We start from the raw sequence: 57,671 nt of genomic DNA, 5'->3' as shown, positions 1-57,671 counted from the left end.
AGGCCGATGGGTATCACTTGCGTTTTGTCTTTGTATCCGGCCAACACCGAGCTGGTTTGCAGATAATTCGGCGAGGTGGCAACAATCGCATCCACACTTTGAAGAAAGCGATGCATCAATGGCCGATACAACTGCAACAACGTTTTGTAACGCACGATGTCGGAATGGTATGTCACCACGCTCGGCTTATTCATACGCGTAACGAAGTGGGCGAAATCCATAAACGGCCACGGGAAATGATAGTGCACGATATCGGCCTCAGCCGCGAGCTGCGCGAAACGCTTGAGCGCAGAAAAAGAAAAGCCGGTCGAAGCGATCTGCAGATCAAGCTTGACGCGATGCACCTTATGCCCTTCGTACATCAATTCCGCTGGATCGGGCGACTCGCTCAACGTCAGCACTTCGCTCTCGATGCCGCTGGCAGACGAACATTTGCATAACTGATAAATAGTCTGTTCGATACCGCCATACGATTCCGACTGGTAGGTCTTGTAGAAATGAAGAACTCGCATTGCACACTCTCTTATCATCAGCACCATCTTCTGCCACAACAGAAGAAAACGACTATGTTCTTTTTACGGACTGCCTACAACAGCAGCCTGGCATTAAACTTCTTTCGGAACCGAACGCTAACTATTAGCAGCCTGCCGATAAACTTCGGCAGTGACTGAGGCGCATTTTTTCCAGGAAAACTGCGCAGATCGTTCTAATCCCGCTATATGCTGCGCCATCCAAATCTCATCATCTTCCATCAAACAACGCATTTGCTCGGCCAGCCCTTCCTCGTCCTGCGGATCGACATAAATACCAGCCTCCGCCGCGACTTCCGGCAAGCTGGCGCAATCTGACGTGATCACCGGCGTGCCGCTGGTCATTGCTTCCAACACCGGCAAGCCGAAACCTTCGTAAAGAGAAGGAAACACCATAATCCTCGCCGCTGCCGTGACACACGCCAGATCCGCCTGATCCAGATAACCAGCCAACCGGACGTGACCAGCACTAACCGCTTGCGACAACGCACCTTGCAATTGATCGACATGCCATCCCTGCATACCTACAACCAACAAGGGAAAACGCTCACGTAAGAAGAGCGGCAAACGTGCATGCGCTTTCAATGTCAGCAACAGATTCTTTCGTGGCTCCAAGGTACCTACCGAAAGGATGAAACCGCGGTAATGTAAACCTAATTTTTTGAGCCGAATTGCCACCTGCGGCTCAACCCGAGGCTGAAAAATTGCAGCACAACCAAGCGGGGCAACCACAATTTTTTGTTCTGGCACGCTGTAATGCTGTTTGATCTCGTCCCCGATAAACGCTGAATCAACCAGGATTCGATTGACGCGCGCCAAGGCCGATGGCAACCGGCGCTCAATTTCTTTCAACCGATCTTTAGGCTGAGTCTGCGGATAATGGATATGCGTCAGATCGTGTACTGTCATGACCGTTGGGCCAGCAAAATTGAGCGGCCACAAACTAGGTTCGTGATACACATCGGGACATGCTTTGCGTACACCGCGATTAAAGCGTTTTTGTTCAAACGCACGACGCAGAACATAGGCGCCCGGCAGGTATCGCTTAACGATATTGGCCCAACGTGAATAACCTGGCATCGGCGCATCGACTAGCGTTTCCTGCCAGCGTGAGCCATAAAAATAGTGCATTTTCAAACCAGCATCCTGCTGCAGCGCCTGCGCCAGTTCCACGACATAATTGCCGATGCCAGTGCGCGGCGCGAGCAGAATTTTGCTATTCAGCGCAATGGTCAGTTTCATCGCAGCGACTTTGCATAGACGTTTTAGTTTGTTGTTGCGTTCGTGCTTGTCCATGGCCTGCAACACGCTCAACCAATTGTCGTGCTGAATTCTCCCAGTTTAGCCAAGACCAATCTGCCATATCTCGCGATGCCGGGAAAATTCCACTTTCTTCAAATTGTTGTACCTGGCTCGCCAACGATACCGGACTATGCAAATCAAAATAACTGATAAATTCACCGCCGATCTCATGAAACACAGGGATGTCGCTCGCCATTACAGGTAACCCTCGCTGCATAGCCTCTACCAGCGGCAAGCCAAAACCCTCTACAAATGAAGGAAACACCAGTGATTTGGCATGGCTATAACAATACTCAAGCTCGATATCACTCAGATCATTAAACATGAACAAGCGTTGTTTCAGTTCAGGATGTCTTGTTACACGCTCGATCAGGCGCTCATTCTTCCAACCTATGCGGCCGATAAAACAGAGAACGACATCGCTACCGCTTTGCCACAACTGTTCAAAAGCATCTAACAGATAGGCGTGGTTTTTACGCGGCTCGATGGTGCTGACCATCAGGTAGATAGAGCGGCCGGAAGTAAATAATTTTTCGACGGCGGGACGCACCGACTTTTCCGGGTCAATCTGGTCAAGTTCGGAACCAAGATGGAAGAAATCAAACCAACGACCGGTGGTTCGCTCACTACCCAGGCGGCGCTGAACCTCACTACGCACCTCATCGCGGATAGTGCTCGATATCGCAATAAATCCGTCTGCCGTATTGGCAATCCATTCAAACCAGCGATCAAATACTTGCACTAACGGGCCGTCGCAAAACTGAGGATGCGTTAATGGGATCAGATCGTAGATAACCGAGATGATAGTGACACCTTGCTGTTGCAATTTCTCTGCCACCGGAAAGAAATCGGCATGCCATGATGAATCCAGTAACACCAAAATATCGTCCGAGCTGCATTCCATTTCAAAAGCGCGCGACTGCACCTCGATTTTTCCAAGAGTCCACTCGGTCAAATATAGAGGCAACATAAATGCGAGACTCGCCAGGCGACACAGCACATAGGTCACGCGTCGCACATTATGAGAGGATTTCCAAGGCCAGAGCGGTAGCAAACGTGAGTGTATCAACCAGTAACGATTGCGTATCCGCACCAGCTTCTGCGCTATCGTTTCCAGCTTCGATTGCCATCGCCCTCGCAAGTCGTCGCTATGATCTGGAGCCAACTGTTTGACTTCAAGTATCTTCCCATCTTTAAAAACGACCGGAATGCAAACAGCTTGGTCTTGCACCGACGGCAAATTATTGATGATATTGCGGACCACGCGCTGGATCCCTGAGTTCATCTCTGGATGATGAAATACGTAGGTGCATTCAATCAAAAGCCTGGTCATGCCGCCACCTCGTCTATGTTCACATTTTGACTGCTGCGTGGCCGTTCTATCGCCATTTCTGCGTCCAAAAATGCACAGCCGACGAAATCAGGGGACAACGTATTAATAACATGGAAAATAACGCTGTAATCACGCCACTCATAATTCGTGTCGAGATGGGAATCTAACCTCGACAAGGAAATCGCTACCGAATAGCTGCCCTTGCCCAAATTAACCGGGAAACGACAGCGATAGATCAACTCTTCCCCGGGAAGTAAATCGGTCTGCGGCATGCCGAGTCGATGGCTATTTATGCCAAAGATCGACTGTCCCAACTTATCTTTGATCATATAGCCCATCACCAGACGCGTTACCGGCGTGTTAATGGCGACCCTGACTTCCAGAGTGACGTAGGTGCCGACTTCAACTACATCAAGTTGCTTGCCTTCATCGCTCAACAAAGTCACTGAACTGATGCTAGCCTCTCCTGTACCTGAAATGGTTCTTAATCTGCCGTCCGCCAAACGTTCTTGCCTGACCGTTTGCTGTTCCTTTTCTGCCAGCATGGCATTATAAAAATCCATCACCTCGACCGGATCACCCTGCATTTCCAGCCGCCCTCGATTCAGCAGAATGGCGCGATCGCAGATAGTTTGTATCGCATACCGGTCATGCGACACGATCAGCAAAGTGGTGCCGGCACGGCGAAATTCCCTGATGCGTTCAAAACTTTTATGCTGAAAATAGGCATCGCCGACCGATAAAGCTTCGTCGACAATTAATACATCTGGCCGGTTTGCCGTCGCCACACTAAAAGCCAGTCGCATCTGCATGCCACTTGAATAAGTTCTGACTGGCTGATCTATGTAGTCGCCGATTTCGGCAAATGCTTCGATCGCAGGCATCAATTTTTCGATCTCATCCGCCCGCAATCCTTGCAATTGACCTGCCATGACGGCATTCTGTCGTCCCGTAAAATCCGGATGAAAACCCATGCCCAGTTCCAGCAAGGCAGACACCCGCCCCTGAATATCTATAGTGCCGGTAGTCGCCTGCGTAGTGCCTGCAATTAGTTTCAAAAGCGTACTTTTACCAGCACCATTGATACCGACAATTCCGACTGCCTCACCGGCTTCCAGCTGAAAATCAATCTCTTGCAATACCCAATGCAATTGATGTCGCGGTTTAACAAACGGCAAAATCCATTCGGCCAGACGCGCCCATCGTCCGCTATAGGTCTTGTAGGCTTTCCCCAAATTTTTAACGGTTACTTTACCCATCAGAGTTCATCCACCATTTCTCCGGCATGCTTGCGAAATAGCAGCATGCCAAAAGCACATAAAGCAACGCTGAACAATGTCACTCCCAACAGATCGCTCCAGTTCGGCCACACATTGCTAACAAAAATTCCTTGATAAGAAACAATGAGCGCTGTCATCGGATTAAATTTCAGCAAATTCTGCACAGCCGCTGGCAAGGTGGAAACCGTATACACAATCGGCGTAAACCAGAACCAGAATTGCAATACGATGCCAAACAACTGGCCAATATCGCGGAAAAATACGTTCAACACGCCAAGCACGATGCCGAGGCCAACAGAAAACAGCACCTGTATCAACAACAGCGGCACCACGCCTAGAAACACCCAACCTGGAAAATTGCCAGAGACAAGCAAAAAGCCGATGAATAATCCAAAGATGATGGCAAAATTCAGACCGGTATTCATTACCGTAATAATGGGTAAGCAAATACGTGGGAAATTCAGCTTCTTGAGCATATTTCCATTTTCCAGAAATACGTTCTGCAGACGCGACACAGTCTCAGTAAAAAATCCCCAGGTCAGCAAGCCGGCGCATAGATAAATACCGTAGGCAAATTGACTGCTTGCATTGGGCAATCGTGCATGCATCAGTTGCGAGAAAACCACCGTATAGACAACAATCATTGCCAGTGGATTTAATACCGTCCATGCCGCGCCCAGCATCGAATTGCGATAACGCGCCTGAAACTCACGTTTGACGCTACCCACCATAAATCCACGGTAATGCCACAAGGAACGCAAGATGGTTTGAGTCTTGGATTGAAACATTACTTGCACCTGCCGTATTTATCGTCAAACCGCACGATATCGTCTTCACCCAGATAAGCACCGCTCTGCACTTCAATCATGACTAACTCTAACAATCCCGGGTTTTCCAGGCGATGCTTGCCGCCCGCCGGAATGTAAGTTGATTCATTGGTATTCACGTACATTTCCTTGTCGCCATTCACAACCTTGGCCATGCCTTGCACCACCACCCAATGTTCGCTACGGTGGTGATGCATCTGCAACGATAGTGATGCTCCTTGCTTGACGACGATGCGCTTGATTTTGAAGTTCGGCCCTTGCTCCAACAAGGTATAACTACCCCAAGGCCGGAATACGGTGCGATGTAACTTATAGGTATCGTGATCAGTGCTCTTTAGCTGTTGAACCACTTTTTTCACGCTCTGAACATGATCTGGATGGGCGATCAACAACGCGTCAGGCGTATCCACCACGATCAGGTTATTGACCCCGACCGTGGCCACCAAGCGCTGTTCGGAGTAAATGTAGTTATTATTGCTATCGATCAGAACCGCCTCGCCCAACACGCGATTGTTTTGTGCATCGGGCTCGACCAGCTGTCGCAGCGCCCCCCAGGAACCGATGTCGTTCCAATCAAAACTCACCGGTATCACAGCGACCCGATCAGATCGTTCCAGCACCGCATAATCGATAGAAATATCCTGCATCGCCATGAAACTGCTGCTTTCCAGTTCCTGCAATAGAACGCCAGCCGATGGACTGGCCGGACTAGCTTCAACGCAAGCGGCAGCTAGCGATAAAATTTCAGGCGCATGCCTTTCCAGCTCGCTTAAGAAAGTCGAGACTGAAAAACAAAAAATACCGGCATTCCATAAATGTTTCCCGCTCTCGACAAATTTGGTAGCACGATCACCGTCCGGTTTTTCGATGAAACGCTCCACCTTCGCTGCGCCAGCGGTATCTATTTCGTCACCGCATTCTATATACCCATAGCCGGTTTCCGGGGTCAGCGGGCGCACACCGAAGGTCACCAGATAGCCTTCTTTTGCAACTTCAACCGCGTGCTTTACGGCCTTAGTAAAGCAATCGACATCGTTGATCAAGTGATCCGCAGGCATCACCACCATAACAGTGTTATCACCATGCAGCGCACGTAAAGATAATGCGGCCACTGCAATTGCAGGCGCAGTATTGCGGCCAGACGGCTCAAGGATGAAATGCGGGCGATGATGAATGCCCAGATCTGCTGAAATAAATTCGTCTTTACTCTGGAAATAGTAATCCCGATTAGTAACGCTCAGAATATCGCCGCTAATGCCAAGCTGAGCGATACGCTGATAAGTTTTTTGCAGCAGGCTTTTACCATCTGGCAGTTTGATAAATGGTTTCGGATGCCCTTCTCGCGAGACCGGCCACAAGCGCGAACCGGCGCCGCCTGAGAGAATTACCGGAACAATCACGGCTGTAGCTGATAACGGAATGCCTGGTTCTGGAGTACGCATTTTTTATCTCCTCTTTTTTTATTTTTATTACTCTTTGCCGACGCGGCGAATATCAGCATCAACCATTTGCTGAATCAATTGCTCAAGGCCGGTTTTCGGTTTCCAATCCAATATGCGCAGTGCTTTGGCTGGATTGCCAAGCAAGACATCAACTTCAGCTGGCCGGAACAATTGCGGATCGATCACAAGATGTTCTTCATAATTCAAATCAAGATGAGAGAAAGCGATACGACACATCTCACGCACACTGGTAGTAACGCCGGTGGCAATCACGTAGTCATCGGCCCGCTCTTGCTGCAACATCAACCACATTGCTTCCACGTAGTCGCCGGCAAAGCCCCAGTCACGTTTAGCATCGATATTGCCAAGTCGTAGTTCTTTTTGCTTGCCCAACTTAATTCGCGCCGCCGCGTCAGTCACTTTGCGCGTGACGAACTCGATGCCGCGCAAAGGCGATTCATGATTGAACAAAATGCCGCTGGAAGCATGCAAACCAAAACTCTCGCGATAATTGACAGTGATCCAGTGACCGTAAAGCTTGGCTACGCCGTACGGACTACGTGGATAAAACGGTGTATTTTCGTCTTGATGTTCGGCCTGAATCAGGCCAAACATTTCGCTGGTCGAAGCTTGATAGAAACGCGATTCAGGGCTGAACTGGCGAATCGCTTCCAGCATATGCGTCACTCCCAGGCCATCCACCATGCCGGTTACCACTGGTTGATTCCAGGAAGTGCCAACAAAACTTTGCGCCCCGAGGTTATAGATTTCGTCAGGATGGCATTGGCGTACCGCTCTTATTGCCGAAGTTGCATCGGCCAAGTCGCCTTCAATGAATTGCAGCCTTTCAACGATCCCAAGCTCACGCAAACGCCATAACGTGTCACTGCTACGTCTCGCCAGCAAACCGTATACTTTATAACCCTTATCAAGCAATAACTTGGCAAGGTAAGCGCCGTCTTGTCCAGTCACACCAGTAATCAATGCAGTTTTTGTCATCGCCTATATCTCCGTTAATTCTGTTTTTTTTTGCGTCAGACCTTAACGGTCAATGTGCCGCATTCCATCGCTACTCTGTTATCCCAGTCTGCCAAGATATGCCGTAATGTCTGCTGCATGAGAATGCGCGGCGTCCATCCGGTTGCAAGTGTGATTTTCTGATTGCTGCCCTGCACCCTACGTAGATCCGAAAGTCGCATACGCGCCGGATCTTGGGCGATGACGGCTTCTATCTGTGTCAGATTGAGCATGCTGGCAATCATGTCGCGAATCAGGTATTCCTTGCCTGAGCAAACATTGTAGATTTCACCATTCGATCCTTTTTCCAACAGCGCCAGATAGGCTGAAATGACATCTTCGACATCAAGAAAATCGCGGCTGACATCGACATCACCGACCAATATGCGAGGCTCCTGCAGCCCTGATTTGATGCGAGACAATTGTCGCGCAACGCTGGAAATCACGAAGTCTTCCCGCTGCCCAGCGCCGATATGATTAAACGGGCGCGCTACCAGAATGCGCCAGGGCACGCTGCAGCTCCACTGATAACACAACAACTCTGCTGCTGCTTTGCTGACTGCATAAGGGTTTTGCGGCCGGGCTGGTTGTTGCTCTGTAATTGGCAATAATTCCGGACTCACACGACCATAGATATCGCCAGAACTGACATATAGGAAAGTGCCGTTGAAGCCGCTGCTTTGCAGCGCTTGCAACAGATTCAACGTCCCCTTCAGATTGACATCAAGCGTATGTGCTGGATCACGAAAAGCTTCCGGGATAAAAGTCTGGCCAGCAAGGTGTATCACCGCATCGGGGTTAGCTTGCTGCAAAACCTGCTTCAGCGATTCCGGCCCCAGCAAATCATAAGAACGTTCTGTGGGCGCCAGTTCCCAACCCTGAGCGACCAGATGCGTACGCATGCGCTCAAAAGCGAGCCCCACAAATCCCGATTGTCCGGTTATAAATAGTCGTTTCATATGCAGTTAATTATTCCCTGCCATTATTCAGTTAAATACACGCCGTGTTTTCCGTTACGGCTTGCGTGCGATGATGACCTGGCTTTTCGGCATGAAATCGTTCAAGACCTTCCTGACCCGCTCACCATCGGGGCTGTCCATCAGAAGTTCCCAGGTTTTTGCCCAGCTATCGAGTAAAGGGTGATGCGCGTTGCTCAGATCCACTTTGCACACCCAAAAAAACAGCCACCAGACCGACCAGTAAAACCCGTAATAATCGTGACGTTCAATGATCAAACCCGCGTCTGTCACCATCTTCTCAAACTGCTCACGTTCAATAATCCGAATATGATTCGGCTTTTCAAAATGCGACGCCGGTGCCACTTTCTTTTGCAAGTGTTCTTGCACCGAATCCGGCACGGACAACAGGTATTGCGAGCCCGCTTTACCTACTCTGACCAATTCGTTCATGAATTGCGCAGGATCATCGACGTGCTCAAGCACTTCCATGCAGATTACTTTGCTGGCGATGCCGTCTTCCAGCAAAAATGGATTGGCATCACCCACCAGTCCTTGCACTATTCGTGCAGGCGTGTCCGCCAGCCGTTGCTTGGCTACCTCGACCTTGCCGGTGTCAATGTCAGCCACGATCACATGGGCACCGCGGTGGCCGCAAAATAATGCATTGCCGCCGTCGCCGCAACCTGCATCCAGAACGACATCCTCCGCGCTAATGACAAAGCCGCGATAAAGCTCATCGCTTTCCTGCAGATACCAGCCGCTCGCCAGTGCATCGCGCAAACCGATATGGAAGGAATCAATCGCCACGATAGGTAATACCTGCGCTGTTTCAGCAACAGGTACTATCGGAATCGTGGCATCCCCTTTAGTGATGCCGAAAAGCTTTCTGATTATGTTTCGCATACTTTTTTGTTTCCACCGTTATTACTTATGCCTGAAACTGAAACTGAGGTTTCCCCAAGTTATCGGTAATTTTCTTACCGCGAGCGCGTAAAGGAGTTTCAATAAAACGATAATTAAGTTCACTGAATACAAGCACGAGAACAGCAGCTGTGAGGGCTAGTTGAACATTGTAGGTTCGGTCAAAAATGGTGTCTTTGGGGGCAATCCAATACCAGATTTGGCGGCTCATGAGATAAGCCGGCATATGTGTCAGATACAACGCATAAGAACGACTTCCAACCCAGAGCAGCACATGTTTCAACGGATTCTCTGGCATCAGATAATCTTTGTCATAGGATGCAATCCATACCAGAACTATCGAAATCAATGCGACAACACCGACCCAACACCTGAAATCCTGATATTGCGGCGACCCAATTTTGGCCAGTGCAGCCACCAACATTGCGAGAATAACAATGCGCACCCACGGTCGTTTTTTCAGGAACGTCGGTTCTACTCTGAAATAATTTTCATGCTTACTCCAAATTGCCAGTAACACTCCCAGTAACAATGCATCGGACCGTATCATCATCAACAATAACGATTGGTGGCGAGATGCGAAAAATTGCAGCACCACCAAAACAATCAACACAGCAGAAAGCCAGCGACGACAGATAAAAACAGCCAATGGCAGCAATAAGTAAAACTGCTCTTCCAACGAGAGGCTCCAATATGGGGAGGTAGGGCCAATATCTTCGCGGCCATACTTCAGCATCACACGAAAGTTCGCATAGTTAAAAAACCCAGCCAGGCTGCCATCCAGAGCTGTCTTAAGCGTTCCAAATATGCCTGATTTATTGAAAACCACTGTGGCTAACAGTAACAGTGCCAGCCAAAGCCATGCAGAAGGCCATAGTCGCCAAATACGTCTGATCCAGAACTTGATCGCAACAGAAAAGAATGCCTGGTTATCGTCGCAGCGATTAAACCGCGCAATTAAATCTCTGGCGATAACGAATCCAGAAATCGCGAAGAATAAATCGACGCCACTCCAGAATCCGAAATGCGTATAGATGAACAAAAGAGTTTCACTTGTGTCCCCAAACAAATTGAACCGCGTATGTTCGAACAAAACGAAAAGCACTGCGATTCCACGCAATAGCTCGATATCTTTAATACGATGATTCATGTGCGATCAACTCCGATAGTTCATCCATGATCTGGCTTACGAGCGATGATTGCCTGACTCTTCGGCATAACGCTATCTAATAGCTGCTTGATCTTTGCGCCGTCAGGTAAAGAAATCAATTGATGCCATGTTTTAGCCCATTCATTAAGCAAGGGAGAATGAGGTGGCTTGATGTTATCGCGCGTAGCACCATCGCTCCCAGATTCGTCAACCCAGTAAAGACACATCCAGAGCGACCAAAAGAACCCGGAAGCATGTCGCCTCTCAATCTGTAATCCTGCATCAGTCACCAGCGCAGCAAACGCTTCGCGCTCAAACACATTGATATGATTGGGTTTTTGAAAATGCGAAGTCGGTGCCAGCTGTTTCTGCAAACCTTCGCCAACCGGATCGGGCACGGTTAACAAATACAACGCGCCCGGCTTCCCAACGCGCACCAGTTCTGCCAGAACCTGTGCTGGATCATCGACGTGTTCCAGCATTTCCATAGCGATAATCCGGCTGGCGCAGCCATCCGGTAATGGCAGAGGATTGGTATCGCAGACCAGCGCTTGTGCGCCACGTGCCGGACTGGCTGCCACTTTTGCAGAAAGACGTTCCACTTGTGCGGCATCAGTATCGGAAAAGATCACGTGCGCACCGCAGCGTGCTGCAAACATGGTTGCCCCACCCTCGCCGCAACCGACATCCAGCACTACATCGGCAACCGTAATCGGAAAACCTTCCAGCAATTCACCGCTGTCTTGACGAAACCAGCCACTTTGCACCGTATCGACCAAGCCGCAAGTACGTGAATCAACCACCCCATCAGCCGATATCAACTGCGGCAATTGCACTTTTTCTGCGGTCTTTGCTTTGAATTGCCGTAAACGACCAGTAAGGAATTTGATCATACAGATGCCTTTTCCACAGCCTGCGCGATATCGCGTCCACCTACACCGGGGTGACTGGCAAAGAAAGTCAGCAAACGCTCTTTGACAACCTCACGAGAACAATGCTTTTGCAGTTTTTGCACCGCATGTTCCGCCATCTGCTGATACCGCACCGGATCTTGTCTGGCGACGCGATAACTTTCCTTGTAAGCATTCAGCAAGGTGCCCCAGTCTATGCGGTAACGCAAAGTGCGATAAGCCTGCCGCGGATCATGCGGCCAATGGCTAGGCTCAGTATTGGAATCCAATACAAATGCATTGTCGCTATCAACATAGTCAGCCATCGCGGTATTGACCGGCGCGATAGCCGGTTTGCCGCAAGACATGAACTCCATCAATGGCAGACATTGGCCTTCGCCATGTGAGGTATTCAGCACATAGGTGGTTGCAGAGACCAGCTTTTCGTAATCTGCATCACTTAAATAACCGTGGATAAGCAGAATGCGGCACTTGAACGGCGTCAGCTTATAAACATTCTCCAACAGATTGTCGATGCCGATGCGCACATCGTTGTGCGTCAACTTCAACACTAGCGTCGCATCTTCAACATCGCGAAAAGCCCAACAGAAAGCACTGATCATGTCATACCAGTTCTTGCGTCCGTCATATGGATTGAAGACCGAGGTATACACCACACCATCAACGTGCACCTTGATCGGCTCGCGACTAGCCAACGCTGGTGGACGCAGCAGATTCGGCTTGGGATTGCGTCGGAGCGGCACACTGTAAGGAGAAAGATCGACCGTGCGACTATCAATGACGGTACCGGCAACATACAAATCGACGCCATCAGGATGATTTGCGATTGATAGTTTTTCGCGCAATGCGGAAAAGCGATCCCACACCGGTGCAGGTATCGACGCCACCGGGAATTCGGATGTCATCACCTGCCGCACTGAATTTGCGGTAAATTCCGAATGCGTGATGGTGCTGCCGACTTTATCGAAAACATAGCGCCAGTCATGGCGCGGCTCGCCAAGCCAGGCCTCAGTCGGTAATGTACTAAATTCCCAGGCGAATACAGGAATGGTAGGACAGGAAAGGCCGATCACCGTTTTGTGCGGCGGCGAGAACGAAAGAAACACACAAGACTCACCATGTGCAGTTGCGCTTCTGTATATGTCATCCACTTCACGTGCAGGATCACTGACGGTGACCACAATGCCCAGTTGCTCGAGCACCGGTCGGAACTCTTTCAATACGAAGTAGTAACTGTATTCTGGCAAACCCAGATTCGCTACTATCGAACCGGCGTTGGTATCGGAGTAAATAATAATTATCATCAAACACCAGGCTTCAAAAAGAAGTTGCTTAGCTGTTCCTTCACAACAGCTCTTGAACAATATGACACCTGACGCGCCATCGCATGTTCACTCATCGCTAAATATTTTTCGGGTTGCTGTTTCGCCACACGATAACTATCTTTATAGGCAGTACAGATTGATTCCCAGTCAAGCCGATAACGCAAGGTCCGGAACAAGTCGCGCGGATCATGCGGCCAGACATTGTGTTCAAGGCTAGACTTGACGATGAATGCTGCGCCGTCGTCTATGTAATCTTCCATCGCTGTGTGGATAGGCGCGATCACCGGCTTGCCACAAGACATGAATTCCATTAGTGGCAAACATAAGCCCTCACACAATGAAGTGTTGACGTAAAAGCTGGTGGCGCCAATCAACTCTTCATAGGTTGCGTCATCCAGATAGGCATGCAAAGTCACGACGCGACATTTGAATGGTGCCAACTGCGACAACAAGGTAAGTAAAGTGTTGTGATACATCGACAAATCGCGCTCGTTCATTTTCAGAACCAAGGTGGCATCGTCCACATCGCGGAAGGTCCAGCAAAATGCTGTCACCATGTCGAACCAGTTTTTGCGGCCATCCTTGGGACTGAGGATAGAGGTGTAAATTACCCCTTCGAGGTTGACAACCACTTCAGGTTCCAAGACAACAACCGCCGCTGGAACTGGGGCTGGCGCCACGGTTTCTACCTGCGCTTCCACTTCAAGCGGTGGCAGCTCTATCGCTAACGGCTGCGGCGGCATTTTAATGACCGGCATTCCGACTATGGCACGACCAAGCGTATAGCCACTGCGACCAGTTACCGCAACCGTCTTGGCTAACCACAAAGGCAACAGATCGCGTAATGCCTCCCGATACCACGTCAGCAGATGACGTTTAGTTACCGCCAGACGATAACGTAGATTTTTTACTTGCACTGGCGCATGCGGTTCAGGTATTGTTTCCGGTACTTGCTCTGCAATTGATTCCAATATTGGTTCCGGTAACGACGCCACGATTGCTGGTTGCGGCTCTTCTTCAGTCTCTGCCTGTACATCAGGAATGGTAAGATGCGCGATCAAACCATCCGCAGACAAGCCCAGCAGATGGCTATCGATTACTGTGCCGCGTAGCACGATCGTGCTTTTCTTAGGCGGTAAAATATGACCAAATCTGGCGCGCGCGCCAGCATATTGCTCCCACAAAGGTGCTGGAACCGCCAGCACAGGAAATGCCTCTCCCATCGCATCTTTAACCGTACGGGCGGTATAGCTTGATAGCGTAATCGCTTTGCCATGACTGGCAAACACCACACGCCAGTCGTTGCGGAGGTCGTTGTCCCATTGCTCATCGGGGATATTGCTGTACTCCCAGGCGAACACCGAAACGGTTGGACACTCGAGGTCGATCAGGGTCTTGTTAGGTGGAGAAAAGGACAGGAATACGCATTCTTCGCCGCGCAGCTGACATGCTTTAAACAGCGGGTCGACTTCGCTTGCGGGATGTTGTACCAGCGTGACAGTGCCCAGCCCGGCTAAAACGGTACGAAAAGCTTTTAAGACAAAGTAGTAACTGTACTCTGGCAAACCAAGGCTTTTATCGATTGTACTTTCGCCAATATCCGAATACAGAATGAAATTCATCAATAATGCACTTTACATCGAGTGTTAATTTTCCAAACAGCTGCCAAAATCGCCGTCGGCGTTGACATGATGCTGTTTTGAAACTGTCTCAACCCCGCTATCGGGGCATTTTTATAAATAATCAGTGGCAGTCGTGCAGCGCTTTACCAAGCAAATTTTACATAATGCAGTATCAATCATTACCGGCAATAGCAAACATGGCAACCGGCAATAAGTGGTATAGCAATTTAATAAACTTTCTGCAAGACAACCCCTATATTTGCCGATAATACCTGATGTTTGCAACATGGTGCAGTTCTGCCGGACTGCTTTAGAGCGATAGACCTATTTTTTGTAAATAGGGAGTTATCAGTCTGTTATTTAGCTGGCAATGGACGATTGAGGGAAAGGCTGCCGAGCATTGTTGTATGCGCGGGTTAATGGATAGGCTCTTCCGCAATTCGTACCAATTTCACACAACTTCAGCAGATTTATATATTCACGGAACAAAATACATCGAACCAACCAGCACAGATGTTTTTTCCATAAATCTGTGCTGCTCAGTTCGGGAAGGAATTACTGAGTTGCATTAGGAAACACAGTTTTCCAGTCTTGCTTCATATCGACGACGACCCAACCTTTGGCTGGCGCTTCGTCTAGCCCCTTATCGAGCTTACCCATCTTGGAGGTTCGGTCATAGGCATACTCTCGCTCAGCATCGGTATGATGAACGATGACGCCGAGACGTGCACCAGGACCCGCAGTCGTCCATTCCAGCATCTGAATGTCGCCATCCGAATTGCCGAAAGCAGCAATCGGCCGGCGACCAATTACGTGCTCGATTGATGCAGGCTTGCCCGGTCCATCGTCGACATTATCAATTTGCGCCAGTCGCGTAAGTGTTGGCACCCCTCCCACAAATGAATACTTGTATTTGGCGGTACTGCCAATCACGTGTTCAGGTGGCACTCCGTAGACGCGCTCCGAATAGTCGCGAATAAATTCGACACCGCCACCAGATACGATGTAGGTTTTAAATCCGTTGGCTCGCATATATTGGAGAACTTCTAGCATCGGCTGGTAAACCAGTTGTGTGTAAGAACGTTTGAATCGTGGGTCTTGCGCCTTGCTCATCCAATCATGCACAGTCGCGCGAAAATCGCTGGTGCTCATGCCGGTGTGCGTCGCGGCAAGCAGCTTTGCCACACCGGTTTCACCAGTCGCGGCCACTCCCTTCATATCGCCCGCCAGTACCGAACGAAACGGCTCCTCGGTCTTCCATTCAGGGTGCTGCGGAGCGAGTTCATGGATGCGTTGTAATGTGAAGACCAGTTGCACATACGCCGGCTGTTCCAACCATAGCGTCCCATCGTTATCGAACACGGCGATACGCTCGGCGGGCGGCACATAGTCTGGCGAACCGGCCTGTGTGACGCGTGCAACGAAATCAACGATAGATTTTTTGGCAGCAGTGTCTTGCCACGAAGGCAGAACCGATGTTGCTACCACAGCTTCGGACGTACTCGCCGCGGCAACCTTCGGCGACGACGGTTGTGCGCAAGCAGTAAGAATAAGCATTGCAGTTAAAGCGGCGATACTGGTGATGCGATGATTGAAATTACGCATGGTTGGCCTTTGAAAATTTTCTTTGACTAACTAAGGTGTCACACGAGCAGCGCGTGACGCTCAAGCGAACTCTGATCCCATCTTTCCAGGCACCAGACCCACATAGGTAATTTCGTTGGGTGACTGATATTGCAATCAAATTTTTATTTATGCAACAAAGTACTTTGCGATCGTCGCGAATGTCCAACAGACTTGCTTTTCACTGAATACGCATTTGCACCCCCTTTATTTCCCACGGGAAAATTTGCTTTATACTCGCCAAAATCATTTTGACTGGAATGCAAAGCCATGCCAACTCTTCGCTCACACCATATTGTCGCTATCGGACTTATATTTTCAGCGTCGCTGCTGCTCAGCGGGCTGTGCATTACCACGGAGGCCGCAGAGAACACAGACGCCACACTGCAAGTACTCAATCGTGACATACCTCATCTGCTCACCGAGGCCGCGATTCCTAGCGTTTCCATCGCGCAAATCAAACAAGGTCGTATTGCTTTGACCGCAGCATATGGTTCACAGAGCCAAGGCACACCAGCAACCACCGAAACTCTCTACAACATCGCCTCGCTGACAAAACCGTTAACTGCAGAAGTCATACTGCGGATGGCGTCTAAGAACGTGATCTCGCTTGATGAGCCTATGTATTCCTATTGGACCGATCCAGACATCGCGAATGATGAACGACGAAAACTGTTAACGCCGCGCTTAGCGCTGAGTCATCGCACCGGCTTTCCGAATTGGCGCGATAAGAAAGACGGTCTGAAATTCGTCAACGAACCGGGTACGGTGTGGGGATATTCTGGCGAAGGTTATCAATATGTCGCGCGCTTTGCAGAAAAGAAAACCGATAAGAGCTTTGAAGAACTAGCGCAAACGTATCTGTTCGATCCGGCTCGTATGAAGTCCACTTCCTATATTGGCAAGCCATGGTTTGAAGGTCGTATCGCCATTCCCACGAGCGCCGCCGGTGAGCCATTAAAACCTGAAATCGGCACCCACTACAACGCCGCCGATCTGGTCTACACAACCGCACGCGACTATGCGGTTTTCATGGTCGCAGTGCTCAAGAACCGTAGTCTGAGCAGCATCATCGCAAAAGAGCGAAACCGCATTCAAGTCAGTATGATGCAGCAGACCTGTCAGGGCGCGAAGGCTGAGAGCTGTCCGCACGAAACAGGATACGGGCTCGGCTGGCAGATACTAGATTTCAAAGATGAAACACTGATGATGCACACCGGAAAAGACGACGGCATATTTACCTTCGCGTATCTGAACCGTACCACCGGCGACGGCGCAGTGATTTTCACCAACGGTGAGGATGGCTACAAGATCATTTTGCCGATACTCGAACGTCTGCACACGAGTCCGATGTATATCCGATTTCTACAAGGGCAAATGAAGTAAGCGTAAAACGCGCGGTACGAAACACAATGAGATTACATAACAAATTATGAGGATTATGACGATGTCCATTAAACAGCTCGGTCGGTTTACTTTGATTGTTTTACTGTTGGCGATGAGCTTGCTCGAATCGCCTGCGGTGTCGGCACAAACTTCAGATGATGATGCCGCCCTCACCTCCACCATCGGGGCGCTCGATACCAAAGTCTTCGATGCCTACAACCGATGCGATATGGATGCATTCAGAGATTATTTCGTACCGAACGTAGAGTTTTATCACGACAAAAGCGGCGCAACATTTGACCGAGAAACAGTAATTGCAAATACGAAAAAATACATCTGCAATAAAGTTCACAGAGAGCTGATTGCCTCGACATTCAAGGTCTATCCTATCAAAGACTACGGCGCTATCGAAGAAGGCGAACACCGCTTCTGCCAGATAAAAACCGGCGAATGTGAAGGCATTGCAAAATTTATGATGATCTGGAAAAAGACAGGCGAGCTGTGGCAACTCACCAGAATCGTCAGCTACGGTCATCGCGAGATGACTGCAGAAGAAAAAACAGCGATGGCCAAGTAGACATGAATTTACGTTAACCGTAAACACAATAAACACGACAGCGCTTTATGACGGAATGGAAGTAATGAGCAAGCAAACAGCAACGGAACCCATTCTTTCGGTGAGAAGAATACAGCTGGAAGATATTCCACCTATCGTCAATTACTGGACTTCTGCCTCGGACGCCCATCTGGAAAGAATGGGCTCTGATAAGACCAAACTGCCGAACGCGACGCAGTTTCAGACTGACCTTCAGCATATTTATGACACGCCAGACCAAGAAGCAAAAACTTTTTATTCGATTTGGCTAGTGAATAATCAGGCGATTGGATTTTCCAGCTTGAAAAATATCGCTTATGGTGAAAGCGGAGAAATGCATCTGCATATATGGAATGGCGATTTCCGAGGAAAGGGATATGGGCCGCGTCTGTTTTGTTTATCGGTACTTGATTTTTATAAACGATTTAAGTTGAAAAAACTCAAATGCGAGCCGAGAGCAAGCAATCCTCTCCCAAACCGCATGCTGCAAAAAATTGGCTTTCCATTGATTGATAGTTTTGTTGGTGCTTCGTCGGAAATTAGCTTAGTGGTTGAATTGAATCGGTATGATCTTCCGATAGGCATCGCGGAAAGGTATCTTGCGAATGTGCGGCCACCTGTAATTCAAGAATAATATTTACATATGTTGCGCTGTTTTTTGTAAATATTATTCTTTCATGTAATTAAGAAGTCTCAAAATCTGCCTTGTAATTCTCCTGATGTGTACTATGGTTAAAGGCCATACATCATTTTTGGAGGACATCATGGATGAAGAGGTTGCTGCATTAGTTGTCGATAATGGCTCAGGCATGGAAAAAAGTGGATTTGGCGGGGATGACGAATCGGATTATGCAAAGGTGGGATCCGATGGCATCGTGACTGCAATTCAAAGTTACAGTGCGGCTCCCTCTCCGGAGTGGAAACTTTGTAAAACGAATACGGTCGTAGGCTCACCTTATTAGGAAATATTTTTAAGAATTCCCTGCGTTGTTCGATGCGATCAGATGTGAAACTTTGCATAATGTCGGCATACATAAAAATCTGGAGCTCTAAACAAGCTCCAGATTTTTTAACAAATGAGGCTTAGTTTTTTACATCACTAAAACTCAACTGCATTTATTTTGTTTTGTCGTAAATATACCCATGAACAAATCTAATCTATTGCCAGAAGAGATTCACTCGGAACGTCTGTTGATTCGCGTTGCCAAGCCGGGCGATGGCGCCATGTTTAATCAAGCAATTGCAGAGTCGGCGGCACACCTGAAAGATTGGCTATCATGGGTAACGCCGGTTCCGAATGTTGATCAATCCGAATTGTCCTGTCGCCAGGCCTATGCACGATTCTTGCTGAATGAAGATTTAATGGCATTCTTCATTCTGAAATCAACTGGTGAATTAGTTGGCGGCGGCGGCTTGCATTATGTGAATTGGGATTTACGACGTTTTGAGGTTGGGTACTGGGGAAGAACACGGTATCTTGGAAACGGGTTGATCAGCGAAGCCGTAAAAGCATTGATGCAGTACGCGATGGAAAATTTACATGCAAGTCGCGTGTTTCTCACCATGGATGAAAGAAATCTTGCAAGTCGACGGCTTGCCGAGCGTGTTGGATTTGAGATCGAAGGGACACTGCGGCAAGATAGAAGAAATATCCAAGGCAATTTACGCAATACGCGCGTTTATTCGGTCATTCGTGTTGACGCGCACTGACGCAAATTGAAATCCATCATTTACATTCCAGCACCCCAACACAACTTAATATTCCAATCTAGACCATCAAAAATCTCGTAAAGTGCTTGATTTATTCAATATTTCAACTATCATTGAAATATGAAAACAAACTCAATCGTTGCCGCACTTGCGGCACTCGCACAAGACTCGCGCCTGGCAATCTTTCGCGCATTGGTACAGGCAGGACCTGCCGGCCTGCCCGCTGGCAAGATCAGCCAAGCCATTGGGATATCGCCTTCATCGCTGTCGTTCCACATGAAAGAGCTCACGCACGCCGATATGGTGACGTCTCGCAATGAAGGACGATTCGTGATTTACTCTGCGAACTTTGCAACGATGAACAGCCTGCTAGCCTTTCTGACGGATAAATGCTGCGGGGGCAATCCTTGCACAGCTATCTCCAATCCGGCTTGCGCTTCCCCAGAGGATGCCGCGTCATGAAGCGTGCGCATGCACCAGGCACTACAGATATCCTGGCAAATGTCGACAAGCGTTCGGTAGACGGCTCCATGAATTTCTTTGAGCGATATCTGACCGTTTGGGTGGCGCTTTGCATCGTCGCCGGCATTTTGCTTGGACAGCTCTTTCCTGTCGGAGTGCAAACGATAGGTTCGCTTGAAATAGCGAAAGTGAATCTTCCGGTCGGCGGGCTGATCTGGGTGATGATAATTCCTATGTTACTCAAGATCGACTTCTCCGCCTGGAATCAGGTCAAGGGGCACGTCCGAGGTATTGGAGTGACTTTATTTATCAACTGGGCGGTCAAACCATTTTCGATGGCGTTGCTTGCCTGGGTATTTATCCGACATTGGTTTGCGCCATATCTACCCGCCGATCAGCTCGATTCCTATGTGGCTGGATTGATACTGCTGGCGGCCGCACCATGCACGGCCATGGTGTTTGTGTGGAGTCGCCTCACCGGCGGCGATCCGTACTTCACGCTATCGCAAGTTGCGATGAACGATCTGATCATGGTGTTCGCATTTGCGCCGTTGGTCGCCCTGCTGCTGGGCGTGTCCAGCATTTCCGTGCCATGGGCAACGCTGTTGACGTCGGTGATGTTGTATATCGTGGTGCCCGTGATCATCGCCCAGCTTTGGCGCAAATCACTGCTACGCCGTGGTCAGGTCAGTTTCGATAAGCTGATGGAAGGCATCCAGCCATGGTCGATTTCGGCGCTGTTGCTGACCCTGGTACTACTGTTTGCATTTCAGGGAAACGCCATCATCGAACAACCGCTGGTCATTGCACTGCTGGCGGTTCCTATCCTGATACAAGTGTTCTTTAATTCTGCGTTGGCTTATTGGCTCAATAAGGTAGTCGGCGAAAAGCATTCCATCGCTTGCCCCTCTGCGCTGATCGGCGCTTCGAACTTCTTCGAGCTAGCGGTGGCAGCAGCTATCAGCCTGTTTGGATTCAAATCCGGCGCAGCGCTAGCCACTGTAGTTGGCGTATTGATTGAGGTACCCGTCATGCTGCTGATTGTCGGTATCGTGAACCGCACGCAAGGCTGGTACGAACGACGTTGATGCACGTCTGGCGGGCAAACTGCCGCCTTCACAGAAAGCGAACCATGAACGTTACGATTTATCACAACCCGGAATGCGGGACGTCTCGCAACACGCTGGCGTTAATACGCAATACCGGTGTCGAGCCTGAAGTGATCGAATATCTGAAGCAGCCGCCATCATTGGAAACACTCGTCAAGCTGATTGCCGACAGTGGCTTGACGGTGCGAGAGGCTATACGGCAAAAGGGAACACCCTATGTAGAACTTGGGCTTGACGCCGCGAACCTGACAGATACGCAGTTGTTGGATGCCATGCTGGCTCATCCAATTCTGATCAACCGCCCTTTTGTTGTTACACCGGATGGCACGCGCCTTTGCCGTCCGTCCGAGCTGGTGCTGGATATCCTGTCATTGCCACAAAAGTCCGCGTTTAGCAAAGAAGACGGTGAAGTAGTGATCAACGCGGAGGGACGGCGTGTCAGATAATTTGCTTGATCTGGCAAATATTGATGCGGGCCTTTTCCGCGCATCTCGCTGCTGTATAACTATCGGTGCGGTGCCACCGACGCAATGCAAAACTCTGGCGGTGATGGAGACAGGGCTCCTGCCAGTACAGAGAACACCCGCTCATCCGTGGACTGTGCGACGTTGAAGCGCACGAAGTCACCCGCGCTCAGAGACTGGCTGAATGCATTTCCAGGCGCGATGACAACGCCTTCTTTGAGGCATGCCCTGGCCACTGCCGCGGCGTCAATACCTTCCGGCAGTCGACACCAGAGGAACATGCCTGCCTGTGGCATCAGCCATGGCTTGATGCCCAGCTTCTGAAGTCTGGCGGCAGTCTTGTCCATCTGCTCGGCCAGCCGCAGACGGGTGGCTTCCATGTGCTTTCGGTAGCCACTGTCGGTAAGGGTGTGCAGGATAATACCTGCGGCCAGCCGTCCACCGCCGAAGGTAGTCGCGACTTTCAGGTCCGTCAGGCTCTCAATCCAGTCGGCCCTCGCGGTGATGTAGCCACAGCGCACAGCCGCAGAGGCCGTCTTGGAGAAGCTGCCGATGTGGATGACACGGGAAAGCCCGTCGAAGGCTGCCAATCGCGGAGCCGGATTGTTCTCGAAGTCGGCAAAGATGTCGTCCTCCACGATCACCAATTCCGAATTATCGACTAGCTTCAGAAGTCGGTGGGCAACTACGGGAGACAGGGTTGCACCAGTCGGATTGTGGATGCCGGAGTTGGTGATGTACAGTCGTGGCGAGTGTTCGCGCAGCGCCACTTCGAACACGCCGAGGTCCGGTCCATGAGGGGTGTAAGGAATGCCAACGACATTGGCCCGATGCGCTTTCAGCAACGCATGGAAGTTGAAATAGCATGGGTCGTCGACCAACACAGTGTCTCCCGGCTCAAGGAAGAAGCGACAAACCAGATCGATGGACTGCGTGCCGGACTCGGTCAGCATGATTTGCTCTGCGCCCGCTTCAATCCCCGATGTTGCCATTCGCCGAGACAGGAATTGACGCAATGGCAAGTGCCCGAGTGGGCTTCCGTACTCGGTCAATTCCAGCGAGTTGCCCCGTGCCTGCGCGCGCAGTGCACGGCGAATGCCCTCTTCATACATCCAGGTGCTTGGCAACCAACCGCAGCCAGGCTTGAGCACTGTCTGGTCGGTCTCCAGCGACTGACGGGACACCCACAACGGGTCGACTTCTCTGTCGAGCTTGGAACCAATTTCGGTGAGAGTGAGGGGTGCCGCAGGGCCCGCAATGTAGAAGCCGGAGCCCGGGCGCGAGACGATAATCCCCTCAGCGGCTAGCCGCTCATAGGCTTCGACGACGGTGGAGACGGACAGTTGCAATGCTCGGGCCTGTGCCCGCACCGAAGGGAGCCGAGTACCGGGCAGATAGGTCCGAGACGTAATGCGGGCTTGGATTTCGTCCATCACCCGCTTGATAAGCGTTCCGCTTCGAGTCATCAACTCCTCCGCTGTGTTGGATAATTATGCATAACAGTTCTTGAAAATTGTACTGGATTGTGTCTGTATTCGCGAAGCTTTTCGTGATGTACTGGAGGCTAGAATAAGGAGTCTTTTATGGACAAAAGCACAAGCGGCTGGGTCAACGGATTTATTGGGGTAGCGATATTTGCGGGTTCGCTGCCTGCTACCCGGGTGGCAGTCGCAGACCTGAACCCCACTTTTTTGACCTGTGCCCGGGCGGCCATTGCGGCCGTTCTCGGCCTGGTGCTGCTGCTCGTGCTTCGTCAGCCGCGGCCTTCGCTTGCCGATGTGCCTTCGCTGGCGTTCACTGCGATTGGCTGCGTGGTCGGATTTCCTCTGTTGACAGCCCTCGCGCTACAGCATGTCACGTCGGCACACTCCATCGTGTTCCTGGGCCTGCTGCCTCTGTGTACAGCCATCTTCGCTGTGCGGCGTGGAGGTGAACGACCCCGCCCGCCATTCTGGGGCTTCTCTGTGGTTGGCGCAGCCTTCGTCGCCGGTTATGCCGCTACGGGAGACATGGAAGCGTCGTTACAAGGTGACTTACTGATGCTGGCCGCCATCGTCGTGTGCGGCATGGGTTACGCCGAAGGCGCGCGGCTCTCGCGCAAGCTCGGCGGCTGGCAGGTCATCAGCTGGGCCCTGCTGCTCGCGCTGCCCATCATGTTGCCGATTGCGTTGCTGACGATGCCGACGTCCTTTGAAAACGTCAGCACAGGTGCCTGGCTTGGCCTCGCCTATGTATCGCTTTTCAGCATGCTGATTGGCTTCGTGTTCTGGTATCGCGGCCTGGCGCAGGGCGGGATTGCTGCTGTCGGGCATGGTTGGACATTTGATGTTGTGCAATTGCGATTCCACATCAAAAGTAGAGATCATTTCTCAATCGGGGCGAAGCGCCCTGAAAGACTCGGGAAACATGCGCTCATTCAATAACTGCGGCATTTTTGCATGCCGTCCTGTCGCGCCATCCCGGCAAATTCTGACATAACCTGGCGTCCGACCGCAGGAAATGTGCTGCGCGTTGAAACCAAACTCAACGAGCGAACTAAATCATACGTTCTGACATACGCAATGCCTGAGCGACGCTGAACTGTTGCTGCAAGCGGTTCGGCGCTGCTACTTTACATGTAACGTGTAAAGCGCCACGTTACATGTAACGTGGCAAGCATCACATCACCGCGATTTAAGAAGGCCGATTTTGATCAGGGCAATACTTCATAAGCGATTGATTTCAAAGGAAAATGCTTAATTTTCTGCAGGCGATTAAAACATTGATGTCACCTTTTTTTGGGGCATTTCCACTTGGCATGATCTTTGCAGGAAGAAGGTAAAAAGGCTTTACCTAAGTTTCGAAAAAAGGGGAAATCACATTGAAAGCATCACAAAGGTCTGCCCTATCGCACCGTATTCATGAATACATGGTCCACAACCAAGGAGCTAATGCTGGTCATTGAACCCCTGAACAATATCTATCACATCGCTTGCGCGATGCATGTTTGGGTTAAATGCAACTATTACTATGCGCTTCACATAAAACCGATTTTTTATAAAAAACGTTTTTTGCGCAAGTCCTAACCAAATAAAATGCTAGTCGCACGGGAGCTACATGAATATTGTGACCTCAGGCAAAGTTGACACGGAGGGTGCTAGTTGCGCAATCAAGCATATTGGGATTATCGTTTTCGATGGCGTGGTATTAGCCGATGTAGTTGGCGCCACCGATGTATTTGGGATAGGCGACAAACTCATCTCTACGGTTTTCCCGGGAGCCGCGCACTATCAGGTGTCAATCATGTCGATTTCTGGCGGCGCGATTATGTCCTCCGCCTCGGTGCAAATTTCCACGTCGCCGCTCACCCAATTTAACGACTATCAATTTGACACGCTGCTTATTGCCAGTGGAACCGGCAGCTTTGATGCGTATCACGATCCTTTCCTTATCGAATGGCTGCAAAAGAAACGCCGCGATGCCCGCCGTATTGCCGCAATCTGCACTGGTGTATTCGTCATCGGCGCCGCCGGTTTTCTGAATCATCGCCGTGCCACCACGCACTGGGCGCTGGTAGATAAACTGTCGCGTGAATTCCCGGGAATCAACATTGATAGAGAAGCGAAAATCACCGAAGATCATGACATTTTTACGTCTTGCGATGTAGGCATGGCGGCCGATCTGGCTTTACGTCTTTTGGAAAATGATCTGGGTCCTGCGGTGGCACAACGTGTCGCACAAAATTTGGTTGCCTGCCAGCGACGTCGCGACACCTCACCGGCCAACAATCCGACGCGCCCTATCGACTCCGTCATCAGCGCCAAAATTCACAAGGCCTCTCTCTGGTTCGCAAAAAATTTCAGTGATCCGATTTCAGTGATCGATGCGGCCAATTCCGTTTCCATGAGTGAGCGCAATTTTGTACGCCAATTCAAACGCGAGACCGGTCAGACACCCCATAACTTCTTGCTGAATCTGCGCCTGGAAGCTGTTCGTCAACAGCTAACCGAGACCGATTTGCCGGTCGACAAAATAGCGCGACGTTGCGGTCTATTCAGCGGCGCACATGTCGCTAAATTGTTCCGCAAACAGATGTGGCCCTCGCCTACCGAATATCGTAAAAGCATAAGATCACCGCATGGCAACGCTGCATAATGCCGCGATGACTCAAGCATGTAAGCCCGATGAGGCTCAGCCACCGTCGATAATGACCGCTGGTATCGCGCTGGCATTAGCGGTTTCGCGCAGCATTGTTGAATAAATCAAACTAAGCATCCTGTTCCATGAACAACAACACGATGGCTTTTGATTGCGCACCTGCCCAAATTGAAAAAGCCAAGCGACCGGGCGCGCTAGTGCTCCCGAGCAGGACCGAACACCCAATGCCGAAGTCCATAATAGTTGAAAATCATAGCTGTCCCTGAGCCGACCATTAGCGCGATGACTGGATACGTACGCAATCCAGGAAAACCGGCGATCAAAGACGAAAATATACCAAGGTTCAATAATGCCCCTGCAGTCTGCACGGCAAGATAGCCAACGTATTCTCGCTTCGCCCGCGCCGAAGTCCGGGTCTTAGACGCAAACACAAAAGAGCGATTCAACAGCCAGGTAACGAACACTGCGACGAGGAACGACAACACTCGCGAAAGGTAAAGCGGCAAACCAGCGTACTTGTATAACAACATCATCACGCAGGCGTCGACCACGAAGCCAATTCCTCCCACCACCATAAACCCAAGGACGCTGGCCGGCAACCGACGACATATTGTGGCGATGCCGCGAATCATCGACGTTCCGAACGTGCCAGCCAGCGCAACTCGAACTCCAGGCGCTGCTGATGCGCCACCGAGTCTAATATCAAGCCAATCCCAAGAGCCATCACCGCAGCGACGCATGTACCGGTGGCCAGAATCGCCAACGGCACATGGTAAATATAGCGATATTGTATCCAGTCATGGAATACAGGCACCCCGGCCGCCAGCCCCGACAACAACAGCAATAGGCTTAGCACACTGAAAAACGCCAGCGGTCGGTAGTATCGAAAAATCTGCGCGATCGCGAACAGCACGCGCGTACCGTCAGAAAACGTGTTGAGCTTGGAGACGCTACCGCTGGGTCTATCCTTATAGGCGACCGGGACTTCGACAATGCGCATGCGCTTGTGCAGCGCGTGCAGCGTCATATCAGTCTCGATTTGAAAACCTTCAGCCAGCACAGGATAGGTCTTGACAAAGTCCCTGCTGAATACGCGGTAGCCGCTCATGATGTCGACCAGCTGAGCGCGGAACAGCTTGTTCACCATCCACTGCACCAGGCGGTTGCCGAAGCCGTGAAAGGACCGGCGATTCTCACGTGCGTAATCGCCGCCGGACTGCCGGTCGCCAACCGCCATGTCGGCACGCCCTTGCAACACCGGAGTCATCAGCTCGCGCGCCTGGTCCGCCGGATAGGTTAAATCAGCATCGGCCAGCACATAAAAGTCGGCGTCAATTTCGATGAACGCACGGCGTAGCGCACGGCCTTTGCCTTGCTGCGATTCGTCGATGACACGGCCGCGGCAACCAAGCTCCCGCAATACATCGGCGGCAATCACTCCCGTATGGTCGCTGGAATTGTTGTTGACCACATAGATGGCTGCTTCTGGTAACGCAGTCTGAAATGCTCTGATCGTCTCTGCAATGGTCAACTCTTCGTTATATGCAGGGAGAATTACCGCGATTTCTTGATTTTCCGTTGGTATATTGAGCATATTTTTAATCATGGAACAGATGAGGACGACCTAATTCAAACCCGTAGCTGCTAACTTTAATTGATACCGTTGCCCCGTTCGCAGCAAGCCCTTGTCCAGGCGCGAAAATCAGATGGTCTGCGTTGAGTGGCTTGTTAAACAGAAGGCGCACTCCCCATGGCGCAGGGAGAAGTCGGAAGTCACGGACCTTCTGCAGTTCCTTTCCATCATTGTAGAGGCGATGCTCCCCAAAATAGACGTCGGAAAAGCCCCCAGAAAGGCCATAAATATCTATAAAATCGACTCGATTCCGCGCAAATCCAAGGTACAACCCATTCTGAGCGACGTCGAGATTGCCGGTAACAAGTTGTATGGTGCCAGGCTCCGAAGTTACGGCATAACGAGGCATCAGCAAGAGAACTGAGAGCATTACCACCACACCTATTTTCACGCCGAATGATCTTGCGCCAGCCGTCCTCCAGCCGATAAACGCCCAACGCACCAGAAGCCAGGCAAACAGTGCCAGATATGGGAAAGTCCATTTAAAATAATGAATATTGTGATAACGCCAGACGCCGTTCGGCAAAAGATCTCCATACGGCGCATACAGGCAAAATTGGCAAATCATGACAAGCGCGATAGTTCGCAACAGCCAGTCGCCGCGGAAAAAGCACCAGCACATTCCCAGAATCGATAAAATCAGCCAAGGATAATGCGAGACCAGGGCGCTTCGCTGTTCAAGAAAAACGGTACCGCCGTCGAAAAGCAGCGAAAAACTCTTTCTGAAAATCTGTGAAGGAAAATATCCGCTAGAGGATGCTGTCGCCTGAAAGTACCCACCTAACGCACTGCCGTACACCAGCTGGTTAAAGCCCAAATACAGTAAGACGCCAAAAGCCAAGCCGATTCCCAGCGCCAACGCGACCAGCGTGATACGACGCAAGCGTTGCGGCAGAGCGACGCCAGGATTAGACCGATATACCAGGTAGAGATAAGCTGGGAAGAACACAATGACGGGACCCGCGTCAACCGGACGGGCCAAAACCAACAAGCTAACGATCGCGGCATAACCTGATGCTGACCAAATTCGTTGAGCATTGTGCTCGATATCTTCCTCACCGGCCTCGGATAGTTTGGCCAATCCATATAGAGCGAACGAATAGACAGCTACGGTGACAGTTGTCGTCCAGGGAATCACAAAATTGATGAATATTTCTGTGTTGCAGTACAGCGATATGAACAATAAAACGAAAGACACCGTGCGCGAAACATAACGATCTGAGATTCGAACATAAACGAAGACGAACCATAGAAGCGTGAGCCCATTTACAAAGAAAAATGGATGATTGGGCCACCACTTATAAAAGAGAGCACCCAACAGAGGATATAGCGGTGGATAGCGATGGTTCGCAGAATCAAAATTTAGAGCAGATAGCGCACGCGTCGCTTTGAGGTATTCGCCCTGATCGAACCATCCCCACCACCCCTCAGGGTGAGCCAGATCGTTTCCTGGCAATGCCGGGTAATGCAGATATGCTCCCAAATAAAAGACCAAAGCAGTGGCGATAAAGATCCAGATCGGTATTTTCTTTGCCACTATTTAATCCCCAAATTCAAATTTATTATTCTGCACAAAATTGCATATCGCCTGCTCCGAAACCCATGGAAGCTGCCGCCTATTCCTACACCTTTTCATTCGGCTAATTGGTCAGTTTAGGGAAGTCTACAGATTGGATGTATCTGGTCAAGCAATACCATAGTATTACTACTCTGAAATAATATGGAAAAATCTTCCCTTGGTTCAATCGCATAGGTTCGCATCAAAAACGCGTCATTTTGCGTCAACCCGGTTGCAGCGCATAATGGCAATATCCGTCTACTTCCAGCTGCAGCAGCTTACGCGCATGCGCCATCGCTGTTTCGATTGCCTTCGCAATGCGTCACTCGGCATAACCGCATCAATGCAACCACCATTTAGCACTGCAATTTAGCCACCCACGCGCATCTCAATGCAGCCACGGGTTCGCAACACAGTGTGATTATTTTTTTCATATAAGATGAATTGTGCCTCAACTATGTGGTACAACCCGGAAACGGATTGATGATGGCTGTTGCAGATGCAGTCTCTTCAAGCTGCTCTGCCGGGTCAATTTGCCACTTCATCGACTACCCTGCCGCACTCGCCCAAAATTCCCTGTTAACTTTTGGCAGTGCTTCTATAGCTGCTGGTTTAGCAGTAAACGCCGTGACGTGACTGGCTGATTCTGCATGGGATTCTTATAATTTCCTCTGGTGAAGAGGTACACCAATGAGTGACACTTTGCAGAATTAGAAAATAAGATAAGCCCTTGAAAAATCAAGGGCTTATCTTATTTTGGAGGAGAAGGAGGAATCAATATATTATTTAATATCAATATCTTATATGTAAATACCCCAATATATACCCCAACATGAAATTCCAATCGAGGATTGTGCGGCTTTTCGGAAATTGAACGCTCCGGTTTCAATGTACGGCAGTCAACAGCATTGGGATGGTCAATTTCCGTGCAACCAACTGGTTAAGTCGATACAATTTTGCATTTCGAATATATGGATAAAGCGCTTCTACCTGTCTATATTGGCGACACAGCTTCAGCTTCTGCTTCAGCTTCTGCTTCTGCTTCTGCTTCTGCTTCTGCTTCTGCTTCTGCTTCTGCGTCCGCATAATATAACGACTGTATTTAAATGCAGTAACATAAATCAGGCCTCTAAATAGGGAAGCACATGCCAGAGACAACCGAAATAGGTCGAGGGACAGAACATACCGTTGAGCAAAAATATGTTGCATTCTGCGACATTCTCGGATTCTCCAATAGCGTAGTAACTGAATTTGATCAAACCTTGTCGCTCTACATATCACTTGCTCAATACATCACAACTTGGGAATATTCCGATCAAGTCAACGTGACAATGTACTCAGATTCGATACTTATCACGTCGTCAGAACTGCCCCCTCTCCTCGGCGCAGTACAGCTTTTATGGTTTTACTGTTTGCAAAATAACTTCATGTTGAGAGGCGGAATCGCGTTTGGCAAATATTGGGAGGACCGCCGAGATACTCATCTGCTAATGGTCAGTGATGCATTGATTAATGCTGTGAAGCTCGAAAAAATGGTCGGGGTGCCAGCAGTTGTTATTTCGGACGATATCGTCATACCTGAAAATTACTGGTTTGAGCGCTTTCAAAATGGCCCTTACGCCTCGTCACTTTTACATTTTCGTGACAGAAATATCGTCAATCCATTTAATCCAGCGTGGGGAACTTCGGCAGCGATGCGCGCGCGTTTGCTGATGGAGAAAAGTCCAACTCATAGCAATAAATACCTTTGGTTTCTGGCGCTTTACGACGCGCTGAAAGCTGGGAATATATTAATACCGGAAGCTACATATCAGTCTTTCATTGATCGTGGCATTCTTGCCTTTGTCCCTTCCGAGAGCCAGCCCGAAACACGACAATCTAACAAATAGTTCACGTCGTGGAATGAAACTTAAACCCCTCGCCATCTCTAGCTCTCAATATTTACTGTAGTAAATTCGTAGCACTCGATTTATTTCGAGATTTTTTGCGCTTTGAGGCACGTTTTAATTTCGTTATGGATCGACTTCTAGGGGGAACGATGAGTGATGCGACAATGAAACTCGAGGCTGTTTACTATGGTTCAGCAATACCGGCAAATAAGGCATCATTAACCTTTCTTGCCGTCGTGTTTGATAGGATACATTTCCCTGATGTCTATTTGCCAGTCGACGGTTTCGACAGCAAAGATGTGCTGAAAGAGGCAAACCGAATCGAGGCTTACGGATTCACCGATTACGACACGACATTGTTGGTAGGTGCCTTGCGATGCTTGCCTATGATGAATGATCTAAAACAATTTTGTCACTTCACCGGCAGTAATACGTTTGACGCTAAGTTTGGTCCTGAGACAGTGCAGTTGGTGGATGCACTAGAACTAGAAGTGTTTGGTCCTCGACCAGAAAATTTCATCCCGACTTACCAAACAATACATTCGAAGGGCTTGCCGGATAATAACGATTGCATTGTGTATCCGGGAGCCCTTTTTTATCCTGCCAACGCGATTGTTTATGCCACTCAAAACGGCCTGCCGCTTGTCAATGACAATATGCATCTGCCTGTTCCTGCCTTCGGCGGTAACGATGCCGTACACAATACCAAGCTGCTAGCAACCATCATGGCAATGGAGTGTGTCAAATTCGCTTTGCCCAATGTGAGAGCGCTCACGCCAAAAGAAATAATTGAACTGAGGGCGGAGCTAAGCAAATATCTTGCGCAGTTTCGAAGGAGCCTACTTGGCCTAGCTGCTACGCTAAATAGCCAGATTTCGAAAAGTGACAGTTACGAAGATATTATGAAAGCGGCGACCTTTATCGTTCAGACCGAGGTCGAACCCTCGTTGGCAGAGTTGCGCGATGCATTAGAGGGAACGGAGCAAGATTGGTACAAACGTACCTTTGATCTGGCTAAGGAGGCGCCACTACTCGCTACTATGTATGCGACCATGCCACGTGCAGCGGTCATCGCCAAAGTACTAATAATGTTGGGTGGCGTCTTCGTCGATAGTCGGGCTGGCGCGGCCTCGCAGAAAAACGCAAGTAGATCAGGAATGTATTACCTCCTGCGCGCGCAGGACGCTATGCGCAAAGGCCCATAGGTGCGCCGAACGTATTCAACACAAAATTAGCATAAATAAGCCGTGGTTTCGATTCCCGCCGCCTCCACCAATATATTGTTTTAAATCAACGACTTATAAATAAACCACTGTCATTAATTGGGGTATTTTGGGGCTGTTTAGGCTCCAGAATGACAACATAATGACAGCATTTCCTTTTGTAGAATATGTGCGAGTAGCGATGTGATCAGTTACAACGCTCGGCTTTAGATACGACGACTGGCTGCAAGATTAGGCCATCCTCGGTAGTTTGCAATTCGTTCAAAACTGGGATGCACATTCCGTTCTTTATATCCAACGAAATTTCATAGTCCTTCCCAGCTTCAGGTATAAAGGTGCCCGCGTGTGTTCTACAAGACAAGTAGCCGGTACTTTGACCTTTCAAAAAACTGACGCTGGGACTGGGATTGCTCTGAAAATCTAGTTTAATAGTCAACGGTTGATTGGCCGTGATTTTATATTCGCGAAAAAAAGCTTTTGAAAAATAGCCATTCCTGGTCGAAGGCTTCCCGCTGTTTGGCGTCTCCGGCATGCCGATACTTGTATTCGACGCAACTCCCAAGAACGACGAAAAAGCATCACCGAAACCGCCCGAGACGGTAACACTATCGCCGCCGTAACAAGCACTATTCGGATAATACTTCACACCCATGCCGTTTTGTCCGAACAATCTAATCCGTGCAAAATCGCTTTTCACATCACTGTTCTTGTCAACGCCAGATTCGTCAGCGTGGGCCAAGAACGGGCAAAGAGCCACCATCAAAATCAAAAAATTTGTGCGCATAATTTTCTCTGTTTAAACATAAAATATTGACAATCTGACTTATGGGAAATCCATACTCCTTACTGATTAGTTTGGAACCTCAGTAAGGGATGCATTTCTCAGTAAGGGATACATTTTTCGAGGACAAGGTCATTCCCCACATAGGCGTCCATTCCATTAAAGCCATTATTTGGCGTTAAATTTTTTTGGCATTAAATGTAATTTGTAATATTCAGTCTTATAAAATTCTTGATGTGATAAGCCACCTCGTAATGCTTCAATAATTTTATTATATGGCTCAGTGATTTCTGGGTAAGATAACTCGTCGCCTAATATCCTACCAACCTTGCTTGTCATGTAACCACTCAGATCAAAAGGCTCGTCAATATCACCAGCAATGGCTAAATTATAAATTGGGTCGAATGCTTCCAATATAGGTGCAACTTGCCCCTCACAATATTGAACCGATTTGGCTATATCCTCCTCTTTCCAATAAGGTCTGTGTATGGTGACGACACCGCGAACTTTTTCTTCCGATTTCCAATATAACAAAGCTTGTCGAAACCTTTCAGATGCTTCTCTAATTGCCAGTTTATCTATAATAAATTCACTCATTATTTCACCTGAATTGTGATACCTGTTGGCTGTGGCGTAGTCCACAAATTCCGATTCGGAACAATTGTCTGCGTTGCGTTACCGACGTTTGTTGCGCCATTTGCATCGGTAGTCGTCGCAATTTGCGATTGATAAATTGTTGGAGTGGTATTTGGTTTAGGTTGAATTTCAAATACATTAAAACTAGCCGCTTGATTATTTGCTGGCAATCCTAAAACTTCATTCGCCAATTCTGGGTGCGCTTGTATTAAATTAAGCTGTGTTTGATCGACCCAATATGCTGTAGATGAACTTGGTGTTGAGTAATCAGAGGTCGTAGATACCAATTTATACAAAGTCGTATCGACATTCGCCTGAATAGGTACAGGCACTGTACTTCCTGATTCCACAATCCCTTTTAGCGCCTCTTGAGGATTACTAGCTCCCCTAGCCTGCAAATCACTTTCTAATTGATTTTGTATTGATATAGGAACCTGACTTGTAGTAATTCCATGAGTTTCAAAACCTCCAGTTGTATTTATTGGGGCTGCATAGGGCTGATCACCAATGAGTTGACTATTTTTAACTATTTGCGCGTTTGCAGAATTAGCTTCAGCAGCCATTTCACTTATATTCGCACTATTTGCTCCAGCCATTTCCGTAGCCAAATGGCCGCACGAATGAATTGTCCTATTTTTTGATTGAAAAGTAGTAGAGCGCTGAAAAATCGTCAATTGAACAGTAGCAAATAACTAAATACTATGAATTATTTTTATCTTGATCAGTCTCATTTTTTTTATTCGCAGTGTTCAATGAACCTAAGAACGCAACAAAGACAGCAAATATGCCTACACCCACTGGAACATAACAAAAAATAACGAGAAACGATGATTTGTCATCATTAAAAATATTTCTGAACCCACTCCATCCTCTATAATAAATTCCAAGAATAAGGGCAAACAACTGCCAAGCAAGTATTGTTGCAAAAAAAATAGCTCTGTACTTAAATCGACTCAACCATTGCGCAATTGCAGGACCGAACAACCCACCCAATATCCCAGACCAGAAACCATCAAACATAGTGATCCCCGTTTATTTATTAGTAGATGATTTGACTGCGCCCTGTGCCGCTTTACCAGCGACCTGACCAAATGCCGTACTATTAACACGGATGACGAATCCCGGCACTGTCGCCCAGTTACCTAATGCATTTGGAACTCCCGCCCAACTAAACATCGAAGTAGTATACATACCTGTTAATCCCCCTACTGTCATCGCTGCTGCCAGTCCTGTATAAGAGAAGCGCTGGTCAAATCCTGTTCCAATATTTTGACCGGTTGCGTAGTAATCCTCAACAGCCCCGGCACCAGCCCCAAGTATATAAAATCCTCCTGAAACTGCAGCACCCGTTCCCAAAGCAGTCCCCATCGAATACGCAGCCGCTGCAGCCTTGTAAGCCGAATACGCATCCGTTCCAAGTTGTACTACTCCAGCGACTGCGCCAGTCCCTGCAACCGCCAAGCCACCCGCAATTCCTGCCATTACGCCAAGCCCAACTAAAGGGTGGGGAGTCGAAGCAGGAAGTGCAGCCTGCTCTGGTGTCAACGGCCCACCTAGTTGTCCAGGATTATTGTACTGTGCAGCAGTGGCTTGAAACAGCCCTAGAGGAACAGCATTTTGTGCAATAAACGATACCGCAAGCGCATCACCAGCCGGGCCAAGTACTCCTGGTCCTTGGTTGGCAGCCGCATCCACCATCCTGTAACCATCTCCTAACAATATGTTCTGCGCCTGATCGACGCTGATAGCCTGTCCCGTTTGATTTTTATAATATTGCGCGAATGCATCGGCATTGTTTTGTGCCCACTGACGATCATTGGGATCCAACTGCCGATTGTTCGCCTCCACACTCAACCCCGCTGCCGCCCCTGCACCGCCACCCACAGCAGCACCCAGTGCTGTTGACACCACCTGCTCTAATCCTTTACTGACCGAATCAGGCAAGCCCATATTATCAATAGCCGCTGCAATGGTCGGCATCGATGCCGCCGATACCAAGGCACCAGCAGCACCGGATACACCACCGCCTAACGCAGCCAATGCTGTATGCAACGCATCACGATAAACGCCCCCTTCTACCCAAAGCGATTCCTGTGCCTGTAATGCGGCAACCTGATCCAGATCACCATTCTGTGTCGCTGTCGTGATCGCAGTATTTAATGCTTTCACTTGACTATCCGCATAGTTCCCTACATCCAATGCTGCCTGCTGCCCAAACGCTGCCACAATCTGCGCATTCGCCGTTACCTGACTGTTGAGTTGCTGCCCATTCCAATCCTTGGAAATCGAACCGGCATTGGTCACGCCAACATTGTTGTTGACGGCGGCAACCGCTTGCGCTGCCGTTTGCCCTGTCAACTGCTGCTGCTTCTGGTCATTGCTAATGATCACACTACCGGCACTGACACCGCCGTAGCTGGTACCGGTGCTGCTGCCGCTCTTGCTGCTCACGCCGGCCGAACTGCCTTGCCCACCTTGCTGAATCGCCATAATATTGGGACTCTGCGAGGCCGAACTACCGCCGCTGCTAACGCCGTAGCCGCCACCCACCGTCTCGCTGCTGGCGCTATAACTGCTGTTGTTGACGATATTGCTTTGCGTGAGTGTTTGCGTCACCAGCAGATTCTTGTCCGGCGTCGCCGTGCTGGCAATCACGCCGCCTTGCAGATCGGTATTGCCGTTGACGTTCACAATAAAGCCACCGTCGCCAGCCTTGATGCCGGACTGCTGCCCGACGCTGGCGTAATTGCCATTGACCTTGCTCTGGCTGGCATTGACGCTGCCGGACGCACCATAGCCAATGGTGACGGTGCCACCTATGCTTTGGTCTTTGCTGGTATAGGTACTGGTGTCTTGCAGACTCTGGATGTTCAGGTTGCCCTGGCCGCTGGTGCCGACATTGGCAAACACCTGATTGCCGCTGGCTACCGCGCCCTGGAGATTGGTGTCATGACCGGACGACAGTACCAACGTATTGCCGGCAGAGACGTTGCTGTTGACATTGGTTACATCGGCACCATTGCCGGTGCCACGACTGCCGGAAGCACTGGCGGTAATGCCGAAGGCCCAGCCGTTTTGCCCATACGTCGCCGCCACGCCGATTGCGCCGCTTTTTGAGGAACTAGTCGATTGCTGTGTGTCGGTACTTTGCGCCGCTTGCAGGTTGATGTCGCCATCGGCTTTGAGCAACGCATTTTGGCCGGCACTGATGTTGCTGCCGATGACATCGATGTTGCTCGCTTGCCCCGCACCGGTGGCCGTCATCGTGACATTGCCACCGGCTTTGACGTTGGAGCCGACCACCGTGCTGCTGCTTTGCGTACTTTGACTGTTGCTGCTGGAAGAACCGACCGTTAAGCTAATCGTCACGCCAGTGGCAGGGCTTTTGCCTGCGGCCGCTCCCGCCGCAGCAGAGCTGTAAGCGTTGTAAGCAGTCGATGCCGCCGCCGCACCAGCGAGCACTTTCATGCGGGTGTCGTCGGTTTTACTGGAAGCCGACGCCATGCTTTGTATACCCTGCACCGCCGAAATCACCGGCGCAGAAACGGCCAATGTCAGACCGCTCTGTTGATAGGCGCTGGTCTGGGCCGCACTGCTGGTGTCATTGACCGCCGTGACGTTGATCTTTTGTGCGGTGACGCCGATGTCGCCTTGCATCGCAATGACATTGCTGCCGCTCTGGTTATAGGTATTGCCCGCGGTGATATTGACGTTACCGCTGATACTACCCACGGTACTGCTGTTGTTGGTCACCGAACTACTGGTCTGGGTCGCGTCCTGCGAACGGTTACCGACCGTAAAGCCGATACCGCCACTGCTCATCAAGCCCGATTTGGTCGACTGGTGCAACGCCGTATCGGTTTCTGTGCTTTGCGAGGCCAGAATATTGACATTGCCGCCAGCGTTCATGTTCAAGTCATTGGTCGCCGCAATGCCGCTGCCGCGCACCGTGATATCGTTACCCGCCGTCACTTGCACCGCATTGCCAGAGATGGTACTGCCCTGCGCGACATTGGCCGACATGGTGGTGACGTCAATATTGGTGCCACTAGAGAGTAAGCTTTTATGACTGCCCTGGTCGTCCTGGCTGAAATCATTATGCAACATGGCTACGCCTTCAGTCACGTTGCCAGTCGCGCCTAAGGTCGCATTGCCTTGACCATCGGCATTGTTGCCGGCAGTGATGGTGCTGGCCGTCAGTGTTACATCTTTGGCTGGCGCACCTTTGACTAAGACCATATTGCCCGCCGCATCTTGCTGCGCACCAGCCAGTACGGTCACATTGCCACCACCCGTTAAACTGCTGCCGACGGCGCTCTGGCTATGCGCATCGATGACTTGCGAACCGCTATGACCATTGGCGCTACCCTGGCCGTCCAGATGGGTACTGCTGCCGTCGACAGCATTCTGAATCGTCAGATTGCCACCAGCGGCGACCAGCATATCCTGCCCTGACGACAGATTGCTGCCAGTCACGGTGAGATCACCGCCGCTCACTACGCCCAGTGTGCCACCGGCATTGATTACACTGCCCACCGCGTGGGTAGATTGGGTGTCGGTATGGCTGTTGCCGACCGCCGTTACAATCTGCGTACCGGTTGCTACCGTGCCCACGTTAATCGCATTACCCGCCGCCAGCATCGCATTGCCGCCAGCGTTGACCTGTGCCCCGACGATGCTCAAGTTGTTCCCAGCCGACATGATCAGATTATTGGTCGCCGCAATATTGCCCACTGCACCGACCGCAGTAATGGTCGAGACGTTATTGCCGAAATTGGTGATCGCGGTGTTAGTGGCCGATTGATTTACAATATTGTTACCGGCAAACAGCCCAACATTGCCGCCGGAAATGGTGCCGCCGAGGTTGCTGATGTCATGATCGGCCGCCAGCAATAATTGCTGGGTACCGGACATGGTACCGCCGGCATTACTGATATCAGTGCCCTGGATCGCCACCGTATTACCGGCAATTAACGCACCGGTCGGGCTTAAATCCATGTTCTTCGCCAGATACACTTGCGGCACCAACACCGTCTGTGTGCTGCCATCCGGCAGGGTGACAGTCTGATTGACTAACCAGACGATATCGGTGGTCAACGCCGCCATCTGCGCATCACTGAGCGCCATGCCGGGTACCATATTAAATTGCTGGGCATATTGTGCACCGTTGGTCATCAGCGCTTTATATTCGTCTTCCGCATTGGCATAGCCATTCAGATAGCGCATGCCGGTCAGATTGGTGACCTGATCGGACACCAATTTTTCTTCATAGAAGCCGTCACCCAACCGCTTCTCCGTCGTGGCCGGATTGATGCCCAACAGACCCAACATATAATCACTGGAAATGAAATTGCCGTATTGCGTAAAGCGCGGATCGGTGGCGATCAGATACGGCTGATTCGGTTGCGGATGGACAGAGTACAAACCATTGGTCGGCAACACGGTGTTGACCAGACCGGCGCGAGCACCATCGACCACGCGGGCGGCACCCGGCACACTGGTGCTGCCGCTGCCGTTCACGGCATTCACACCATTGACGCCGTTCTGGTTCCCGGTGGGCACACCACTGATGGTGTTGTCGGTCGCCAGCCCCAGTGGCGCGATGCCGTCGCCCAATCCCAGTGAGGCCGCGCTCGCTCCTATCGGTCGGGTCGAGGCGTTGACACTGGTATTGCTGATCTGGCCGCCGTTAATCGACACCGCGGCGTTACTGGTAATGGTGCCGCCGACGCTGCCGATGTTTTGGGTGATCGGCGTGTTGCTCCAGGAGACCCACTGCACCGGCAATGATCCTGCCGCGTCGGCACTACCGAAGCCGCTCTGGTTAGCCGACGTATAGGTGCGGGTTAATTGGGTCGATGTATTGACGATCTTGCTATTGTTGCTGCCATCGGTCGACGCTACGCCATCGATGGTCAAGTTGCCACCGGCGGCAATTTGCCCATTGTCGTTATTTAACTGCGTGCCGATGGCGATGTGCATCGCGCCGCCGGAGGTGATCTGGGCCGCTGCGCCGCTGCTGGCGGCCAGCTGCGTTTCTGTCACTACCTGATGGGCGATGCGCTCTACCTCGACCGGGTAACTGCCGGGGAAATCGGCCTGCGCCCGCAAGGTGTCCGCGTCTATCATCGTGCTCGGATTGGTGTAACCTTGCACCGTTTGCAAGCGCACGCAATTAGTGGTGCAACTGCCATATTGATTCGAATAGCTGATCGTACTGACCGTGTTTTCAATCACGTCATTGCTGTATTGCGACCACGCATTGCCGCCTGTGGTCTGATCCGGGTTGCTCTGATTCGCCGCCATCGCCGTCACATAAATGGTCTGCGTCCCTGCCGTTGGCGTGATACGTGACTGGCCGCCATACTTGATATCGGCGCCGCCATTGCCCAGTGGCTTAGTCAAATCGCTTTGCAGCCATTGAAAGGCCGAATCGGTCGGCGTCAGATTGACCACCACGGCGTAGATCAGGTAACCATCGGGCGTTACCATCGGTGTCGTCGAGACGATGGACGCCGGATTGACATAGTAGGCATCCTGAATACGCGTATTTGAATTACTTAATGGATTGCCACCCGACGGCGGTGATGGCCGCATGGACGACCACCACGATGGTGTGGTCAAGGTGCTGGTCGTATCCGAGGTCGTCACCGTGTTGACCGTCACATTCTGCCGCACGTTGTTGATCTGATTGGCCGCCACATTCAAGGTGCCGTCAGCCTCAATCGTGGACGACAAATTATTAATGGTGCCGGTCTGATTGAGCAGGTAACCGTTGCCATCTTTGGCGCCATTGGCGGCCATGTTCACATCGCCCAGACTGTAGAGCGTGGCGCCGTTTTGATTGTTGACCGTGCCAGTGACCCACAGATTAACTTGATTCACGCCAGCGATGATCGCTGCGGCACCGTCATTGGTCAATGTCGCGGCATTGACCGTCACGGCATTGCCGATCAATGTGCCGGTATTGCTGAGCACATTGCTGCTGGTATTGACGTTATTGCCTTCAATACGACCGCTATTGGTGATGCTGCCAGAAACCGCATTGACAGTGGTGGTGCCGGTGGTCAAATCACCCGGATTGCCGGAGGCGATGTCCGCCCCGGCCTGATTGACCACATTAGCGGCGTTGACGGTGAGGTTGCCTGCAGCAGCTAACGTCGCCGTGTTGGTCAAGGTGCCAGTAGTCGACAACGTCAGATTGCGATTGGCCGTGATCTGGTTACCGGCATCATAGGTATAGTCCCCTTGCAAGCTGACATTACCGTCACGACCGGCGACGATGGTGCCGTCACCCACTAAGGTGTTGGCGGTGAGATTCAGATCGACATCGCTGCCGATGGCACCGCCAGTATTGGTCAGGGTGCCGGTGGTGATCGCCACCCCGCCACCGGAGCCTGCCGGATTGGCAATGCTGCCGTTGCTATTGTCGATACTGGCGGTGGTCAAGGCAACGCTGCCGCCACTGATACCGCCGCCGACGTTGGTCAGTGTGGCGCCGGCCTGATTCATCGTCAACGCACCGGTGGCCGTCAGTTGACCGGCGCTGTTGTCGACGCTGTTGGTGGCGTTCAGTGCTAACGCGCCGCCGGCGACGATATGACCGCCTTGTACATTCGATAGTGCCGACGTATTGATGCTGACGTCGCCCGCGCCGCCGATCAGACCGGCGCCGGTGACGGCCGATGCATTCGCATTGGTGATGCTAGTGGTGCCGGTGATGGTGGTCTGGCCAGTGCCGACATTGATGATTTTACCGTTCGTGTTATCCAGCGTGCTGCCACTCGCCTGCAATAAACTGGTACTGCCCAACGCTTCGATCTTGCCGTCGACGTTGCTCAATGCGCCCTGCGCCGTCGCGGCAACGTTGCCCATGGCTTCGATTGCGCCATTGGTATTGTCCAATGTGCTGCTGGAGGAGACCGTCAAATCGCCTTGCGCACCGATGGCACCGGTGATATTGCTGATGCTGCCAGCGGCGGCTGTCACACTGCCCTTGCCACTGATACTGCCGGCGTCGTTGTCCAGTATCTGACTGGCGTTTACCGTGACAGCACCATTGCCCAGATTTTGGATTTTACCGGCGGCGTTATTGACCGACTGCGCGTTGATAGTGGCGCCAGAATTCGCCCCTTCAATAGTGCCGCCCTGATTATTGACTTGCCCGGCCGTTGCATTCACCGTCACTGCCGCACCACCGATATAGCCGCTCTGGCTGTTGTCGATAGCGGCAGTGCTGGTGACCGATTCATTGCCGACGGCAGTCAGTTTGCCGCCCTGGTTGACGACCGAGGCCGCTGTGATGATGCCGGTGCCATTGGTGCCTAACACACCGCCGTTGTTCGACAGGGCGCCGGTCTGAACGCTCAAGGTACCGGTCCCCATATGGGCCACCGAACCATCGTCGTTATTCAATGCTGCCGATGTCAGCGTCAGATCATGCGCCAGCACGCCTATCATGCCGTTGCTATTGTCGAGCAGCTGCGACACATTGATAGCTGCCGTGCCGTTGCTGTTGTTCTGGAGGATTTGACCGGCCGCATTGGTGAGATTAGTGGCCTCCAGATCGATGGTGCCGGCCCCCAGCACACCGCCGCTATTGTCGAGGGTAGTAGCCGTGACCGTTACACTGCTCGGACTCGTCGTAGAACCTGCCTGTATCTTGCCGCCGCTATTAGTCAGTTGCGAGCCGGCATTGACCGTCATGGCGCCGTTCGACGCCAATGTTCCACCATTGTTGTTCAGAGAAGTGGTCGTCAGATTCAGGGTCTGCTGCGTCGTGATCGACCCGCTATTGGTCGTCGCGCCGGCTGTGATGTTGGCGGCACCGTTGGTGGCGATGGTGCCCTGTTGATTCGACAGCGCCCCGGTGTTGATGGTCAACGTGCCGGTAGCGGCCTGCGAGATGGTACCGCTGTCGTTCGTCAGACTGCCGCTGGCTATCGTCAGATTGCTCGCATTGCTTTGCACGGTGCCGTGGGTATTATCCAGTGCGCCGACCGCTTGCAACGTCATCGCCGCCGTGCCGGTTTGCGACATCAACCCGGATTGGTTGACGATGTCGTGCGCATGCAGATTAACTTGACTGGCCGCAATCGTACCGCCATTGTTGGTCAACGTCGTCCCGGCAGTACCGGTCAGTACGCCGCCGGCAGCCAACGTCCCGGCAGTATTGTTCAGTGCCTGTGTGCTAGCCACCGTCAGATTCTGTGCCGCGGATATGGTACCGCTGTTGGTCAGTGATCCGGCCGATACATTGACGTTGCCGTTGCCGCCGATGATGCCGGTAGCCGCATTGGTGAGCTGGCCGCTGGCGGTGAGCGTCAAGCCATCGGTATTGAGCGATTTAATCGACCCTGCGGTATTGTCGATACTGCCGCCAGTGAGCGCCAACGCCCCGCCCGATTGCATTGTTCCCTGATTATTCGACACCGCACCGGAAACATCGACATTCTCACTACCGACCGCGGTAACTTTACCATTCTGATTATTCAGGCTAGACGCCGTCATAGCGACCTGGCCGTTGCTGGCTATCGTGCCTTGCGCATTGGTCAGTGCACCACTCACAATGGTGGCAGTACCTGTTCCCGCGTGATTGATTTGACCGCCGCTATTATCCAGACTGCCGGCAGCAATGGTCAGGTTCTGGGCATTGGTGGTGATCACCCCCGCTTGATTATTCAACGCACCCGTGGTCGTGATGCTGGTGGCCCCTAGCCCGGACTGCGTGATCACACCGCCAACATTGGACAAACTGGCCGAGTTGGTCGCCAGTTGTGCACCATTGATACTACCCTGATCATTGATTAAAGCGCCGCTACTGCTCATCGCGATGCTGCCTGCTGCCTGCAGCGTGGCGCCGGTCAAATCCATGTTGCCAGCCTGCGCTACAGCATTAATATTACCCCCGGCGTTGGTTTGTCCATGCGCCAGAATCAGGCTAGTGCCGGCATCCATAGCAATGCTGGTCGCCGCCGTATTCTGCCCCGTGGCGCTAATCGCTCCGGTGGCAATCAGGGCAAGGTTTCCCGCCTGAGTGGCATGGCTGTTCGCATCAATACCTGCGCCCAATACGCCGGTTGAATTAATCGATCCCGAGGACAACAACAAATCACTTTGCGCGGCGATCGTGCCGCTATTGGCGATCTGTCCTGCGCTAGTCAACTGCGTGCTTTGACCGCTGTAGAGCGTGCCCGTATTGGTAATGCCATCGTTACCGGCAATGTGGATTGCACCGCTGGCATTAGTTGGTCCATTTAAGGTGATCTGACCTTGACTATCGATATTCAGGTCGCCTGCGCCGCTGGCAATCGTGCCTAAACTGACCACGCCCACGCCGGCTTCGGTGCCGACCAGCTTAATTTTATTGGCAAACATGCCGCCCAGTTGCGCCACGTCGATGCTCACCGTCGGTTTGTTATTGTCGCCAGCAATCACGGTTACGCCCAGATCCGCATAATTGACCTGGTTGGCACCGGTGATGACATTGAGCGCATTGGCCTGCAATTGCCCATTGACGGCGACACTGCGGGCGATCAGATCGACCTGATCCGGCACTGTGCCATTCAGACCGTTAGCACCGATCTCGATAGCGCCGCCAGTCACCTGAAAGCCGTTCAGACTGCCATCGCTATTTAACACCGGCGTACCGGTCGTCAGGACAGCGCGCGACGTATTGATAAAACCGCCGCCATTGACACTCAACCCGTTCGGATTGGCGATGATCACATCGGCCCGCTGGCCTGCCACTTCGATCGTGCCGTTCAGTTGCGAGACACTGGTGCCCGTCACCTGATTCAAAATAATGCGAGCGCTATTGCCTGGGGTCAGATTCGCATTCCCCGGCACCCAGCCGGCCTGCTGGGTCTGCACGCTGGTCGGCGCGTTGTTCAGTATCGCACCGGCAGCGCCGATGGAGAATTGGTTGTACTGATTGACACTGAGGCCAGAACTATTGGGTGTCGTGATATTGACCAGTGGCATCCCATTGGCGGTCGTCGAGATGCCAGGTTTATGGCTGCCTGCATTCGGATCGGCCACGATCTGCGCCGACACGATGGTTACCCCACCGAACAGGGCGGCAATCACCACACCCAGATGCACTAAGCGCATTCGCGAAGTTCTGGTTGAAGTGGAGGTTGATGCGCTACCAGCCCCAGTTACCTTACCTTGACTCGCAATGTTTTCCGCTACCGCCATCAACATGCCACGGCTTTTATTAAAAATAACGCGGAAATTGTTCTTATTCATTGTTCGTATTCCAGTGCAAGTAAGGGCGATTCAGGGATGAACACAGGGATTAATATTGGTAGCTCAGATTGAAACCGACAGCCGGTGTGGCGGTCTTAAAACCTTGCGGCTTATACAGCGCCCAACTGGAAAACACGTCATAGCTCAAGCCGTACAAACCACCGCGCACACCGAGCGTCGCGCCAGCCAGCTTGTTACCCAAAAGCTCAGCTACCCCAGGGCCGTACACCTGCCCGAAATCCAAACCGACATAGACCGACTGGCCGCTCTTGGCAAGCGGCAGTTTCAATTCATTACGCACATAAAAACCGCTATCGCCCGCTAAGGTCAGCTCGCCATCGAAGCCGCGCACGGTATAGCGATTACCGAAGCTCAATTGATCCGTCAGATACAACGCCGAACGGGTGGCTTGTCCGTGGAAAGTACCGGTATAGGTCAGTGCTTGACTGGCGAGTTGGAATGGCAAACTGAAGGTGGCATCCACGGTCTGCAAGCTATAGTGCAAATTGTTGCTGGTCGGGTCTTCTTGCCCCAATACGTTCCTGGCATAGGTTTGCCCATTGAGCCAGTTGACACCCCATTTCTGCGCCACCGTCAGATCGAGTTGCGCGTTACCGATGTAGTGTGTGTGCACCCAGGCCAGCTCGGCAAACGTGGTATTGAAATCCTGTGCAGCGATTTCGGTATCTTCGATATAGGCATGGTTCCAGCGCTTACCCACTCGCAATTGCCAGCTATTTTTTTGTAATTGATCGCGCTGGAACAATTGGGTAATTTTGAATTCCAGGTTATCTGATTTGCCGCTGGAAACGAAGGTCTGATTGGCTCCCGCTACCTGTTGGTGATAATTATAGGAACTGGCCGAGAGCGCGACATTCCAATAGCCGGCAGGAATCGCGTAATACACATTGTTACCACTGGTGCCGTGCTGGCTACCTTTGCGATCAGCATCGGTGTTAATGCCGACGTTGAACAGGTCGTTCAAGCCCAGCGGGTTATCCAGGGCGACATTGACTCCTGCTTGCAGCTTGCCAGTGCCTTTAGCACCACTATTATCGAAGGTGCCGGTCAATTTCCAAGGTTTGGTGCGCTTCACCTGAATCACCACATCGCTCTCACCGGGGGTGTCGCCGGGCACGATTTGCATCTCCACTTCCTGACTAGGGATACGCTTCATTTGCTCTAACCCCTGCTCCAGATCGCGCAGGTTGAGTAACTTACCGGGTCCGGTAGGAAAAGCGCTACGCCAGGTGCCGTACAGCGTTGGATCAGAAAAACGGATCGCACGGATCACCCCGGGAACCAGCACGAGTGTCAAGACCCCGTCAGCAATACGCTGTTCGGCAACGCCAATGCGGGTGGTGCTGTAGCCGCGCTGCAAAATCAGACTGGTCAGGCGCTTGACGATCAGATCTATGCCGACTTTGCCAACACAGGCACCATCGTATTTGTGTAAATAATCCTGCGCAAAGCGAAAGGGATCGAATGGCAAGTCACTCGCACCAAGAGCACGAATGGCGGGCGACAATGCGGGAGGCACTTCAAGGGCGAACTGATGGATCGTAAAACAAGGCGATTCGCTGGGCAGGTGCAAACCATCGAGCGCTTCTGCAGCCGCCAGCTCTTCCAGACTCACATTCGGCGCTTGCAGTTGCCGTTGGCGCTCCTGCGCATCGGTTTGACTACGGCGTCGTTGCTCTTCGCTCGCTGGCGTTTGCACACTGGGGTCAAGACGGCGTAACTCCTCCAGATCAGGCAACGGCACCATCTGAGCCCTGCTCTCACGCATGGCTCCCGTCAACAATAGCGCTAGCCCCACGCCCTTCAGCACGGCAGGCAAACGCCGCCCAAGTTGCATCCACATCCCCATAGCACCCATCTTCCTTGTTGTTATTTTTTTCTAGAAGGCAAGTGTAGTAGCGGCTTAAATGTTAAAAAATGTTCAACGATTGGACTTTACAAAAGTTCACCTTTCATACTGCAAATTCGTAACTTTTTGTAGCGCTTTGTAACGATAAAACAACGGATTTCCTCAGGGAAATAATGTCCGCGCGCGAGTCCAAGGGTTCAGTTCAAAAATGCGTCATTTTGCGTCACGTTGATGCAGCCCATTTCCCCGTGCACCCCACGTGGCTTAAAGGTTCGGTGGTTTGGCGCACTGCGTTAAAAGCAGTGCATTTAACCTCCAGCACAGGCGTGGGGGACTGGATTTAGCGGACCTTAATGGAGAAGCCGTAACATGACGCAGCTCTTATCTGTATTAGTGCAGACGCAAGTATTGTCGTTTCAGATATTGACACGATCAAACTGCATTTGAATTACCTCAATCGTTCAACCCCAGTGGTTCAAGTACCGCTGATGACAGTCCGCTACAGACTGGTTGTACTCCTTGGATTTCGATGGAGCACCACCGATTCTATGCGAAATGTGTTCTTCGTCTGGATTAGAACGAACAGCGGCTTAAGTGGGTAGACTCGCCTCAGCAATCCATTTTATTGAAGTTGTTTCAGCAATGCCGTCCAAAAGGTCGCTCTGGCAACCAGCGTACCGACAAATATGAATTCATTTTTAGTATGAGCGCCGTCACCGTCCGCGCCCAGTCCGTCTAGCGTCGGAACGCCCAAAGCGGCTGTGAAATTGGCATCGCTCCCGCCGCCAGTCGGAGGAGCTTCTCCAAGAACAAATCCAGATTGCTGCCCAATGCGCTGCGCATGCTCCAACAGCTTTCCTGTGGCAGCCGTCCGCGGCATCGGCGGTCGTGTCAGCACAGCTTGCGTTTCTATCGTGACATCAGGATCAGACGGCCGCATGGCAGAAATTTTTCTCTTAAGATCTTCGTCGGCATCAACATCCGTAACCCGGTAGTCAGCGACCAGGCTCGCAAGATCCGGCACGACATTGACCGCCCCACCGCCGTCAATATGTCCAACGCTTATTGTCGTTCCTTTGGCATAGTCAGTCATTGCCTCCAGCGCGATGATTCGATGCGCGAGCTCGCGGATGGCGCTACGACCTTTTTCATGCGCAATCCCGGCATGTGCGGCGCAACCGTGCACCGACATCGAGATCTGACCAGTCCCTTTTCGTGCAGTGACGCAAAATCCGGTATTGGCTCTGGCCGGCTCAGCAACCAATGCGAATCGTGAATTCGATGCCATTTTTTCCGTGAGAGCACGGGAGGCAATACTTCCGGTCTCCTCATCGGGAACAATCAGAAAAGAAATCGGGAGCGCAGTCGATTTCCGATTAGCGAGACTTCCCATGGCACTAAGACAGAGAAGCAAACCGGCCTTCATGTCGTAGCTTCCGGGCCCATACAGTTTCCCTTCCTCAAGTCGACAAGGGTTTTCGCGCAATGCGCCGATGGGATGGACTGTATCGTAGTGCCCCAGAATCAATATTCCTGCCTCCGACGGATCACTCTCTTTTTGCCGGATAATGATGGCCGGGCCGGTTTCCTCGCCTAATGAAACTGTTTCGCCATCGAGCATGTTGTTCAAAGCGTCTTCGATAATGATCTCCGCCATCTTTCGCAACGCTACGACATCATGGGATGGAGATTCACATTCTATCCATCTCGTTATTCCCTCAACCAGACTCGCGTTTGTTATTTCAATTTTCGGCATGATGTTCTGTTTCAAGTTCGGTTGTTAGAAGCAATGCAGGATCACTCACCTTGAATAGATGGTTCCTGCGAGACGTATCTGGCGATTTCCTCATGGGTTGCAAACCATCCGTCCTTATCCTTGGCATAGCGAATGATTTCGTCCAGGATCCAAATTCTGGAGCGAGGCGTAATGATGTGGGGATGCATAGTGAGCTGGAATATTCCGCCATCTTCAATTGCCCCGTCCAGTTCGCGCTTGAAAATATCGAAGACATCATTCGGGGCCGTATAAGGGCGTAACGATTGAAAACGGTTCATCGTAAAGTAAACGGCATCGTCACGAATCCACTCAACTGGAATCTCAATGACTCCTGTAGGCTCACCTTCAAGCATCAACTCATAACATTCTTCGTCTGCCATCAACGACGAGTCGTACAGCAGACCCATCTCTTTCACAATCCGAAGAGTATTGGGACTGAAATCCCACGAAGGCGTCCGGATACCCACAGGGCGCACCTTGGTGATTTTCTCCAGTGCATCCGCAGATCGCAACATGAGGTCTTTTTCCACCTCGTAGGAAAGAATCGAGTTCAATTCATGGATCCACCCATGAATGCCGATTTCATGTCCGCGGGCGATAACGTCCCGCTGTTCATCTGGATACAGCATCGCTGCAACCGCCGGAACATAGAAGCTCGCAGGAACGTCATGTCGGGCCAGCAATTTAAGAAGACGCGGCATGCCGACCCGCGCACCATATTGACCCCAACTCAATCTACTGATCGATTTCCCACCATCACGCAACTCGTTGGTCTCATGGTCGCTATCAAAAGAAAGCGCCACTGCAAAAGGAGCGCCACCTGGCCAGCGTGTCGGTCTTAGCGGGCGGCCGGCACGCGTTATGTTTACCTTGGCTCGCCATTCTTCTTCGGTCCATTCCCACGATTGTTTTTCGTTGCTCATTTCAATTTCCTTTATTTTCCGCCATCGATGGACAAGACCTGACCATTTATGAACGTGGACAAGTTCGATGCGAAGAAGAGAACGGCATCGGCTATTTCATCCGCTGTACCCAGTCTCCTCAGTGCTATTTGTTCCAGCAGGACCTTCTGTTTCTCCTGGCCGTAGGCATCCCACTGTTTTTGAGTGGCTTCATTCGTGACGATGAATCCTGGCGCAACCGTATTGGCACGTATGCCAAATGGCCCCAGTTCATGTGCCAGTTGCCTGGTCAGCCCCAAAACCGCATGTTTCGCGGCGCAATAAGCCTGGATCCCGGTCATCGATGCTTGCAAGGCGGCGCCGGAACTTATATTGACTATCGTTCCCGATCGCGTTCTCTTCATGCCCGGCACAACGGCTCTGCAGAGAGAAAAGGTCGATCCAAGATTGATATCTATTACCACCCTCCATTCTTCGTCCGTCAATTGCTCAATTGGTTTCTTTGTCTGTCCCGCAACACCTCCCGCGTTATTAATCAAGACGTCGACCACGCCAGAGGAGGAATTCTCAACATCTTCAATCCAGGCGGACGCTGAAGAACTATTGGTCAAATCAACTCTGGCCAGGACGGCTCCCAGTCGTTCCAGATCGGAAAACGCCGTATCACTAACATCACACCCGAATACGTTCGCACCCAGAGAGAGAAAGCGTTTGGTGATTGCCACACCAAAACCACTCGACACGCCGCTTATTGCAACAGTCTTGCCGGAAAAATTCAAATTCATATGGTCCCCGCTAAATCATTCAGGTTCTTGTCCGCCAGGGAGCGTCGACCTTCTTCAATTTCATGAATCATGAAGATAAGCGATGACAGAGTGGGACAAGCGATGTCGGCCTTGCGCCCTTGGCTGACTACGGCACCAAGCTGAGCGTCGACCTCCGTCTTTCGCTTGCGAACAGCCAGGTCCCGCCATATTCCTGAATGGGTCTTCGCATTTGGCCGATTAAAATCGGCCATAGCCTTCACACTGGCAGCGGCTTGTTCCTTCGTAGCTTTCTCTGAAAATGAAGCCGGATCGAACCCATTGAAACCCTTTGGATCGATACCGACCGACTTTGCCACCGCCATTACTTCTCCGGCAAGCTTTCGGAAGAGTTCCAATAGTTCTGGGCGATCCAGACAGTCAGCGATGCCCGACATGCCAACAGCCTGGGCAAACAGCAAAGAAGCATATCCCAGTTTTCCCCAGAGATAAGAGCTGACGTCTGCGCTCAGGATCGCATCTGGTTCAAACAGCATCAGATCCTTGTGAAGACATTTCAGACGCTCGGTAATCTTTCCATCCATCTCTCCCACGACGACGGCGGCTCTGTTCGAGTATTGGATACGCCCAGGCCCCAACCAGTCCGCCCCGAAATTTACAAACGCACCTATCGTCCTTTCTGTACCTACTGCGCGGGCGATGACGTCCTCACAAAGACCATTTTGCAACGACACAACGTAGCCGTCGTCGGTCAGATGCTGAGCAAGTAAAGAACATGCTACGGCTGTATCCTGCGCCTTTACGGACAGAAAAATTCTCTTCCACTTGCCTTTCAGATCCTGTGGCACATAGGCGGGACTTCTTACAGAGAAATTTTCTATCGGGCCGCTGATTTGAAGACCCGCCTGTCCCGCTGATATCTCTTCGACGTGCTCACGGACGACGTCGACAAATGTGACATCCAGGCCTGCTCTTGAGAGATATGCGCCGACCGTTCCGCCTATTGCACCGGCTCCCCAAACCAATATGTCTTTTACTTCGCTCATACCTGCACAATCCTATTAAAGTTTTTTGGTAACTGTTTCGCGGAAAGTCGAAATAACCGCACCCGACAGAACAGCGCAACCGATTAGATAAAATGCCGGTGAAATTGGACTTCCGGTTACGTCGATCAGGAATGTCGAAATAAACGGGGCAAAGCCACCAAAAATGGCAACTGCCAAGCTGTAACCGACAGACAGAAGAGTAGTCCGGTTTTTGGTCGGAAAGAGTTCACAAAGTGCTGCCGGCGCCGCGCCTGAGAACGCTGCCATGAAGAGATTGAAAACCAAAAGAACGCACGTGACCCCAACGACACCGTGACCACCGAGAAGAACAAGGAACATGGGGTAGGACAGCGCTGCAAAACCGATACAGCATGCGAGCAAAACAGGCTTGCGGCCGATACGGTCAGACAGAATGCCGAAGAGCGGCGTCAGCACAACCAGAAAGGCGACCCCGATAGTTCCGGCGGCAATAGACTGCTGTGTCGTAAGACCTGCATGCATGGTAAGGAATGTCGGCAAATACGAGAGAACCAGGTAGTACGAGACCGTCCAGATAACCGTCAGTCCAGAGGCAGATAAGGTCATCTTCAGAGGACTGTCTTGCTTGGCCTGCGGGATTTCCTTTTCTTCTTTTGCATTTTCAAAGATTGGTGTTTCCTCGACGTTTTTTCTCAAATAGATACCGACGGGAAGAAGCACTGCACCCAGCAAAAATGGAATTCGCCAGCCAAAATTTTCCATCTGATCAGGAGTGAAGTACGCATTGACCCCTGTCATTGCACCACCAATCAACAGGTATGCGGCCGCGATGGAGGTTTGTCCCATCGCGCCATAAAAACCACGGCGGGATTGTGGAGCCGATTCCACAATGAACGTCGTTGCACTGCCCCACTCGCCGCCAGCGGCAAATCCTTGGATCAGACGTAACGTGACGAGCAAGATCGGAGCGGCTATGCCGATGGTCTTGTACGTCGGTAACAAACCAATGCCGACAGTGCCCATTGCCATACCGAAAATCGTTAGTTGCAGGGCGACCTTTCGACCGAATTTATCCGCTAGCCGCCCGATGACCAGACCACCTAGGGGCCTCGCCAGGAACCCTACCCCGAAAGCTGCGAAGCTGGCCAAAAGCCCGGCCGTCGCGTCTGCATGAAAAAATTGTCTTGCGATAATCGCGGCGAGAAATGCGTAGACGATAAAATCGTAGTATTCGAGAATATTTCCGATCATTGCCGCAGCCAACTGCTTTCTGCTGTGAAATTTTCGCTTGGTTGTGTTGACGGTTTGGACGAACTGGGTTGCAGCGTTCATGTGGAAGGTCCTGATTAGGAACTAATAAAAATAGGCTATGCCATGATTGCCTATGCGTTGGGAAAATTCAGGTTGATGTACTGCACTGCTTTTTTAAGTGATTCAAGAATCTGATCTTTTTTCTCTTGAAAGCGCGACGAAACACAGCCGACGTTGAGCGCCAGCAAAGGTGTTCCGTTGTCTCCAAATACTGGTACAGCGATACCAACGCCGCCATCGACATACTCGCTGTCAACAATTGCCACGCCATCTTTTCTGGCCTCTACGATCGAAGCTCGAATTGATTTTGGGTTAGTTACGGTCTTCGTTGTGTAGACGGGATAACTGGGTTTTGACAGCGCTCTGGCCTGACGCTTTTCGTCCCCGAATGCCAGCAGAACACGACCCATTGCTGTGCAATATGCGGGAGTGATTGCATCAATGCTTGATTCGTATCTCACTATTTGCGGCGAAACTGCTTGTGCAAGCAAACGTACGGAGTCGTCTCCAACCATGGCGCCTACCATGACACTTTCGCCTGTTTCGTCACATATGACCTGCAGTAACGGCTTTGCGAACGCCACTGCCCGGGAGAAGTGATCCCCGCCCCATCCAAATCCATGCCGCCGGAATGTGTCTTCCAGTGCGTAATGGCCTTGGTCGTTTTTGACAACATAGCCTCGATCCACGAGTGTTCGTAGAATCGCCAACGCGCTGCTCTTGGGTAAGTCGAAATGCGCTGCCACCGCTGTAAGAGTCAACGGATCAAGACTTCTTGCAAAGTGCTCAAAGAGGTCTAAAACTCTTTCAATGGAACGAACATTGTTCATATATGTGAACTCAAGTATATTTATGTGAACTTTTGCAGATTCTAAGATTAATTTTTTATAGAGTAAACAATTATTTTCTACGTGTTGTTGTTTTCCCATGAAGTATCTCCGGCGTGTACGTGGTTTCAGGCAAGCTGAAGAGATTACGGACTGGGGATAGACGAAAAATAAAAAACACGGAAGCAATTTGACTGGCGAATGCCAGTCAGAGGGTTGTGTCATTACCTTTCCCCCTGAATTTTTATAGAGAAATAGCATGGACAGAAATGTAGATAACGACAAAGCCATGGAAATTCTGAAAAATGCCCAAGAGGCACTGAAAAAAATAGGATTTCACTGTGTGCTTTCACAAAGTGTTCTGCCACAAGGGGCATCCCTTTCATTGCATGTTGCGACTATCGAAATTGCTGCTTATGCTGCGCATGTCGCTGGGACGCATGGTGGGATAGTCGCCTATATAGACAGCCAGAGATTTGCGGATGATGTTGCTGATTTTGCTGCTGGTGCAGTGATTATAAAAGCGGCAAGAAATACCGACGGTACCCAGTAAGCAGTGGCCGAGTAAGTCCATTTTCAACTGAGACCTTGTTAAAAGACAGGGATGTGATGATTAGCTTTTGGATAGGGATGTGTGACGTCAAATAATTTACCATACCCAGCATAATATCCCGCCTATCAATATGAGTAATGCACATTCATCCTCGTTGCGCCGGTCAGAAAGTCTGGATGCCAATAACGTCAACGCTTTGACGGTATCTTGCTCGGATTGATCGTGGCACACGACTGTTGCGTATCTCTGCATTTGTTCAATTGCATCATCATAAGTCATGTCAATTTCTCTTTTACGCAATACTAGTTAAGCAGAGAGGGATAGCCTATAAGTGAGGACTTAAATTTTTCAAATTTTTGTACAAGGAAAAGTAGATTGATACCAAAAATTATTTATCTAGCCGGCCCTGATGTCTTCAAGCCTGATTTTGTGGCAATACGAGATCGCTTAAAATCGTTGTGTCGTAATGCTGGTTTTGTGCCGCTCTCCCCTGCTGATGGTGATCCTATTGATTGCGATGCTGCCGAGTTATCGCAACAAATTTATTTACAAAACATACGACATATTGATACTGCAGATATCGTCATGGCCAACGTTGCACATTTCCGCGGTCTTGAACCCGACTCCGGGACAGTGTTCGAGATTGGTTATGCGGTTGCACGTGGTAAGGCCGTATGGTGTTACAACGTCCCTTCTATCAATTTGATAGAGCAAATTTCATACAATGCAGCACATCTTGATCCCGATGGAAATAGCGTTGAGAATTTTGGTTTACCGCTTAATCTGATGTTGGCGCACGCGTGCCACCTGGTGGTTGGTGATGCACGCGCATGTATCAAAGCAATAGATGATTTTTACCGAACCGAACCGAAACAGAAAAATGAAAAAAACCATGTATCACCAAGATAATAGTGACAAACAGATCGGCACCTCCTTCCGGCTAGCCGCCATCATATTGATCGTAACGCTTCTTCTAACGGGATGCGGCCTATTCGGTTGCGGTGCATTTGCCACTAATGGTGGTGGTTTTGGTAGCTGTCATGCAGGAACGACTTTTTGATACTGAAAGGAAAATACCGTGAGTAGCAAAGCATTTATCTGGCCGAAAGAAATCACTGCTGACCGAAAAACTTTACCCGATGGTAGCGCTTCCTATCATCTCATTCATAGCGACATTATCGATCTGGGAAGATTGTTGTTGACGCCTGTCGTCGGTGGCGGCTCAATGTTAACTTGCGAGGTGTTTTCTGTTGGGACTGCTGCTGAAATCGCGCGTCGTCGCGCCGTGATAGAGCCATTGGGAATAAAGTTATCAGCCATTCTTGGTGGCCATGCTTAATTGTTATCTGATGCAATAGTATGACCAGACACCTCTCTTGCGATGAATCACTGTGTCTTGAACTCAGAGCATTGGATCGTCGCATTCTACTGATTATCGTCGAGCGGGCGATTGAGCTCCTGTCAGCGGCACAGCTGGATGCTGTATTAGGCGACTCCCTACAACTGGAAAGAATTTCGACTGACGCCACAACTCTGGGTAGATCCTTGCTCGACGAAGCGCGGTAATTTGTCGAGGATGCTCTAGCTGGTTACTATTAGGCTATTTGTGCCGATCCCCCAAAACGAGTTCGGGCTCGTCATCCCGCAAGGCATTGGGCACATCACCAAGCGCGTGCCGGAGTTGATTGAGGATGCCAGCAACGAACTACCTGAGGGGCTTACCGCACAGCCTGCGGATCGCTTTTGAATAGGGAAAATCATTGCGGCCGTGTCCACCTTTCTCCGAACATTTAATTCAAGCTCGTCAATTTTGAAGTCATGCCGTTGCGGTATAACTTGCTATCGTCAAAAGGTTTTTGTCAGCGAGCATCTCCACAGGTAAAGTGCTGAAAAAAATGGAGACATAACTTGAATAGCGCCTTGTTTATTGCCCTCTGCCGTTCTGGCTGAGCGCTCACTTCCCCCTCGCTTGCGCGCCGCGCGTGCGGTTCCGTTGATTCTTGAACCCGCGACGTCAGGTCGTCGATTCGCACGCGGCTGCCGACCTGTGAAAACAATCGGTATCGGTGCGCTCGTCCGCACGCCGAAAACGCTTCACCTGTATTAGCACCGTTTTGCATCATCCACAACTGTAAAACCCGGAGAACCAGATGAAGAAGACATTACTCGCGGTTGCGATCGTATCGACCCTACCCCAACTCTCTTACGCGCAAAGCAGCGTGACGCTCGCCGGCGTGATCGACGTGGGCATCAACGATGTGACCAATGCCGCTGGGGCACATCAGTACATGATGTCGAGCGGCGTGAATAACGGAAGCCGGGTCATCTTTCTAGGTGTCGAGGACTTGGGCGGTGGCCTCAAATCGATCTTCTTCCTCGAAAACGGCTTTAACGTCAACAATGGCAGTCTGGGCCAAGGCGGCTTGCTGTTCGGCCGGCAGGCTTATGTCGGCCTCACGAGCGGTCAATTCAGTTCGGTGACGCTCGGCCGTCAATACGATTCCGTGGTCGACTATGTCGGCCAGATTGCGGCTGCGGACAATTGGGGCGGATACATTTCGGCGCACCCCGGAGACCTCGATAACTTAAACAACAGCTACCGCGTCAACAACTCTATTAAGTACACAAGTCCGACCTTTGGCGGCCTCACGTTCGGCGGCGTATACAGTCTGGGCGGCGTGGCCGGCGAAGTCTCGCGCAACCAGGTGTGGTCGTTGGGCTCGGGCTACGCAAACGGTCCCTTGAGCCTAGGCGTTGCGATGATCACCGCCCGCAATCCCAATCTCAGCTTCTTTGGCAACAACTCGCAAACTGCGCTCACAGCAGCGACTGCGAACGGCACAGTCACGCCTGTGTATAGCGGTTACATGTCGGCGCGCAGCTATACCTCGATCGGTGCGGCAGCGGCATACACGATCGGCAAGGGAACGGCGGCGCTCACCTATTCGAATGTGCGCTTTAGCAACATGGGCGATACGAGTTCTGGTCCAGATGCGCAGCACTACACGGGCACGGCCATATTCAACAACGCGGAGGCTAGCTTCCGCTATCGCCCGATTGAAATCTATAACGGGGAAGCATTGGCGAACGCCTATCAAGAAGGCATGGACGACGTCCGTCGCGCCCTCGAAGGCTGGCAACTTGCACCAACTACTCCTTCACTTGAAATGATAGATGCCGGCTCGGAGTCTGATGTATGGAACAAATTGGTTCGTCGTGTCGTAGATGCCACAGGATGGCCATATACCTGCACTGAATCTTCCGCTTGCGTTGCTGACCTCTGCCGCGCCGTGCTCGAAGTTGGGAAATCTAGTGTTGCTAATCAGATCGCTAAATATATCGCCAAGGACAGCCTGAACACGGCTTTCTATCCACGCATCAATGTCGCTAGATAACCAGCCAACAGCCCGGACGCCAACTTTAAAGCATTGTGGAAATATCCCCTTCTTCATATCGAGATAGATAGAAGGGCGACTTCTTCCGGTTCTTGCCATGACGGCAGGTAAGCGCTCGATCGATAACTTGGTAGGCGAAATTTGAGGGTGACGCATTGTGAGACTTCATAAG

The 57,671-nt window shown here is 51.0% G+C and carries 49 protein-coding genes (1 of these 49 running past the window's edge); 18 read left to right on the top strand and 31 right to left on the bottom strand.

All coding sequences use genetic code 11. The annotated features are described in order from the left end of the window. The 14 genes from GEV47_RS18255 to GEV47_RS18190 form a co-directional block, all read right to left on the bottom strand. Positions 1-512 carry the start of a glycosyltransferase family 4 protein gene (locus GEV47_RS18255; protein WP_153236235.1) on the bottom strand. Its footprint begins 679 nt before the window's first position, so only the first 512 of its 1,191 coding nucleotides appear in the window; its start codon is at positions 510-512; the stop codon falls past the left edge of the window. A gap of 117 nt (positions 513-629) precedes the next feature. Further along, the gene (locus GEV47_RS18250) at positions 630-1,772 is read right to left on the bottom strand and encodes a glycosyltransferase family 4 protein (RefSeq protein WP_228124802.1); all 1,143 of its coding nucleotides are present in this window, start codon (positions 1,770-1,772) and stop codon (positions 630-632) included. Next, positions 1,747-3,117: a glycosyltransferase family 4 protein gene (locus GEV47_RS18245; protein ID WP_228124801.1), complete on the bottom strand. Its 1,371-nt coding sequence runs from the start codon at positions 3,115-3,117 to the stop codon at positions 1,747-1,749. The genes GEV47_RS18250 and GEV47_RS18245 overlap by 26 nt, the downstream gene beginning before the upstream one ends. Positions 3,118-3,161: 44 nt before the next feature. Next, a complete protein-coding gene (locus tag GEV47_RS18240) occupies positions 3,162-4,424 on the bottom strand; it encodes an ABC transporter ATP-binding protein (RefSeq protein ID WP_153236233.1) in 1,263 nt (420 codons plus the stop codon). Then, entirely contained in the window at positions 4,424-5,233 is an 810-nt protein-coding gene (locus GEV47_RS18235; protein WP_153236232.1) for an ABC transporter permease, read from the bottom strand. The genes GEV47_RS18240 and GEV47_RS18235 overlap by 1 nt, the downstream gene beginning before the upstream one ends. Further along, positions 5,233-6,714: a mannose-1-phosphate guanylyltransferase/mannose-6-phosphate isomerase gene (locus GEV47_RS18230; protein ID WP_153236231.1), complete on the bottom strand. Its 1,482-nt coding sequence runs from the start codon at positions 6,712-6,714 to the stop codon at positions 5,233-5,235. The genes GEV47_RS18235 and GEV47_RS18230 overlap by 1 nt, the downstream gene beginning before the upstream one ends. Before the next feature lie 27 nt (positions 6,715-6,741). Beyond that, a complete protein-coding gene (locus GEV47_RS18225) occupies positions 6,742-7,713 on the bottom strand; it encodes a GDP-mannose 4,6-dehydratase (protein ID WP_153236230.1) in 972 nt (323 codons plus the stop codon). Between the two features lie 35 nt (positions 7,714-7,748). Beyond that, on the bottom strand, positions 7,749-8,690 hold the full coding sequence (locus tag GEV47_RS18220; protein WP_153236229.1) for a GDP-mannose 4,6-dehydratase: 942 nt from the start codon (positions 8,688-8,690) through the stop codon (positions 7,749-7,751). Between the two features lie 54 nt (positions 8,691-8,744). Beyond that, on the bottom strand, positions 8,745-9,593 hold the full coding sequence (locus tag GEV47_RS18215) for a class I SAM-dependent methyltransferase (RefSeq protein ID WP_153236228.1): 849 nt from the start codon (positions 9,591-9,593) through the stop codon (positions 8,745-8,747). Between the two features lie 25 nt (positions 9,594-9,618). Then, positions 9,619-10,761: an acyltransferase family protein gene (locus GEV47_RS18210; RefSeq protein WP_153236227.1), complete on the bottom strand. Its 1,143-nt coding sequence runs from the start codon at positions 10,759-10,761 to the stop codon at positions 9,619-9,621. A gap of 20 nt (positions 10,762-10,781) precedes the next feature. Next, positions 10,782-11,654 carry a class I SAM-dependent methyltransferase gene (locus tag GEV47_RS18205; protein ID WP_153236226.1) on the bottom strand — a complete coding sequence of 291 codons (873 nt, stop codon included), beginning with the start codon at positions 11,652-11,654 and terminating at the stop codon, positions 10,782-10,784. Beyond that, positions 11,651-12,976, bottom strand: a complete 1,326-nt coding sequence (locus tag GEV47_RS18200) for a glycosyltransferase (protein WP_153236225.1) — start codon at positions 12,974-12,976, stop codon at positions 11,651-11,653. Before GEV47_RS18200 ends, GEV47_RS18205 begins: the two co-directional genes overlap by 4 nt. Beyond that, entirely contained in the window at positions 12,976-14,619 is a 1,644-nt protein-coding gene (locus GEV47_RS18195) for a glycosyltransferase (protein WP_153236224.1), read from the bottom strand. The genes GEV47_RS18200 and GEV47_RS18195 overlap by 1 nt, the downstream gene beginning before the upstream one ends. A gap of 555 nt (positions 14,620-15,174) precedes the next feature. Next, complete coding sequence (locus GEV47_RS18190; RefSeq protein ID WP_228124800.1) at positions 15,175-16,224, bottom strand: HAD family hydrolase; 1,050 nt, start codon at positions 16,222-16,224, stop codon at positions 15,175-15,177. 288 nt (positions 16,225-16,512) lie between these two features. On the opposite strand from GEV47_RS18190, the gene GEV47_RS18185 reads away from it, so the two are divergent. The 8 genes from GEV47_RS18185 to arsC all read left to right on the top strand — a co-directional run bounded on the left by GEV47_RS18185 (position 16,513) and on the right by arsC (position 21,950). Next, positions 16,513-17,628 carry a serine hydrolase domain-containing protein gene (locus GEV47_RS18185; protein ID WP_153236223.1) on the top strand — a complete coding sequence of 372 codons (1,116 nt, stop codon included), beginning with the start codon at positions 16,513-16,515 and terminating at the stop codon, positions 17,626-17,628. A 55-nt stretch (positions 17,629-17,683) separates the two neighbouring features. Continuing rightward, the gene (locus GEV47_RS18180) at positions 17,684-18,205 is read left to right on the top strand and encodes a nuclear transport factor 2 family protein (RefSeq protein ID WP_228124799.1); all 522 of its coding nucleotides are present in this window, start codon (positions 17,684-17,686) and stop codon (positions 18,203-18,205) included. A 55-nt stretch (positions 18,206-18,260) separates the two neighbouring features. Further along, on the top strand, positions 18,261-18,857 hold the full coding sequence (locus tag GEV47_RS18175; RefSeq protein WP_153236222.1) for a GNAT family N-acetyltransferase: 597 nt from the start codon (positions 18,261-18,263) through the stop codon (positions 18,855-18,857). 130 nt (positions 18,858-18,987) lie between these two features. After that, positions 18,988-19,185: a hypothetical protein gene (locus GEV47_RS18170; RefSeq protein ID WP_153236221.1), complete on the top strand. Its 198-nt coding sequence runs from the start codon at positions 18,988-18,990 to the stop codon at positions 19,183-19,185. A 181-nt stretch (positions 19,186-19,366) separates the two neighbouring features. After that, positions 19,367-19,933: a GNAT family N-acetyltransferase gene (locus GEV47_RS18165; RefSeq protein ID WP_153236220.1), complete on the top strand. Its 567-nt coding sequence runs from the start codon at positions 19,367-19,369 to the stop codon at positions 19,931-19,933. 120 nt (positions 19,934-20,053) lie between these two features. Beyond that, complete coding sequence (locus tag GEV47_RS18160; protein ID WP_153236219.1) at positions 20,054-20,395, top strand: ArsR/SmtB family transcription factor; 342 nt, start codon at positions 20,054-20,056, stop codon at positions 20,393-20,395. Between the two features lie 68 nt (positions 20,396-20,463). Beyond that, the gene (gene arsB / locus GEV47_RS18155; protein ID WP_153236238.1) at positions 20,464-21,483 is read left to right on the top strand and encodes an ACR3 family arsenite efflux transporter; all 1,020 of its coding nucleotides are present in this window, start codon (positions 20,464-20,466) and stop codon (positions 21,481-21,483) included. A gap of 44 nt (positions 21,484-21,527) precedes the next feature. Further along, positions 21,528-21,950 carry an arsenate reductase (glutaredoxin) gene (gene arsC / locus GEV47_RS18150; protein ID WP_153236218.1) on the top strand — a complete coding sequence of 141 codons (423 nt, stop codon included), beginning with the start codon at positions 21,528-21,530 and terminating at the stop codon, positions 21,948-21,950. Positions 21,951-22,009: 59 nt separating this feature from the next. Here arsC and GEV47_RS18145 read toward each other — a convergent pair whose 3' ends face one another. Continuing rightward, positions 22,010-23,434: an aminotransferase-like domain-containing protein gene (locus GEV47_RS18145; RefSeq protein ID WP_153236217.1), complete on the bottom strand. Its 1,425-nt coding sequence runs from the start codon at positions 23,432-23,434 to the stop codon at positions 22,010-22,012. Between the two features lie 117 nt (positions 23,435-23,551). On the opposite strand from GEV47_RS18145, the gene GEV47_RS18140 reads away from it, so the two are divergent. The 3 genes from GEV47_RS18140 to GEV47_RS19755 all read left to right on the top strand — a co-directional run bounded on the left by GEV47_RS18140 (position 23,552) and on the right by GEV47_RS19755 (position 26,208). Further along, positions 23,552-24,391 carry a DMT family transporter gene (locus tag GEV47_RS18140; RefSeq protein WP_153236216.1) on the top strand — a complete coding sequence of 280 codons (840 nt, stop codon included), beginning with the start codon at positions 23,552-23,554 and terminating at the stop codon, positions 24,389-24,391. 673 nt (positions 24,392-25,064) lie between these two features. Next, the gene (locus GEV47_RS18135; RefSeq protein WP_153236215.1) at positions 25,065-26,102 is read left to right on the top strand and encodes a GlxA family transcriptional regulator; all 1,038 of its coding nucleotides are present in this window, start codon (positions 25,065-25,067) and stop codon (positions 26,100-26,102) included. Further along, complete coding sequence (locus GEV47_RS19755) at positions 26,086-26,208, top strand: hypothetical protein (protein ID WP_265588520.1); 123 nt, start codon at positions 26,086-26,088, stop codon at positions 26,206-26,208. Before GEV47_RS18135 ends, GEV47_RS19755 begins: the two co-directional genes overlap by 17 nt. A gap of 91 nt (positions 26,209-26,299) precedes the next feature. On the opposite strand, the gene GEV47_RS18130 is transcribed toward GEV47_RS19755, so the two are convergent. Genes GEV47_RS18130 through GEV47_RS18120 form a run of 3 tightly spaced genes read right to left on the bottom strand, consistent with a single transcriptional unit; the run spans position 26,300 to position 29,275 of the window. Further along, a complete protein-coding gene (locus tag GEV47_RS18130; RefSeq protein WP_194270710.1) occupies positions 26,300-26,737 on the bottom strand; it encodes a GtrA family protein in 438 nt (145 codons plus the stop codon). Beyond that, positions 26,734-27,699 (bottom strand): glycosyltransferase family 2 protein, encoded by a 966-nt coding sequence (locus GEV47_RS18125; protein WP_153236213.1) that lies wholly within the window; start codon positions 27,697-27,699, stop codon positions 26,734-26,736. The genes GEV47_RS18130 and GEV47_RS18125 overlap by 4 nt, the downstream gene beginning before the upstream one ends. 4 nt (positions 27,700-27,703) lie before the next feature. Beyond that, entirely contained in the window at positions 27,704-29,275 is a 1,572-nt protein-coding gene (locus GEV47_RS18120) for a hypothetical protein (RefSeq protein ID WP_153236212.1), read from the bottom strand. Positions 29,276-30,441: 1,166 nt separating this feature from the next. Here GEV47_RS18120 and GEV47_RS18115 point away from each other — a divergent pair. Continuing rightward, the gene (locus GEV47_RS18115) at positions 30,442-31,185 is read left to right on the top strand and encodes a hypothetical protein (RefSeq protein ID WP_153236211.1); all 744 of its coding nucleotides are present in this window, start codon (positions 30,442-30,444) and stop codon (positions 31,183-31,185) included. 149 nt (positions 31,186-31,334) lie between these two features. Next, entirely contained in the window at positions 31,335-32,390 is a 1,056-nt protein-coding gene (locus tag GEV47_RS18110; protein WP_153236210.1) for a hypothetical protein, read from the top strand. Between the two features lie 205 nt (positions 32,391-32,595). On the opposite strand, the gene GEV47_RS18105 is transcribed toward GEV47_RS18110, so the two are convergent. The 12 genes from GEV47_RS18105 to GEV47_RS18050 all read right to left on the bottom strand — a co-directional run bounded on the left by GEV47_RS18105 (position 32,596) and on the right by GEV47_RS18050 (position 53,653). Then, positions 32,596-33,192: a hypothetical protein gene (locus GEV47_RS18105; protein ID WP_153236209.1), complete on the bottom strand. Its 597-nt coding sequence runs from the start codon at positions 33,190-33,192 to the stop codon at positions 32,596-32,598. 165 nt (positions 33,193-33,357) lie between these two features. Then, positions 33,358-33,786, bottom strand: a complete 429-nt coding sequence (locus GEV47_RS18100; protein WP_153236208.1) for a hypothetical protein — start codon at positions 33,784-33,786, stop codon at positions 33,358-33,360. After that, positions 33,786-34,421 (bottom strand): hypothetical protein, encoded by a 636-nt coding sequence (locus GEV47_RS18095; RefSeq protein WP_153236207.1) that lies wholly within the window; start codon positions 34,419-34,421, stop codon positions 33,786-33,788. Before GEV47_RS18095 ends, GEV47_RS18100 begins: the two co-directional genes overlap by 1 nt. A 103-nt stretch (positions 34,422-34,524) precedes the next feature. Continuing rightward, the gene (locus GEV47_RS18090) at positions 34,525-34,845 is read right to left on the bottom strand and encodes a hypothetical protein (protein WP_153236206.1); all 321 of its coding nucleotides are present in this window, start codon (positions 34,843-34,845) and stop codon (positions 34,525-34,527) included. Between the two features lie 12 nt (positions 34,846-34,857). Beyond that, positions 34,858-45,075, bottom strand: a complete 10,218-nt coding sequence (locus GEV47_RS18085; protein ID WP_153236205.1) for a two-partner secretion domain-containing protein — start codon at positions 45,073-45,075, stop codon at positions 34,858-34,860. A 49-nt stretch (positions 45,076-45,124) separates the two neighbouring features. After that, entirely contained in the window at positions 45,125-46,939 is a 1,815-nt protein-coding gene (locus GEV47_RS18080; RefSeq protein ID WP_228124798.1) for a ShlB/FhaC/HecB family hemolysin secretion/activation protein, read from the bottom strand. Between the two features lie 628 nt (positions 46,940-47,567). Further along, entirely contained in the window at positions 47,568-48,701 is a 1,134-nt protein-coding gene (locus tag GEV47_RS18075) for a M20 family metallopeptidase (RefSeq protein ID WP_153236203.1), read from the bottom strand. 41 nt (positions 48,702-48,742) lie between these two features. Next, positions 48,743-49,645: a polysaccharide deacetylase family protein gene (locus GEV47_RS18070; RefSeq protein ID WP_153236202.1), complete on the bottom strand. Its 903-nt coding sequence runs from the start codon at positions 49,643-49,645 to the stop codon at positions 48,743-48,745. 11 nt (positions 49,646-49,656) lie between these two features. Next, positions 49,657-50,409: an SDR family NAD(P)-dependent oxidoreductase gene (locus GEV47_RS18065; RefSeq protein ID WP_153236201.1), complete on the bottom strand. Its 753-nt coding sequence runs from the start codon at positions 50,407-50,409 to the stop codon at positions 49,657-49,659. Next, on the bottom strand, positions 50,406-51,434 hold the full coding sequence (locus GEV47_RS18060) for a ketopantoate reductase family protein (RefSeq protein WP_153236200.1): 1,029 nt from the start codon (positions 51,432-51,434) through the stop codon (positions 50,406-50,408). The genes GEV47_RS18065 and GEV47_RS18060 overlap by 4 nt, the downstream gene beginning before the upstream one ends. 15 nt (positions 51,435-51,449) lie before the next feature. Then, the gene (locus GEV47_RS18055) at positions 51,450-52,745 is read right to left on the bottom strand and encodes an MFS transporter (RefSeq protein ID WP_153236199.1); all 1,296 of its coding nucleotides are present in this window, start codon (positions 52,743-52,745) and stop codon (positions 51,450-51,452) included. A gap of 50 nt (positions 52,746-52,795) precedes the next feature. Next, the gene (locus tag GEV47_RS18050) at positions 52,796-53,653 is read right to left on the bottom strand and encodes an IclR family transcriptional regulator (RefSeq protein WP_194270709.1); all 858 of its coding nucleotides are present in this window, start codon (positions 53,651-53,653) and stop codon (positions 52,796-52,798) included. A 187-nt stretch (positions 53,654-53,840) separates the two neighbouring features. Between GEV47_RS18050 and GEV47_RS18045 the strand changes: the two genes are divergently transcribed. After that, entirely contained in the window at positions 53,841-54,104 is a 264-nt protein-coding gene (locus tag GEV47_RS18045) for a hypothetical protein (RefSeq protein ID WP_228124797.1), read from the top strand. 96 nt (positions 54,105-54,200) lie between these two features. Here the strand turns inward: GEV47_RS18045 and GEV47_RS18040 are convergent, their stop codons facing one another. After that, the gene (locus tag GEV47_RS18040; protein WP_153236196.1) at positions 54,201-54,383 is read right to left on the bottom strand and encodes a hypothetical protein; all 183 of its coding nucleotides are present in this window, start codon (positions 54,381-54,383) and stop codon (positions 54,201-54,203) included. 99 nt (positions 54,384-54,482) lie between these two features. On the opposite strand from GEV47_RS18040, the gene GEV47_RS18035 reads away from it, so the two are divergent. The 4 genes from GEV47_RS18035 to GEV47_RS18020 all read left to right on the top strand — a co-directional run bounded on the left by GEV47_RS18035 (position 54,483) and on the right by GEV47_RS18020 (position 57,499). Continuing rightward, entirely contained in the window at positions 54,483-55,013 is a 531-nt protein-coding gene (locus GEV47_RS18035; protein ID WP_322741697.1) for a nucleoside 2-deoxyribosyltransferase, read from the top strand. 169 nt (positions 55,014-55,182) lie between these two features. After that, a complete protein-coding gene (locus GEV47_RS18030) occupies positions 55,183-55,443 on the top strand; it encodes a hypothetical protein (RefSeq protein WP_153236194.1) in 261 nt (86 codons plus the stop codon). Between the two features lie 20 nt (positions 55,444-55,463). Continuing rightward, entirely contained in the window at positions 55,464-55,670 is a 207-nt protein-coding gene (locus tag GEV47_RS18025; protein ID WP_153236193.1) for a hypothetical protein, read from the top strand. A 584-nt stretch (positions 55,671-56,254) separates the two neighbouring features. Further along, positions 56,255-57,499, top strand: a complete 1,245-nt coding sequence (locus tag GEV47_RS18020) for a porin (RefSeq protein WP_153236192.1) — start codon at positions 56,255-56,257, stop codon at positions 57,497-57,499. Positions 57,500-57,671 lie beyond the last annotated feature (172 nt).

The sequence above is a fragment of the Glaciimonas soli genome (assembly GCF_009497155.1).
GTDB classification, from domain to species: Bacteria; Pseudomonadota; Gammaproteobacteria; order Burkholderiales; family Burkholderiaceae_D; genus Glaciimonas; species Glaciimonas soli.
Note: the sequence above shows the minus strand (reverse complement) of the source record. Positions and strands in the feature narration are given on the sequence as shown.

Excerpts from the sequence above, each read along its gene's own strand:
- GEV47_RS18250 (WP_228124802.1), bottom strand. The coding sequence starts at position 1,772 with ATGAAACTGACCATTGCGCTGAATAGCAAAATTCTGCTCGCGCCGCGC.
- GEV47_RS18245 (WP_228124801.1), bottom strand. The coding sequence starts at position 3,117 with ATGAACTCAGGGATCCAGCGCGTGGTCCGCAATATCATCAATAATTTG.
- GEV47_RS18240 (WP_153236233.1), bottom strand. The coding sequence starts at position 4,424 with ATGGGTAAAGTAACCGTTAAAAATTTGGGGAAAGCCTACAAGACCTAT.
- GEV47_RS18235 (WP_153236232.1), bottom strand. The coding sequence starts at position 5,233 with ATGTTTCAATCCAAGACTCAAACCATCTTGCGTTCCTTGTGGCATTAC.
- GEV47_RS18230 (WP_153236231.1), bottom strand. The coding sequence starts at position 6,714 with ATGCGTACTCCAGAACCAGGCATTCCGTTATCAGCTACAGCCGTGATT.
- GEV47_RS18225 (WP_153236230.1), bottom strand. The coding sequence starts at position 7,713 with ATGACAAAAACTGCATTGATTACTGGTGTGACTGGACAAGACGGCGCT.
- GEV47_RS18220 (WP_153236229.1), bottom strand. The coding sequence starts at position 8,690 with ATGAAACGACTATTTATAACCGGACAATCGGGATTTGTGGGGCTCGCT.
- GEV47_RS18215 (WP_153236228.1), bottom strand. The coding sequence starts at position 9,593 with ATGCGAAACATAATCAGAAAGCTTTTCGGCATCACTAAAGGGGATGCC.
- GEV47_RS18210 (WP_153236227.1), bottom strand. The coding sequence starts at position 10,761 with ATGAATCATCGTATTAAAGATATCGAGCTATTGCGTGGAATCGCAGTG.
- GEV47_RS18205 (WP_153236226.1), bottom strand. The coding sequence starts at position 11,654 with ATGATCAAATTCCTTACTGGTCGTTTACGGCAATTCAAAGCAAAGACC.
- GEV47_RS18200 (WP_153236225.1), bottom strand. The coding sequence starts at position 12,976 with ATGATAATTATTATTTACTCCGATACCAACGCCGGTTCGATAGTAGCG.
- GEV47_RS18195 (WP_153236224.1), bottom strand. The coding sequence starts at position 14,619 with ATGAATTTCATTCTGTATTCGGATATTGGCGAAAGTACAATCGATAAA.
- GEV47_RS18190 (WP_228124800.1), bottom strand. The coding sequence starts at position 16,224 with ATGCGTAATTTCAATCATCGCATCACCAGTATCGCCGCTTTAACTGCA.
- GEV47_RS18185 (WP_153236223.1), top strand. The coding sequence starts at position 16,513 with ATGCCAACTCTTCGCTCACACCATATTGTCGCTATCGGACTTATATTT.
- GEV47_RS18180 (WP_228124799.1), top strand. The coding sequence starts at position 17,684 with ATGACGATGTCCATTAAACAGCTCGGTCGGTTTACTTTGATTGTTTTA.
- GEV47_RS18175 (WP_153236222.1), top strand. The coding sequence starts at position 18,261 with ATGGAAGTAATGAGCAAGCAAACAGCAACGGAACCCATTCTTTCGGTG.
- GEV47_RS18170 (WP_153236221.1), top strand. The coding sequence starts at position 18,988 with ATGGATGAAGAGGTTGCTGCATTAGTTGTCGATAATGGCTCAGGCATG.
- GEV47_RS18165 (WP_153236220.1), top strand. The coding sequence starts at position 19,367 with ATGAACAAATCTAATCTATTGCCAGAAGAGATTCACTCGGAACGTCTG.
- GEV47_RS18160 (WP_153236219.1), top strand. The coding sequence starts at position 20,054 with ATGAAAACAAACTCAATCGTTGCCGCACTTGCGGCACTCGCACAAGAC.
- arsB (WP_153236238.1), top strand. The coding sequence starts at position 20,464 with ATGAATTTCTTTGAGCGATATCTGACCGTTTGGGTGGCGCTTTGCATC.
- arsC (WP_153236218.1), top strand. The coding sequence starts at position 21,528 with ATGAACGTTACGATTTATCACAACCCGGAATGCGGGACGTCTCGCAAC.
- GEV47_RS18145 (WP_153236217.1), bottom strand. The coding sequence starts at position 23,434 with ATGACTCGAAGCGGAACGCTTATCAAGCGGGTGATGGACGAAATCCAA.
- GEV47_RS18140 (WP_153236216.1), top strand. The coding sequence starts at position 23,552 with ATGGACAAAAGCACAAGCGGCTGGGTCAACGGATTTATTGGGGTAGCG.
- GEV47_RS18135 (WP_153236215.1), top strand. The coding sequence starts at position 25,065 with ATGAATATTGTGACCTCAGGCAAAGTTGACACGGAGGGTGCTAGTTGC.
- GEV47_RS19755 (WP_265588520.1), top strand. The coding sequence starts at position 26,086 with ATGGCAACGCTGCATAATGCCGCGATGACTCAAGCATGTAAGCCCGAT.
- GEV47_RS18130 (WP_194270710.1), bottom strand. The coding sequence starts at position 26,737 with ATGATTCGCGGCATCGCCACAATATGTCGTCGGTTGCCGGCCAGCGTC.
- GEV47_RS18125 (WP_153236213.1), bottom strand. The coding sequence starts at position 27,699 with ATGCTCAATATACCAACGGAAAATCAAGAAATCGCGGTAATTCTCCCT.
- GEV47_RS18115 (WP_153236211.1), top strand. The coding sequence starts at position 30,442 with ATGCCAGAGACAACCGAAATAGGTCGAGGGACAGAACATACCGTTGAG.
- GEV47_RS18110 (WP_153236210.1), top strand. The coding sequence starts at position 31,335 with ATGAGTGATGCGACAATGAAACTCGAGGCTGTTTACTATGGTTCAGCA.
- GEV47_RS18105 (WP_153236209.1), bottom strand. The coding sequence starts at position 33,192 with ATGCGCACAAATTTTTTGATTTTGATGGTGGCTCTTTGCCCGTTCTTG.
- GEV47_RS18100 (WP_153236208.1), bottom strand. The coding sequence starts at position 33,786 with ATGAGTGAATTTATTATAGATAAACTGGCAATTAGAGAAGCATCTGAA.
- GEV47_RS18095 (WP_153236207.1), bottom strand. The coding sequence starts at position 34,421 with ATGGCTGGAGCAAATAGTGCGAATATAAGTGAAATGGCTGCTGAAGCT.
- GEV47_RS18090 (WP_153236206.1), bottom strand. The coding sequence starts at position 34,845 with ATGTTTGATGGTTTCTGGTCTGGGATATTGGGTGGGTTGTTCGGTCCT.
- GEV47_RS18085 (WP_153236205.1), bottom strand. The coding sequence starts at position 45,075 with ATGAATAAGAACAATTTCCGCGTTATTTTTAATAAAAGCCGTGGCATG.
- GEV47_RS18080 (WP_228124798.1), bottom strand. The coding sequence starts at position 46,939 with ATGTGGATGCAACTTGGGCGGCGTTTGCCTGCCGTGCTGAAGGGCGTG.
- GEV47_RS18075 (WP_153236203.1), bottom strand. The coding sequence starts at position 48,701 with ATGCCGAAAATTGAAATAACAAACGCGAGTCTGGTTGAGGGAATAACG.
- GEV47_RS18070 (WP_153236202.1), bottom strand. The coding sequence starts at position 49,645 with ATGAGCAACGAAAAACAATCGTGGGAATGGACCGAAGAAGAATGGCGA.
- GEV47_RS18065 (WP_153236201.1), bottom strand. The coding sequence starts at position 50,409 with ATGAATTTGAATTTTTCCGGCAAGACTGTTGCAATAAGCGGCGTGTCG.
- GEV47_RS18060 (WP_153236200.1), bottom strand. The coding sequence starts at position 51,434 with ATGAGCGAAGTAAAAGACATATTGGTTTGGGGAGCCGGTGCAATAGGC.
- GEV47_RS18055 (WP_153236199.1), bottom strand. The coding sequence starts at position 52,745 with ATGAACGCTGCAACCCAGTTCGTCCAAACCGTCAACACAACCAAGCGA.
- GEV47_RS18050 (WP_194270709.1), bottom strand. The coding sequence starts at position 53,653 with ATGGGAAAACAACAACACGTAGAAAATAATTGTTTACTCTATAAAAAA.
- GEV47_RS18045 (WP_228124797.1), top strand. The coding sequence starts at position 53,841 with ATGGAAATTCTGAAAAATGCCCAAGAGGCACTGAAAAAAATAGGATTT.
- GEV47_RS18040 (WP_153236196.1), bottom strand. The coding sequence starts at position 54,383 with ATGACTTATGATGATGCAATTGAACAAATGCAGAGATACGCAACAGTC.
- GEV47_RS18025 (WP_153236193.1), top strand. The coding sequence starts at position 55,464 with ATGACCAGACACCTCTCTTGCGATGAATCACTGTGTCTTGAACTCAGA.
- GEV47_RS18020 (WP_153236192.1), top strand. The coding sequence starts at position 56,255 with ATGAAGAAGACATTACTCGCGGTTGCGATCGTATCGACCCTACCCCAA.